35 protein-coding genes, 2 pseudogenes and 1 riboswitch are annotated in these 49953 nt (G+C 57.8%); of the genes and pseudogenes, 22 read left to right on the forward strand and 15 right to left on the reverse strand.

Features of this window, described 5'->3' with window-relative positions; all coding sequences use genetic code 11:
• Positions 1 to 318 precede the first annotated feature (318 nt).
• Both GOB82_RS10685 and GOB82_RS10690 read left to right on the forward strand, forming a co-directional pair.
• Positions 319 to 471, forward strand: coding sequence for a hypothetical protein (locus tag GOB82_RS10685; protein WP_166122905.1), 153 nt, complete (start codon positions 319 to 321; stop codon positions 469 to 471).
• Between the two features lie 265 nt (positions 472 to 736).
• A complete protein-coding gene (locus GOB82_RS10690) occupies positions 737 to 1276 on the forward strand; it encodes a Dps family protein (RefSeq protein ID WP_166122907.1) in 540 nt (179 codons plus the stop codon).
• Positions 1277 to 1345: 69 nt separating this feature from the next.
• On the opposite strand, the gene GOB82_RS10695 is transcribed toward GOB82_RS10690, so the two are convergent.
• Positions 1346 to 1564, reverse strand: coding sequence for a hypothetical protein (locus GOB82_RS10695; RefSeq protein WP_166122909.1), 219 nt, complete (start codon positions 1562 to 1564; stop codon positions 1346 to 1348).
• 885 nt (positions 1565 to 2449) lie between these two features.
• On the opposite strand from GOB82_RS10695, the gene GOB82_RS10700 reads away from it, so the two are divergent.
• The 4 genes and pseudogenes from GOB82_RS10700 (at position 2450) to GOB82_RS10715 (ending at position 13252) form a co-directional block, all read left to right on the forward strand.
• Entirely contained in the window at positions 2450 to 4744 is a 2295-nt protein-coding gene (locus GOB82_RS10700) for a Hint domain-containing protein (RefSeq protein WP_166122911.1), read from the forward strand.
• A gap of 282 nt (positions 4745 to 5026) precedes the next feature.
• The gene (locus tag GOB82_RS10705; RefSeq protein ID WP_242007356.1) at positions 5027 to 7207 is read left to right on the forward strand and encodes a TonB-dependent receptor; all 2181 of its coding nucleotides are present in this window, start codon (positions 5027 to 5029) and stop codon (positions 7205 to 7207) included.
• Positions 7208 to 7613: 406 nt separating this feature from the next.
• A pseudogene (locus tag GOB82_RS10710) lies at positions 7614 to 8437 on the forward strand (Hint domain-containing protein); the annotation flags it as partial.
• 129 nt (positions 8438 to 8566) lie between these two features.
• Positions 8567 to 13252: a Hint domain-containing protein gene (locus tag GOB82_RS10715; protein ID WP_166122913.1), complete on the forward strand. Its 4686-nt coding sequence runs from the start codon at positions 8567 to 8569 to the stop codon at positions 13250 to 13252.
• A 120-nt stretch (positions 13253 to 13372) separates the two neighbouring features.
• Here the strand turns inward: GOB82_RS10715 and GOB82_RS10720 are convergent, their stop codons facing one another.
• Positions 13373 to 14998, reverse strand: coding sequence for a bifunctional aspartate transaminase/aspartate 4-decarboxylase (locus GOB82_RS10720; RefSeq protein ID WP_166122915.1), 1626 nt, complete (start codon positions 14996 to 14998; stop codon positions 13373 to 13375).
• A 212-nt stretch (positions 14999 to 15210) separates the two neighbouring features.
• Positions 15211 to 16433 (reverse strand): annotated as a pseudogene (locus tag GOB82_RS10725) (AI-2E family transporter).
• 298 nt (positions 16434 to 16731) lie between these two features.
• On the opposite strand from GOB82_RS10725, the gene GOB82_RS10730 reads away from it, so the two are divergent.
• Positions 16732 to 17436 carry a TetR/AcrR family transcriptional regulator gene (locus GOB82_RS10730; RefSeq protein ID WP_242007359.1) on the forward strand — a complete coding sequence of 235 codons (705 nt, stop codon included), beginning with the start codon at positions 16732 to 16734 and terminating at the stop codon, positions 17434 to 17436.
• 99 nt (positions 17437 to 17535) lie between these two features.
• Here the strand turns inward: GOB82_RS10730 and GOB82_RS10735 are convergent, their stop codons facing one another.
• Both GOB82_RS10735 and msrB read right to left on the reverse strand, forming a co-directional pair.
• A complete protein-coding gene (locus GOB82_RS10735; protein WP_166122917.1) occupies positions 17536 to 17955 on the reverse strand; it encodes a DUF4112 domain-containing protein in 420 nt (139 codons plus the stop codon).
• A 32-nt stretch (positions 17956 to 17987) separates the two neighbouring features.
• Positions 17988 to 18380 (reverse strand): peptide-methionine (R)-S-oxide reductase MsrB, encoded by a 393-nt coding sequence (gene msrB / locus GOB82_RS10740; protein WP_166122919.1) that lies wholly within the window; start codon positions 18378 to 18380, stop codon positions 17988 to 17990.
• A gap of 419 nt (positions 18381 to 18799) precedes the next feature.
• On the opposite strand from msrB, the gene GOB82_RS10745 reads away from it, so the two are divergent.
• Positions 18800 to 20251, forward strand: a complete 1452-nt coding sequence (locus tag GOB82_RS10745) for a cryptochrome/photolyase family protein (RefSeq protein WP_166122921.1) — start codon at positions 18800 to 18802, stop codon at positions 20249 to 20251.
• 24 nt (positions 20252 to 20275) lie between these two features.
• Here the strand turns inward: GOB82_RS10745 and GOB82_RS10750 are convergent, their stop codons facing one another.
• From GOB82_RS10750 to GOB82_RS10765, 4 genes are all read right to left on the reverse strand, one after another.
• Entirely contained in the window at positions 20276 to 21028 is a 753-nt protein-coding gene (locus tag GOB82_RS10750; protein ID WP_166122923.1) for a helix-turn-helix transcriptional regulator, read from the reverse strand.
• A 75-nt stretch (positions 21029 to 21103) separates the two neighbouring features.
• Positions 21104 to 21688 (reverse strand): acyl-homoserine-lactone synthase, encoded by a 585-nt coding sequence (locus GOB82_RS10755; RefSeq protein ID WP_166122925.1) that lies wholly within the window; start codon positions 21686 to 21688, stop codon positions 21104 to 21106.
• A 589-nt stretch (positions 21689 to 22277) separates the two neighbouring features.
• Complete coding sequence (locus tag GOB82_RS10760) at positions 22278 to 23732, reverse strand: NAD-dependent succinate-semialdehyde dehydrogenase (RefSeq protein ID WP_166122927.1); 1455 nt, start codon at positions 23730 to 23732, stop codon at positions 22278 to 22280.
• Between the two features lie 136 nt (positions 23733 to 23868).
• The gene (locus GOB82_RS10765; protein ID WP_242007360.1) at positions 23869 to 25224 is read right to left on the reverse strand and encodes an autotransporter strand-loop-strand O-heptosyltransferase; all 1356 of its coding nucleotides are present in this window, start codon (positions 25222 to 25224) and stop codon (positions 23869 to 23871) included.
• A gap of 262 nt (positions 25225 to 25486) precedes the next feature.
• Between GOB82_RS10765 and GOB82_RS10770 the strand changes: the two genes are divergently transcribed.
• Together GOB82_RS10770 and GOB82_RS10775 are read left to right on the forward strand one after the other, a co-directional pair.
• A complete protein-coding gene (locus GOB82_RS10770) occupies positions 25487 to 27982 on the forward strand; it encodes a TonB-dependent receptor (RefSeq protein ID WP_166122929.1) in 2496 nt (831 codons plus the stop codon).
• Positions 27983 to 27992: 10 nt separating this feature from the next.
• The gene (locus GOB82_RS10775; RefSeq protein ID WP_166122931.1) at positions 27993 to 29105 is read left to right on the forward strand and encodes a glycerophosphodiester phosphodiesterase; all 1113 of its coding nucleotides are present in this window, start codon (positions 27993 to 27995) and stop codon (positions 29103 to 29105) included.
• On the opposite strand, the gene metF is transcribed toward GOB82_RS10775, so the two are convergent.
• Positions 29096 to 29989: a methylenetetrahydrofolate reductase [NAD(P)H] gene (gene metF, locus GOB82_RS10780; RefSeq protein WP_265794571.1), complete on the reverse strand. Its 894-nt coding sequence runs from the start codon at positions 29987 to 29989 to the stop codon at positions 29096 to 29098. The two genes, GOB82_RS10775 and metF, sit on opposite strands and share 10 nt — an antisense overlap.
• 74 nt (positions 29990 to 30063) lie before the next feature.
• A complete protein-coding gene (locus tag GOB82_RS10785; RefSeq protein ID WP_166122935.1) occupies positions 30064 to 31011 on the reverse strand; it encodes an ArsR/SmtB family transcription factor in 948 nt (315 codons plus the stop codon).
• A gap of 64 nt (positions 31012 to 31075) precedes the next feature.
• A riboswitch (cobalamin riboswitch) is annotated at positions 31076 to 31279 on the forward strand.
• A 112-nt stretch (positions 31280 to 31391) separates the two neighbouring features.
• Between GOB82_RS10785 and metE the strand changes: the two genes are divergently transcribed.
• Complete coding sequence (gene metE / locus GOB82_RS10790) at positions 31392 to 33845, forward strand: 5-methyltetrahydropteroyltriglutamate--homocysteine S-methyltransferase (protein ID WP_166122965.1); 2454 nt, start codon at positions 31392 to 31394, stop codon at positions 33843 to 33845.
• A gap of 54 nt (positions 33846 to 33899) precedes the next feature.
• On the opposite strand, the gene cobU is transcribed toward metE, so the two are convergent.
• Entirely contained in the window at positions 33900 to 34550 is a 651-nt protein-coding gene (cobU, locus tag GOB82_RS10795; protein ID WP_166122937.1) for a bifunctional adenosylcobinamide kinase/adenosylcobinamide-phosphate guanylyltransferase, read from the reverse strand.
• A gap of 60 nt (positions 34551 to 34610) precedes the next feature.
• Between cobU and GOB82_RS10800 the strand changes: the two genes are divergently transcribed.
• The 4 genes from GOB82_RS10800 (at position 34611) to GOB82_RS10815 (ending at position 38081) form a co-directional block, all read left to right on the forward strand.
• Entirely contained in the window at positions 34611 to 35717 is a 1107-nt protein-coding gene (locus tag GOB82_RS10800; RefSeq protein ID WP_166122939.1) for a nicotinate-nucleotide--dimethylbenzimidazole phosphoribosyltransferase, read from the forward strand.
• A 44-nt stretch (positions 35718 to 35761) separates the two neighbouring features.
• On the forward strand, positions 35762 to 36640 hold the full coding sequence (locus GOB82_RS10805; RefSeq protein WP_166122941.1) for an adenosylcobinamide-GDP ribazoletransferase: 879 nt from the start codon (positions 35762 to 35764) through the stop codon (positions 36638 to 36640).
• Between the two features lie 475 nt (positions 36641 to 37115).
• A complete protein-coding gene (locus GOB82_RS10810) occupies positions 37116 to 37340 on the forward strand; it encodes a CbtB domain-containing protein (protein ID WP_194300460.1) in 225 nt (74 codons plus the stop codon).
• Between the two features lie 21 nt (positions 37341 to 37361).
• Complete coding sequence (locus GOB82_RS10815) at positions 37362 to 38081, forward strand: CbtA family protein (RefSeq protein ID WP_166122969.1); 720 nt, start codon at positions 37362 to 37364, stop codon at positions 38079 to 38081.
• Positions 38082 to 38803: 722 nt separating this feature from the next.
• Here GOB82_RS10815 and GOB82_RS10820 read toward each other — a convergent pair.
• The gene (locus tag GOB82_RS10820) at positions 38804 to 39190 is read right to left on the reverse strand and encodes a winged helix-turn-helix transcriptional regulator (RefSeq protein WP_166122943.1); all 387 of its coding nucleotides are present in this window, start codon (positions 39188 to 39190) and stop codon (positions 38804 to 38806) included.
• 107 nt (positions 39191 to 39297) lie between these two features.
• On the opposite strand from GOB82_RS10820, the gene GOB82_RS10825 reads away from it, so the two are divergent.
• Positions 39298 to 40134: an alpha/beta fold hydrolase gene (locus GOB82_RS10825; RefSeq protein WP_166122945.1), complete on the forward strand. Its 837-nt coding sequence runs from the start codon at positions 39298 to 39300 to the stop codon at positions 40132 to 40134.
• Between the two features lie 204 nt (positions 40135 to 40338).
• Here GOB82_RS10825 and GOB82_RS10830 read toward each other — a convergent pair whose 3' ends face one another.
• The gene (locus tag GOB82_RS10830; protein ID WP_166122947.1) at positions 40339 to 41235 is read right to left on the reverse strand and encodes a histidine phosphatase family protein; all 897 of its coding nucleotides are present in this window, start codon (positions 41233 to 41235) and stop codon (positions 40339 to 40341) included.
• Positions 41232 to 42473, reverse strand: coding sequence for a threonine-phosphate decarboxylase (locus tag GOB82_RS10835; RefSeq protein ID WP_194300462.1), 1242 nt, complete (start codon positions 42471 to 42473; stop codon positions 41232 to 41234). The genes GOB82_RS10830 and GOB82_RS10835 overlap by 4 nt, the downstream gene beginning before the upstream one ends.
• Between GOB82_RS10835 and cbiB the strand changes: the two genes are divergently transcribed.
• The 6 genes from cbiB to GOB82_RS10865 all read left to right on the forward strand — a co-directional run.
• Positions 42472 to 43461 carry an adenosylcobinamide-phosphate synthase CbiB gene (gene cbiB, locus GOB82_RS10840; protein ID WP_166122949.1) on the forward strand — a complete coding sequence of 330 codons (990 nt, stop codon included), beginning with the start codon at positions 42472 to 42474 and terminating at the stop codon, positions 43459 to 43461. The genes GOB82_RS10835 and cbiB overlap by 2 nt on opposite strands.
• Positions 43458 to 44096: a 5,6-dimethylbenzimidazole synthase gene (gene bluB / locus GOB82_RS10845; RefSeq protein WP_166122951.1), complete on the forward strand. Its 639-nt coding sequence runs from the start codon at positions 43458 to 43460 to the stop codon at positions 44094 to 44096. Before cbiB ends, bluB begins: the two co-directional genes overlap by 4 nt.
• A gap of 519 nt (positions 44097 to 44615) precedes the next feature.
• On the forward strand, positions 44616 to 46430 hold the full coding sequence (locus GOB82_RS10850; RefSeq protein ID WP_194300464.1) for a hypothetical protein: 1815 nt from the start codon (positions 44616 to 44618) through the stop codon (positions 46428 to 46430).
• 40 nt (positions 46431 to 46470) lie between these two features.
• Entirely contained in the window at positions 46471 to 48162 is a 1692-nt protein-coding gene (locus tag GOB82_RS10855; protein WP_166122953.1) for an alpha-keto acid decarboxylase family protein, read from the forward strand.
• Between the two features lie 70 nt (positions 48163 to 48232).
• Complete coding sequence (locus GOB82_RS10860; RefSeq protein ID WP_166122955.1) at positions 48233 to 49519, forward strand: MFS transporter; 1287 nt, start codon at positions 48233 to 48235, stop codon at positions 49517 to 49519.
• Positions 49520 to 49758: 239 nt separating this feature from the next.
• Positions 49759 to 49953 (forward strand): transposase (locus GOB82_RS10865; RefSeq protein WP_166122957.1); only part of this gene is annotated, 195 nt, incomplete at its 3' end.

Raw genomic sequence — 49953 nt, forward strand, 5'->3', positions numbered from 1 at the left:
TATAATCATGACAGACCCAACATGGGGAACGGTGGGTTCACACCCGCCCAGAAACTAAAAGCAGCTGCCTGAATTCTCAGTCAGAACCCCTCTAAAAATGGGGGGATTACCTCCTGTTTAAATACCGGGAGACGATACCTTTGCGGGGCAAAGGAGGGAATATGAAGCCGACAGGATTACACGGCTTCTGCTCAGAAAAAAACGTGACCTGGCGACCTCCCTGACGACTGGACCAGAAGTCAAACCTCTGGAACAAAAGGATATGGGCCGTTTTCTCTCTTGCACCCTTCAGGGTTCAAGCAAAAACAGGCCTTTGTCATGAACCTCCACGCGGACAGGGTGCACCATGACGAAGCAACGATGCCGCGCCATCTGTTCCGCGCTCTCGCGACCAGCAGTGACCGCAACACGCAGAACTGGGGAGCGGAAGATGCTTGTGTGACACCGCGATGGCTTTCGGTTTCAGTGTGATTGTGATTTGCCACGCACCCCGGCAACGGTAACAGTCCCCTTCCCTCTCGCTCTGAACATCCAGAGAAATCACGCGTTCCGGTAGCCACGCCTGCCTGTGAGAGCGTCAGATCTGTGGGAAGGCAGGAGGATCAATCCTCACCAATCTGTGTGTGAACAGCATGGCTGCCTCCCCCCGCATTGCAGAGGAACTTTTCACATCCCATCTCCTTGTAACAGGTGAACGCTGCACCTGTAGCGCCCACTGCAAGGAAGGATGACGTTCATGACAAAAGCGACCTCTACAGCAAAAGAAGCTTATGTCCGCGAATATCTTGGAACACCGACAGACCTGAAGGCCGACGCCGTGAAGGAAGTTGCGGCAGGTCTGGCAGATACACTGGCGGATGTTTTTGCACTTTACGTGAAAACAAAAAACTTCCACTGGCACATGAGCGGCCGCCATTTCCGTGACTATCATCTGCTGCTGGACGAGCAGAGTGCGCAGCTTTTTGCCATGACAGACCCCATGGCGGAGCGCGCCCGCAAGATTGGCGGCACAACGCTGCATTCCATTGGTGAAATTGCACGCCGCTCCAAGGTGTTGGATAACGATGCGCTGTATGTCACGCCGGAAGATATGCTGGCCGAACTGCGCGATGACAATCTGGCCCTCACAACCCGGATGCGCAAAGTGCATGCGGTTTGTGATGATGCCAACGATATTGCCACGGCCAGCCTTCTGGAAAACTGGATTGACGAGACAGAGCAGCGGACGTGGTTCCTGTTTGAAGCAACGCGCCCGGCATTCGGAAAGAACGGCTGAGATATCTACCCTGCAGCACCTGTGCGCAGGACGAGGAGGGTGCGGGAAGTTTCCTGCACCCTTTCTTTTTCAGGAGGAGCTTGGAAATGTTGCTTTTGCTTCTTTCACATCACTCTGAATTTTCAATCTTCCTGTGAGAATTTGTTTGGGCGATTTTCTTTCTTTTGCATAAGTACACCCACAACTCCGACGAACATACGCCACTTCCAAGAGTTTTCTTTCTTTCACAGGATTGAATCCATTTTCCTTTCTTACGCCCTTTAAAAAATACTTGCTTTTAGAACCCACTTCCTCAAAGAAAACCTTTTCGCTTCTCTGAATGCAGAACCCGACAGGACGTGGGTGCGCAGCCTTCTACAATTTTCTTCTTTCTGCACGCTGTATCATGCAGCAACAGACGAGGCTTTCCAGTCATAATACGGAAGTTTTCCGCTACAACTCCCCCACCCACCCCATGAAGCAGCACTTGAAGGCGTATTTTGCGTCCTCCTATGGATATACGCGATTACAAAAACACCAATAGGAAGAAGGAATATTTCCTTTAAATTGAAATAAACTCACTTACAAGAACAAATAAATATGGAAATATTTTTATAAATCATCAAACAATTTTCAAATGAATCAGAACGTACCTTCACCTGACAATCACTGTATTTCACGAACATGGTGATATCTACCTTTTCAACCTCCTGCCTTTTATAACGCTGGAGACTGATAGCGTTGCCTTCCTTTCTGAAATTTAACAAGAATCGAAATTTCACAATATTCTTTTTTATTTCAGATAGTTATGAGAGAACAAATTTCCACGCTCTGTAGCGTTTATTACAATTTCATATTCCTTTATTGCTTGAGGATGTTACACAAAAGATAGCACTTTTTTGAGAATCAGAATGAGTAGCTGTGAAAAATTTCTTACTGAATTGTAATGCAAAAAGAAAGCCCTGGAATGCTCTATGAAAATTAAGACTTGAATAAATAAGGAAGTTTCTCAAAGCCAATCCACAATACCCAAAAACAAGTACAACGCATCTTGTTCAGAAAGACGGGAATATCAGCTGATATCTTCCACATCACGAGGCTTTTATGACGACTTACTCTATCAGCTCAGGGAATTCCCCGCTTTCTGCAGATATGACTAGTGGAGATACCGCCTATGTAAGCTCTGGGGGAACCATGAGTAGCGGTAGTGTTAACCTCTCTGCCACCTTGTATGTGTACTCCGGCGGCACAACCCATGATGTCCTGATAGTCGATGGAACCCAGTACCTGTATCAGGGCGCCACAGCTGTTTCCGACAGAGTCTCTGGCAGTGGAAGCGTTCCGGGACAGATTATTGTGTCTGGCGGCGCAGTGCTCTCTTCAACGGCGGACGCGGGGGGGAATATCCTCCTCTCCAACGGAGGAACGGCTGATGCCACTACCCTCAATAATCAGGGCTATCTGGCGGCTGACAGCGGGACCAGCGCCACCAGCACCACTGTAAACAGTGGCGGATATTTTCAGATTTCTGGAGGAAAAACCTCCGCCACCACCATCAACAGTGGCGGCTATACGGTCGTCACCAATAGCGGACAGGCGCAGGCAACATCTGTCAGTAACGGTGGCAGACTTCAGGTCCAGAGCGCGGGTGTGGCAACCTCCACCACAGTGACGGGCAGCGGCTCCGTGCTTGTCTACAGCGCCGGACTGGCCTCCGCCACAACCCTGCAGGGTACCTCCGCCGGCATGGGACTGACGTCTGGCGGCACGGCCATTGATACTGTAGTGGGCAGTGGCGCCTTTGTCGCGGCGATTTCCGGCACACTGGCTGGCACCACCACCATTGATCAGGGCGGAACTGTCTACGGATATAGCAGCGGACCTTCACTCCTGACGCTCTCCGGCACCGTGAACGATGCTGGTACCCTTGTCAGCGGCACACTGGCGTCCGGCGCTACACTGACTGTGTCCAGCGGCGGGGAGGCCGCCGATCTTTGGGTGACGTCCGGCGGGACCGCCTCCATTGAGTCCGGCGCAACGCTTGTGAGTGACATTTATGTCAGTTCAGGTGGTGTGCTGGCACTTTCCAGCGGTGTCGTCATGTCCGGCGCAACCGTGCATCTTGCGCAAAACGGACAGGCCACGCTTGCTGCCGATGCGGGCGGCACAGTCATTCTGGACGGCAGCGCCAATACCGGCCTGACCATTTCCGGTCTTTCCTCCGGTGGCGTGCTGACAACGGTTATCAGCGGGTTTGATGGCACAGCGGCCGGAAACTCTGACGGGATCGAAATCAGTGGTCTGACCGCCGCTGACGTGACATCCGTCAGCTACGCCCCGACAGATTCAGACCATGTCACGCTGAGCCTGACAAATGGCAACAGCATCACGCTCACGATCGCTGGTGTGAAAAACCATGGCTTTACTTTGGAGACTGCCCCTGACGGTTCTCTTGTTTACGAAGTCTGCTTCCTCACAGACACCATGATCCGGACCCCGGTCGGGGATGTGGCCGTGCAGGATCTGCATGTGGGGGATGATGTCATCACCTGCACACGGGAGGGCACTCCGGCGGTGCGGAAACTGATCTGGACCGGAAAAGCCCATGCAACCGTACGCGTAGGCCTGCCTGCCGATGAAGCGGGATACCCTGTGCGGGTTCTGAAAGACGCTATTGCCGAAGGTGTGCCTTACAAGGATCTGCTGATTACGTCAGAACATTGCCTGTTTTTTGATGGCATGTTCATTCCTGTGCGGATGCTCGTCAACGGGCGGTCCGTTTTCTATGATACATCCCTCACCTCCTATGAGTACTATCATATCGAGACTGAAGAACAGTCCGTGATTCTTGCGGACGGGATGATGACGGAAAGCTACCTTGATACAGGAAACCGTTATGCGTTCCGGAGATCTGGGAAAATCGCATCCGTACGCCCGCCTGTAAAAAGCTGGGAAGCCGATGCGGCCTATCCGCTCACAGTGGCGCGGGATCGTGTTGAACCTGTCTACCGCACCCTGAGCGAACGTGCTGCCAATGTGGCATCCGATACGCTCCGCACTCCCAAAATCCTTTCAAAAGATCCCAATTTTCATCTCATCACCGAAAAAGACCAGATTATTCGTCAGGCCCGGAGTACGGGGAATACCGTGACCTTCATGCTGCCTGCCAGCGTGGACACCGTGCGGCTTGTTTCGCGCACAAGCCGACCGAGCGACATCATTGGGCCGTTCCTTGATGACCGCCGCGCGCTTGGCGTTCTGGTTGGCAAGGTTTCCCTGTTTGAAGGAGATACAACGCGCAGCATTACGGCACATCTGGAAACCCCTGACTTGCACGGCTGGCACGCACAGGAAAGCACCCTTTCCCGCTGGACAAACGGGCACGCGGTGCTGCCTCTGGGGAAGCGTGCATCGCGTGGCTTTGGTATGTTGTCCTTGGAGATTCTGGCGGCTGGGCCTTACGCTGTTCCAGACAAGAGTTACCAGTAAATCCAGCCCCGGAAGCAGAGCGAAACAGCACTTCCTCATGATCTCATGGGAGTTTCTATAAGCCTGAAAAAGCCTGCTTTCTTGCAGGCATGGCATAGAAATGCCTGCAAAATCATTCCCAAGGGCTGCGTTCTGCGGCCCTTTTTTTGGGCTCATTTTTACTTTGAATATCGATGATTACGTTAACTACACATTAATTGAGTATTAATTTCAATATGCGCATTGACGACGTTGTTATCGCGCGATATGCCGGGATCTCAATATACTGTATGCGAGCGTGCTATGAAGATATCAACGAAGAAAATTGTTTTATTTGGCACGTTCATCTCCTCCTGCGGCATGGTAGCGTCCATCGCACAGGCGCAGGGCGCTACAGCAGACGCAGCCACGTATACCGGAAAGGAAGGCCCGAAGAGGCCTGTCCCCCTTCGGAAAACACCCGTGCAGCCTCATAAGGCACGCCAGCCGGAAGCCGTAGAGGTACACGGCACGGCCACCCCTGTATTTTCTGGCGGAGCACTGGGAAGCAAACGGGAGATTGATACTCCCTTTTCCATCAGAACTGTGACCAGCGCGGAAATTCAGGAACGCCAGGTAAAATCTCTCTCCAGACTGCTGTCTCAGGATGCCTCCGTGGTGTCCAACGGGGATACATACTCCTTCAACGCTTACAGCGTTACCGTCCGGGGCGTGCCGCTGGATGACTATAACGGGTACAAAATCAACGGTGCGCCGCTTTACATGACCACTGTTGAATTGCCTCTGGAAAGTTTTGAAACTGTCCAGCTTTTAAAAGGTGCGTCCGGCTATATGTATGGCTTTAACGCACCAGGCGGGATCATCAATTACCAGACCAAGAAGCCCACGGAAAAGCGGACTTTTGAAGTTGATACAGGCTACAGTTCCGGCGCGGTGGCCAGCGAGCATATCGATACGGGTGGTCGGGTGTTGAACAGGGTTTTTGGTTACCGCCTGAATCTGACGCACGAAAAAGGGGAAACCTATAACGGCTCCCATGTCGAGCGCTATTCCGGTTCTCTGGGGGTTGATGCCCGAATTACCCGAAACCTGCTCTGGACAGCAGACGCAATTTATCAGGACAGGAAAATACGCGGCCTTGTACAGGATTTTTTCATTGATCCGCAGAGTTACCCCTCCACCCAACTCCCCGATGCCATCAGCGGACATAAGGATCTGAACGCCTATCCCGGCTCCATGTTTACATCACACGTTCTGTTTCTCTCCACCGGATTGAAATGGAAGATCAGTGATTCCTGGAAATTCCGTGTGTACTACAGCCACAGTCAGGACTGGCGCTCTTATCAGAGTGAGTGGATGTCTCTCAACAACAGGGCTGGAGAGTATGACTCCTACCTGTCTACAGACCCGCGCAGTTGGTCGGACTATAATCAGGCTCAGGGAATTGTGGAGGGAAGTTTTCACACAGGCTTTGTCAAGCATGACCTTTCACTGGGGGCCACATGGCAGGGTCTGACAAAATATCTGCCAACCCACTCGGAGTATGTGAATATCGGCTCTCAAAACATGTATGCGCCGATTATTCCCAGACCCTGGGCTGTCAATAATGACTCCCCCGTCTATCGGAACTACCGCTCCGATCAGGTCGGGCTTTTCCTGAGTGATACTGTCACGTTCGACAAACACTGGTCTCTTCTGGCCGGGGTGCGGTACACCAACTTCCAGCAGAACAGCTATAACAAGACGGATGTGAAGAGCACCTACAAAGTGAACCCCGTGACACCCACGGTGGCCCTGCTCTATCACCCGGTCCGGAACATGACGGTTTATGCAAGCTACGTTCAGGCACTGGAAAATGGTGGAACGGTGGGAGATACCTACAAGAATGCCCGCCAGACCCTGCCGCCCATCCGCTCTGACCAAGTGGAAGTGGGCGCCAAGGTCACGCGCAGGACGTGGGAACTGACAGGAGCGCTCTACCGCATTACACGGGGTGCCCAGTATGCCAATACAGACAATTACTACGTTTCCAACGGCACGCAGGTCTATCAGGGGTTTGAACTGAACGGGCATGTCACGCTGCCACTGGGGTTTGTGCTGACGGACAGTCTGGGCATCGAAGCCTCAAAATACAAAAAGACCGATCCCTCCATTCAGGGAAACACGGCGGAAGCCATTCCAACCTTCCAGAACATGTTTACCGTGACGAATACTATTCCACATGTGCCGGGTCTCTCGGCTTCAGCAGAGGTGCATTACACCGGCAGAATGTGGGGAGATGCCACAAACCTGTATCATATCCCCGGTTATACGCTGCTCAACCTGCGGGCCAGCTACCGCACCACGCTTGGTAAACACAGGGTAACGTTCAGGGCTGAACTGGATAACGTGGCAAACACGCACTACTGGGGTGTTCTTGCATCCGACTACTTCTTTGTCGGCGCACCCAGAACAGTCTATCTGAACGCACGGTTTGACCTGTAAGACCCGGCGGCCCTGTCAGGACGGGGGCCACGCCCCCCTTCCCTCACGCGGTTAGAGTTCGGTGAGATGCGGAAAACGTCTGATCAGGGTGTGTTTTTACCCGTGGTGCCAGCCGTTTTTTCGCGTTTGTACTGTTCGTAATCGGTTACGAACCCCGCCATACTATAATAGAGATTATAAAATTACTGCCACTCCTGTTTCCAGTTACATTGTTTCCGGCCACGGAGTATCGCGCGCTATTACACTCAGAGGAAACGATGGATGCCTCATCGCACGTTACTCCGTAACGCTTGCACCTGGCGTAAAAATTCCATCGGGATCTTATCATGAAAACAAAACCTTTTTGGAAATAAGAAAATATTTTCTTAAGAGCTTTCCTTATAATAACATAATCCATTCCAGACCATGCTTTCTTTCTGACAGCATGATTCGTACACCCCAAGGAGATATTGCTGGCAAGACATCCGGGTTGGCGATCACATCATAACGCTCGACTGGGAAAGCAATAAAAATATTGTTCTTCCAGTGATCTCGACCGGAAAAAAGCATATCCACGTCCGCCCTGATTTATCTGATGATAAAGCAGGCTGGCCTGTACGTGTGATGAAAAACGCTATTTCTGATGGCGTACCTTATAAAGACATGCTGATTACGCCCGGACACTGTCTTTTCTTTTATAATTGTTTTGTTCCTGTCCGCATGCTGGTCAACGGGGTTTCCATATTTCATGACAAGTCTTTCCACGCATATGATTACTATTATCTGGAGACAAATCCGCATTCAGTTATTACTTCAGATGGAATGCTAACTGAAAGTTTTCTGAAAACAAAAGAAGGTACGGTTATTCGTTCTATTCGGTGTCAGAATCAGACTTACAGCTTCATGCTGCCACCCAATACATCTGCTGTTCGTATTATTTCCCGCGCGAACCGCCCGTGCGACGTGATTGGTCCCTTTATTGATGATCACCATCTTATGGGTGTGGCTGTAGGAGAAATCAGCTTGGTGAGTGCAAAGAAAAATCTTTCAATTTCTTCTCATCTGAACAGCACAAAACTGGATGGCTGGCACAAAGACATTGGCTGGAATGGCGTTGCCTGGACCAACGGCAATGCGCTCCTGCCAATCGATAAACACCTGATTGATGGCGGTATAGCCATTCTGTCTCTGACTATCAGAGCAGTGGGACCTTATTTTCTTACAAATCAGAAATGTAGAAAGGGAATCTAAGGAATCTACTTGACGTATATGGGAAATATTTTACGAACCCATGAGGTAAAAAATATTCAAACACCCCCCCCCCTATACGTAACACTGAACATAAACCACCTTTAATTTTTTCCACATTATGAGGCTTTTATGACAACTTACTCTATCAGTTCCGGTAATTCTCCATTTTCTGCAAATCTCGCCAGTGGAGATATCGCCTATGTAAGCTCGGGCGGAACCGTGAGCGGCGGCAGTATCAGCTCATTTTCCGATATGTATGTTTACTCTGGCGGCACAACCAGTGATGTCTCGATATCCGGGGGAGTCCAATACCTGTATCAGGGAGCCAGTGCTGTTTCTGAAACAGTGGGGCCCGACTCTAATAACTATAATGCTGGCTCCGTGTTTGTGTCCGGTGGCGTCATTGCATCCTCAACGATAGACGGCGGAGGGATCGGCGTCACCGATGGTGGGATCGCCAATGCAACGACCGTCAATGCCGGCAACTTGACTATCGAGAATGGAATTGCCTCGGCCACCACTCTCAATGGCGGCCAAATGAACCTCTATAGCGGACAGATACAGGAAACACTTATCAATTCCGGAGCTCATCTTTTTGTCAGCGGTGGGGAAGCGACTTCCACTACAGTAGACGCACGTGGTGTGTTTACTATCTGGAGTAGTGGCAGCATTGCCTCCGCTACGACCCTGCTGGGTTCGGACGCAGCCATGGCGGTCGTATATAGCGCCACAGCTCTTGATACTGAGGTTGGCAGCGGGGCGGTCATGGCGATCGGATATGGCGCCACAGCTCTTGACACCGGGGTTAGCAGCGGAGGCTCTGTTTCAGCTCTTTCCGGCATACTGGCTGGCACAACAACCATTGCTCAGGGTGGGACTGTCAGCGGACTTAACAGCACAGCTTCAAACCTGATACTCTCCGGCACCGTAAATAATGCTGGTACCGTTATTGATGGCACACTGGTGTCCGGTGCCACCCTGTCTGTGACCAGCGGCGGGGTGACCAGCAATGTTGTGGTCTCTGGCGGGTTGGAAATCCTGTATCAGGGCGGCAGTGCGGTGTCCGGCACGGTGTTCGGAGCTGGCACCGCTCTGGGAACCCTCTTGGTTTCCGGAGGAAGTGCCTCCGCCACCACGCTTGGCAACGGTGGCTCTATGGACCTCCTGGATGGTGGGCAGGCGCAGGCAACAGTTGTCAATAGCAGTGGTACGCTTCTGGTCGATGGTACAGGTCTGGCGACCTCCACCACAGTGACAAGCGGTGGCCAAATGGCTATCTATGACACCGGGATTGCCTCCAGCACGACCCTGCAGGGCACCTCCGCTGGCATGGGGGTGTCGTATGGCGGTACAGCCATTGATACCGTGGTTGGCAGCGGGGCCTTTGTCGTGGCGGTGTCTGGCGGCACGGCCATCAATACCCAGGTTGACAGCGGGGCCTCTGTTACAGCTCTTTCCGGAACACTGGCGGGCACGACGACCATTGCTCAGGGTGCAACTGTCAGCGGGTTTAACAGCGTAGCTTCAAACCTGACACTCTCCGGCACCGTGAACAATGCGGGCACAATTTCTAATGGTACACTGGTGTCCGGTGCCACCCTGTCTGTGACCAGCGGCGGGGTAACCAGCAATGTTGTGATCTCCGGCGGGCAGGAAACCCTGTATCAGGGCGGCACTGCGGTGTCCGGCACGGTGAACAGTGGCGGCAATTTTCAGGTTTCGGGCGGGAGTGCCTCTGCCACCACAGTCGGCAATGGCGGCAAGATGGTCGTCAACACTGGTGGACAGGCGCAGGCAACGCTCATCAGTGCCGGAAGCTTGCTCCGGGTCCAGAGTGCAGGTGTGGCAACTTCCACCACAGTACTCTCCAACGGTAATCTCTATATCTATGACACCGGCATTGCCTCCGCTACCACCCTGCAAGGCTCGGGTGCTGGCATAGGCCTTTTTGATGGCGGCACGGCCATTGATACGGAAATTGGCAATGGTGCCTCCGTCGTGGTTCTTTCCGGAACACTGGCGGGCACCACAACTGTTGATCAGGGCGGGTTTGTCAGCGGGTATGAGGACCTGACACTCTCCGGCACCGTGAACAATGCTGGCACCATTGCCAGTGGCACACTGGCCTCTGGCGCCACACTGGCTGTGTCCAGCGGCGGGGTGACCAGCAATATTCTGATCACCAACAATGCGATAGAAGTCCTGTATCAGGGTGGCAGCGCGGTGTCCGCCACCGTGTCCGGAAGTGGCACCGCTCTGGGGTCCCTCATAGTTTCCGGGGGAGGTGCCTCCGCCATCACGCTTGACAGCGCCAGCTATATGACCGTCCAGAATAGTGGACAGGCGCAGGCAACATCTGTCAGCAGCGGTGGTACGCTTCTGGTCCAGAGTGCAAGTGTGGCGACCTCCACCACAGTGACAAGCGGTGGCCAACTGGCTGTCTATTACACCGGCATTGCCTCCGCCACGACCCTGCAGGGCACCTCTGCTACCATGCTGGTAGTATCGGGCGGCACAGGCATTGATACCGGAGTGGGCAGCGGGGCCTCTGTTATAGCTCTTTCCGGAACACTGGCGGGCACGACGACCATTGCTCAGGGTGCAACTGTCAGCGGGTATGGCAGCGCGGCTTCGAACCTGACGCTCTCCGGCACTGTGAACAATGCGGGCACCATTTCCAATGGTACGCTGACCTCTGGTGCCATACTGGTTGTGTCCAGCGGCGGAGGAACCAGCAATGTTGTGGTCACCGGTGGGCTGGAAATCCTGTATCAGGGCGGCAGCGCGGTGTCCGGCACTGTGTTCGGAAGTGGCAGCGCTATGGGGGGGATCGCAATTTCCGGGGGAAGTGCCTCCGCCACCACGCTTGCCAGCGGTGGCTATCTGACCGTCGAGGATGGCGGACAGACGCAGGCCACATCTGTCAGCAGCAGTGGTACGCTTCTGGTCCAGAGTACAGGTGTAGCGACCTCCACCACCGTGACAAGCGGTGGCACACTGGTTGCCATGTACACCGGCATTGCCTCCGGCACGACCCTGCAGGGCAGCTCCGCTCGCCTGGGAGTGCAGTATGGCGGCACAGCCATTGATACCGTGGTTGGCAGCGGAGCCTCTGTTATAGCTGTTTCCGGCACACTGGCTGGCACCACAACGGTTGATCAGGGTGCGACTGTCAGCGGGTATGGCAGTTCGGCTTCGATCCTGACGCTCTCCGGCACCGTGAACGATGCCGGCACCCTGACCAACGGCACACTGGCATCTGGTGCCACGCTGGCTGTTTCCAGCGGCGGGACTGTCAACGCCCTTTGGGTGACTTCTGGCGGGACAGCGCATATTGACTCCGGCGCAACGCTTGTGAGTGACATTTATGTCAGTTCAGGTGGTGTGCTGGCACTTTCCAGCGGTGTCGTCATGTCCGGCGCAACCGTGCATCTTGCGCAAAACGGGCAGGCCACGCTTTCCGCCGATGCGGGCGGCACGGTCATTCTGGACGGCAGCGCCAATACCGGCCTGACCATTTCCGGTCTTTCCTCCGGTGGCGTGCTGACAACTGTCATCAGCGGGTTTGATGGCACAGCGGCCGGAAACTCTGACGGGATCGAAATCAGTGGTCTGACCGCCGCTGACGTGACATCCGTCAGCTACGCCCCGACAGATTCAGACCATGTCACGCTGAGCCTGACAAATGGCAACAGCATCACGCTCACGATCGCTGGTGTGAAAAACCATGGCTTTACTTTGGAGACTGCCCCTGATGGTTCTCTTGTTTACGAAGTCTGCTTCCTCACAGACACCATGATCCGGACCCCGGTCGGGGATGTTGCCGTGCAGGATCTGCGCGTGGGGGATGATGTCATCACTTGCACACAGGATGGCGCTTCGGCGGCGCGGAAACTGATCTGGACCGGAAAAGCCCATGCAACCGTACGCGTAGGCCTGCCTGCCGATGAAGCAGGATACCCTGTGCGAGTTCTGAAAGACGCCATTGCCAAGGGTGTACCCTACAAGGATCTGCTGATTACGTCAGAACATTGCCTGTTTTTTGATGGTATGTTCATTCCTGTGCGGATGCTGGTTAACGGGCGGTCTGTTTTCTATGATACATCCCTCACCTCCTATGATTACTATCATATCGAGACTGAAGAACAGTCCGTGATTATTGCGGACGGGATGATGACAGAAAGCTACCTTGATACAGGAAACCGTTATGCGTTCCGGCAGGAAGGGAAATTCGCATCCATCGCCCATCCGGCAAAAAGCTGGGAAGCCGATGCGGCCTACCCGCTCACAGTGGCGCGGGATCGTGTTGAGCCTGTCTATCGTGCTCTGGAGGAACGGGCTTCTCTTGTAGCTCCTGATGTACTTCGTGCTACCAAGGTCTTTTCGGAAAATCTGGACTTCCATCTTGTCACGGAAAAAGGTCAGATTATTCGGCCGGCCCGGAGTGCGGGGAACACCATGTCCTTCATGCTGCCTGCCAGCGTGAACACTGTGCGGCTTGTTTCACGCACAAGCCGACCGAGCGACATTATCGGGCCGTTCCTTGACGACCGCCGCACACTCGGCGTTCTGGTCGGCAAAATTTCTCTTCTTGACGGAAACACGACACGCAACATCACGACACATCTGGAAAATGCAGATCTGCTCGGATGGCACACGCAGGAGAGCAACCCCGCCCGCTGGACAAACGGGCATGCCCTTCTGCCTTTGGGGGAGCGTGAACCGCGTGGCTTTGGGATGCTGTCCATAGATATCCTGGCAGGCGGGCCTTACGCTGTTTCAGACAACAGCGCTCTGGAAGTCCAGACCGCCTGAGCCAGACAAAAAAGGCACACCCGCGCCATCTCATGGGTGTGCCGACAATGTGAAAGCCTGCGGGACATACGATCCGTCCCGCAGGTTCGCAAGTATCAATGAATTACAGAAAACGTCTGATCAGGGTGTGTTTTTACCCGTGGTGTCAGATGTTTTTTCGCGTTTGTACTGTTCGTAATACTCATCCGCCATGCGGCGGAGCGCCGCGCCAATTGCGGCGTACTGATATTCATTCAGATTGGCGAGGGAGGCGCGGGCGGAGGGGCGACGCACCGCAAAGCCCACACCAGGCAGGAGCACCACGCCGGTTTCTTCCGCGATGCGGAACAGGATGGTCTGGTAATCCACGCGTGTCATCAGCCAGCGGGCAAAACGGGTGCCGTAGAGCTGGGTCGCGACGTTGGCCAGATCAATCAGGGTGTAATAATGCGTGCTACCCGGATCATTGGGCGCAGGCACGCCGAGGTCCCGGTAAAGGGCAATTTCACGCCGGTGCAGCAGGTTTTTCAAGGCTGTTTTGTAGGCCTGCCGCCCATCCATCAGCGCGAAGAGGGCGAACAGCACCATCTGCACCTGCTGCGGGGTGGAAAGCCCTGCGGTGTGATTAAGGGCGACCGTGCGGCTGTCCGCCACCAGACGGTCAATGAATTTCAGGCCGCGTACATCTGGCGTGAGCGAGGCATAGCGTTTGTCCAGCGCCAGTTTTTCCGCTTCCGGCAGATCCGCCAGAGCGCGGTCCAGCACGTTTTGCGCATGCATGGCTACCACACCCAGACGCCAGCCGGTTGAGCCGAAATATTTTGAAAAGGAATAGACCAGAACGGTGTTTTGCGGGCAGACGCTGTAAATGGAGCGGAAATCATCCGCAAAGGTACCGTACACATCATCTGTGACAATCATGAGATCCGGACGTTTGGTTTTGACAATTTCAGCAATGCGGGCCAGTCCGGCTTCATTCATCTTCACGGAAGGCGGATTGCTGGGATTGACCACCAGAAACACCTTGACGGCCGGGTCCAGCAATTTGTCCAGCTCGCTGTCCGGATACTGCCAGCCCGCTTCCGGCTCCGCATACACCGGCACTTCCTGCAACTGGTAGTCCCGCAGTTCCGGGATTTCCACATACGGGGTGAACACGGGCATGCCGATAGCGGCTTTGTCACCGGGGCGGATCAGCCCATTTTCCCGCAGGGATGCAAAAATATAGCTGATAGCCGCCGTGCCGCCTTCCAGCGCGAACAGGTCTGTCGTGGCATCCGGCATGGTGCCGCCCGCCATTTCCCGCAGCAGGTAATGACGCACCACCTGCTCGGAATATTTCAGCATCCGTGGCGGTGTAGGGTAATCACACCCCAGAATGCCTGCTGTCATTTCCTGCAGGAACGCATCGGCTGGCAGGCCAAGCTGGTCCCGCACATAGGACAACGCCCGGCGCAGAAAGGCCACGCCGGGTTCGGACTTGTGGTCTGCCACGAAGGCATTGAAACGGGCCTCTATGCCATCCTTCCGGGGGAAGCCGCCAATACCCTCCGCCATATAGGAAAAGGATAATTCTGATTCCGCCGTTGCGAACAGGCCGAGCTGGAAAAATCCCTGCCGGGGCAGTGTGGCCAGAAAATTGGGGTTGCCGCGCCCGGCATCCAGCATGGCGCGCTGGGCACGACCGGAAGCCAGTTTGATAAGCTGATCCTTCAGCTCGAACGGACTGAGGGTATTGAATTTTTCATACTCGGAGGTGTTGGTCATTACGGGTTCCCGAAGTAGAAGTGCACAAGTAATAAGCCGAACATGCACAAAAAACGCGCGCAGTGCGACCTCTGTACACGTGTTTTCCAGTAAAAACCCATGCTTGTCCCGTCGATGTGATCAGCGTTTTCTGTTGAGCATGCTCTCTGAGGCACACTGCCCCCAAAGCTGCAGGACAACGCTCTTGGGCTGACAGGCCCTCAAGAAGGCAGTTACAGCCTGTCCTTCTTTCCGAGTGGAGTGGAAAGCCGGGTGGCTACAGCCAGAAGGACGGCGGTAATGGGGGTGGCAAAAATAAAGCCCCACATGCCCAGAAACGCTCCGAAAATGGTCTGGGAGAGAATGGTCAGGGCTGGAGGCATGCTCACCGCGCGCTTCTGAATAAAGGGCGACATGACATAACCTTCAAAGGCCTGAATGACGGTATACAGACCCAGCACCATCAGGGCTTCCTGCGTGCTAACGGACAGGCCGATCAGCAAGGCCGGAATGGCCCCCACGAACGCTCCAAGATACGGGATGAAATTGGCAGTGCCCGCCACCAGCCCCAGCGGAAGTGCCAGAGGCATGCCGATGGCCCACAGCCCGAGCCATGTGAGCACGCCCACCACTGTCATATCCAGCATCTGCCCGGCCACCCAGGCAGAGAGAGAGTATGACCGATTGTGAGCAGCAGGGTGCGGGCCAGCGGACGATGCGCCTGAGGCACCAGCCGCAGAATTCCGTTGGCATACAGGCGTGGGGAAAGCGCGAAATACACTCCGGCAATCACGATCACAATCAGCGTGCCAACAGACCCGAAGGTAGAGGTGAGCACGTTTGTCATGGACCCGGTGAAATCCGGTCCTGCGGCGTGCTCTCTCGTGCCGGGCTGGTTGCCACCCAGAGAGGGGGGCACATGGTCCAGAATCATACGCCCGAACACGTTATCATCCAGCCGGTCATGCACTGCGATGGTCTGGGAAACCAGAGCGGTGCGCAGATGTGCGGCCTGCACCACAATCTGTGGCCCGAACACATGAACCAGCCCGCTGATGGCTGCCGCCAGCGCCAGAACCAGCACCAGCACCGAAAGCCATTCCGGCAGGCACAGCAGATGCGTGATCCACCGTGCGGCACCATGCAGCACCACGGCCACGAGAGCGGAGGCACAGACCACCATCAGAACAGCACCACCGGTACTGACAAGAAGTGTGAGCACGCCCAGCACCACCACAATCACCGCCAGCCGGTAAAATCGCGCCAGCGTGCGCTCCAGCGCCTGCACGGTGGCCAATGAGGCTTGAGAAGAAAGAGGCAGGAAAGGCACCGGGGAGGCTTCTGAGGGGGGAACCTCGGGGGTGTTCCCCTCGAAAATATCTGTCTCGAAGGCGGCAGCCTCAGAGGTGGTCTCAGGGATTACCTTACTGGTATCTGTAAGAGGGGACCGCTCCATGCTCCCTGCGCCTCCTGCTGCCTGTTCCAGAGCCGTGGGGTGAGATCATGCAGCGTTGCGTTACCCCGCAATGCTTTTATATGCGGGCTTCGAGTGGCGTGAGTGTCACACATGCGAGATGAAATGAGGTCTGGCTTTCACTGCATGGCAGATACAGGCATAACGGGCTTAGTGAGCCAAAAAGACTGCTATACAGGGACTGTCCTGTTATACTCAGGGGAGGAAGACGGGAGCGGCCTGCACCCTGCCTGCTATCTTTTCTCTGGAACTCTCCCCCGCTCTTTGAGGTCTGTGGCTTATGACGAAACCCGATGCTGCCAACCCGATGGATATGGCGCACCCCTGCCTGCTCGGGAAAAAGCGTCGGTGCGGGCGGCCCACCCCTTCAGGTGCCGAACAGCTTGACCAGCATCTGCTTGAAGTGGCGGCAAGCCTGTTTGTCGAGCACGGCTATGCGGGAACCTCCATTGACCAGATCGCGCGTAAGGCCTCAGCCAGCAAGCAGACGCTCTATCGGCGCTATCCCTCCAAGGAAGCCCTGTTCGCGGCTGTGATCACCAACCTCTCAGCCTCCCTGCTGCGCACCATGGCAGAAACACCGCTGAAAGACCCCCTGAAAGAGATGGAGCATGTCAGCCGCCTGATGCTGGACTTTATCGTGCGGCCCGATGCGCTGGGAACCTACCGGATCCTGATTGCCGATGGTTATCGCTACCCCGGTCTGATGACGCATGCGATTGAGAATATCAACACGCCGTTTCACGCCAATTTCCTGCGCCTTCTGGAAGCCGCAGAAAAGGCCGGGCAAATTGAACCCGGGCACGCCAACCCTACCACAGTCTGCCTCTGGACGGGCCTGCTGACAGGCTGGCCCATGAAGCAGAGCCTGTTTGGTCTCACCCCCCTGAAAGACAAAACTGAACGGGAAGCGTTTTTTGAACGCGCCTGGACCTTGTTCCTGCGCGGTGTGGGCGCGGACACAGGGGCTTCCCAGAAACGGTGACGCGGAACGGTATAGGGAGCAGGCAAGCAGGCCGCCACAATACCCCTGCACGGGATAAACGGACTGCGTGACCAGAGAAAACCCGGCGCCAGAGACAGGCTAACTTGAGGTTACATACCCGAAGTGCTGTTCCAGCAGTGCGACGTTCCGCAAATTGGCCTTGAAGGCGGCATCAAACAGATCTCCCGCCACCGGGACAGTATCCACCAGCGTTTCCAGCAGCACATTACCCATCATACGGGCCAGCAGGGATGCGGGCGCTTTCAGACGCCAAGCCTCCCATACGATATAAAGGGAGACAAGGCCCATCACGACAGGTCCCCCTACCGGCAGCAAGCCCACGAGGGCATCCACCCCTACCCGAAAACGTGTGCCAGGCAGGCGGAAGGCGGCATCCAGAACCCATGCCAGCCGTCTGATGCGGCGGAGGCGCTGCGCGACATCCTCCGCAGGGCGGGAAGAACCATTTGCGGGGTGGAACTGAAGCCCGGGCCGGGCAAAGGTGCGGGACACTGTCATACCCTTCGAGATGGGAGAGTGCGAAGGTGGTTTCAAGATGGCCTGAAATCCAGCGCCAGCCCGTTCATGCAATAACGCAGGCCGGTTGGCCGGGGACCATCCGGGAACACATGGCCCAGATGCCCCTTGCAGGCGGCGCAATGCACTTCCGTGCGCACCATGCCGTGCCGGCTGTCCTGTGTGGTTTCCACCGCTCCGGGTAGGGCATCATAAAAAGATGGCCAACCACTGCCGCTTTCATATTTGGTCCCGGACTCAAACAAGGGGTGTCCACAGCCTGCGCAATGGTACAGGCCGGAGCGCTTTTCATGGTTGAGAGGGCTGGATCCGGGATATTCCGTACCGTGTTCCCGCAGGATATGCTCCTGCTCGGGCGTGAGGGGAGCACGCGGGCCGCACCCGGTGGGGGAGCAGGACTGGGTCATGAGAAGGTTCCTTCATACACAGGGCACATCGGATTTTTGCCATGTTACACATAAACAGGCGCGCCCAGTAGAGCGTATCATTGCAGCATAGCCCCCAGCATACGGCGAAACCTGCCGGACAGGGCACCTGAAGGGATAGCCTGGAGAACATGTATCAGAACAAGACTTATTTGAATAAGGCGTCTTTGAAGGCTCGTGGCAGGAAACGATGTGCCAGAAAATTGTGCCAGAAAATAATGACGGGGAAAGACCATTGGACAGACGTTGTCGGACCATACCATCATGACAAGAGCCATTCCGCAAAAATCCAGTGCACCACGCCATCCTGACAGACGTAGAACGCAACGGTGACATGCGCCCTCCATGTCCTCTGGATGCAGTACCTTGCATCTCTCCCGCACGCAAGGCACTGTTCCGCCATGACAACGCCTGCCTCCTCACCCCCTGTCCTTGTCCTGTTTCGGGATGATTTCCGCCTGACCGACAATCCCGCCTTGCACGCAGCCTGCGCAACCGGCCAACCCGTGCTGTGTGTAGCGGTGCAGGACGAGGTTTTCAAACCTGAAGGCGTTATCGGCTGGTGGATGGGGCAGGCATGCACGGCACTTGCAACAGCGCTTGCCCGGCGGGGAGGCAGTCTTCTCGTCCCACAGGGAGAGACACTGCCGGTAGTGTGCGATCTGGTGAAAACCACCGGGGCCTCACAGGTTTTCTGGAACCGACGCTATGACCCTGCGGGCCGGGAAACGGATACCACACTGAAATCCGTCCTGACGGAACAGGGCGTGACTGTGCATTCCCTCGCGGCCCGACTTCTGCACGAACCCTGGACTGTCCGCACCGGTGCGGGACAGCCCTACCGTATCTTCACCGCATGGTGGCGCGCTGCACGGGAACTGGGAGAGCCGGCCCTCCCCCTGCCCGCTCCGGCAGAAATCCGGTTCGCACCTGTGCCAGAGCCATACTCTACAGCGACCACACCAAGTGCGCTCCACGCGCCAGATCTGCCTGCTGATGCCACTCTTGCTGCGCAATACTGGCCCTGTAGCGAGAACGCCGCACAGACTGCTCTGGATGAGTTTCTGGAAACCGCGCTGGTACACTATGAAACAGACCGCGACCGGCCGGACAGGGAAGGCACCTCTGGTCTCTCCCCCTATCTGCGTGCCGGACTGATTTCCGCACGGCAAGTCTGGCACGCGGCCAGAAAGGCGGAAGCCCGCAGCGGCGACCATCTCAACACCGAAAAATTCCTCTCGGAATTGGGTTGGCGGGATTTTGCGTGGATGCAGCTTTTTTATGAGCCGGATATGCCTACCCGCAACCTGCGCCCGGAGTTTGACCAGATGGCCTGGCAGAACGATGCCGAGGCCTTCCAGATATGGAAAGACGGATGCACCGGGTATCCGCTGGTGGATGCGGGCATGCGCGAACTCAGGGCAACAGGCACCATGCATAACCGCGTGCGGATGGTGGTGGCCTCTTTCCTGACCAAACATCTCCTGACAGACTGGCGTAAAGGTGAACGCTGGTTTTATGAACGGCTGGTGGATGCAGACCCGGCGATGAATGCCATGAACTGGCAGTGGTGCGCAGGCACCGGTATTGATGCCTCTCCATGGTTCCGCATTTTCAACCCGGTCGGGCAATCAGAAAAATTTGACCCTTCTGGCGCATATATCCGCACCTGGGTGCCGGAACTGGCAGCCCTGCCCGACAAGCTGATCCACACCCCGTGGAAGCTGGATGCCACCTTGGCGCGCCATCTGAAGTTTGTGCCAGGCAGCACCTACCCGCACCCGGTTGTTGACCTCAAACAGGCACGCGCTATTGCGCTGGAGCGGTATAAGACCCTGAAGCCCGCGGGATAAAGATCCTCTATCCACCAGCCTGTTTCAGATCATGCCCAGGCTGAGCGCATTGCGGATGGCCATCTCCGTGGTGGCCGCACCCAGCTTGTGCCGCACGACCCGCAGGCACAGCCGCACGACGGAATCCGGCATCTTGAGCCTGCGGGCAATCTCCTGCCCCAGAAGCCCCTCCGCCGCCAGCTTCAGGCAGGCCCTCTCCTCACCTGAAAGCTCCACCACACCGGAAACCTGAAAGGCAGCAATGCGGACATAGGCCTCATGAATATAATTGGCCAGAATCTGATATTCCCGCGCGTAACCAATGCGATTGATACCATCAAATTTGTGCTCATTTTCGCTGGTAATGGCAAACAGGCCGTATGATCCGCCAACACTCCGAAGGGGAATGCTCAGCCCCGCATTCCCCACGTTGAAATCCAGACCTTCCATCATCATCTTGTAGGAAGGCGTGCTTTTTTCAACCGAGAGTTCCCGCCATTCAAACGGAAGGCTGGTTTGCGTGGCACGCCGGACAACGGGATCAACAAAAAGATAATCTTTTTCGTAGTAACGATTTTTCCATTCTTCCGGGTAATTTGTGCATGTAAAATTGTCTGGGCGGAGAACGCCATTTTCCCCCATGAAATAATAGATGAAATTCAGCATGCCGCATTTTTCGGGCAGTGTTTCCAGAATGGCACTCAGCTCTTCCAGTGTCTGCGCGTGCGTGAGGGCGGCAACAAGCCCCTGCAAAACGCCGGGACGTATGACGCTTAACGGTGCTTTCCTCGGTATCATGACGCCACCTTGCCTCTTTTTTACCGGGTGGACGGGCCAGTATATACCCGAACCACTTACCTGAACGTTAATTCTTTAAAAGGCGCGCAGTTGCAGCTCTATCAGGCGCCGCAGGGCGAGAGGAGTCACATCCCACACACCAAGACACAGCTCCTGCTCCTCCCGCTCTCCTGAGCTGACGGAAGCAGGCATCCAGTCAAGCCGCCGGTACAGACGCAATTTGAATTTGGGATACACAGCAACAAGCTGGCTTACACCATTGCTGAACGCACGCGCGTAAACAGTTTTCAGCACATCCAGAGCAAGGCTCCGCCCGACAAGGCTCCCTGTATCTGCCGTAACGCTCAGACGGGAAAGCTCCCATACATCGGGGCTGATAATATCGGGACTGCCGTCAAAATACCGGGCAAACTCCTGCCGCAGCATAGTCTTGCCGGTTGTGGGGAGGACACGCACAGAGGCTATGCCGCCCCCGGCCTCATCTTCGGCCACGATATACATGGGATTGCAGAGCCGGTCATACTCATCTTCTGCTGGATTATTCGGAAACAATGCATCCCACTCAGGATGTTTTTCAGAAAACCATTCTCTGGACCGAAGTATTTTTTCATAGATATCGGCGTACTGGTCACGCTCAGCATAAGAAAATTCATAAACCATATAATTTGCCTGTGTCAGCCTTAAATCCACTCTGCCCTGCTACGCGCCCTTCTTCCGACATGGCTGGCTGAGCCCTCCCCCTCCTGCAACGCGCGTGGAGGCATGGGGCTCCCCTGCTCATGAACTGCTTTCCGGCCTCTCAACACCGGACAGCATACGGAGAGAGCCAAAAAGAGCCAATACTCTTCGTGATAAAGACTTTCTCTGAAGTACGTCACGAAAGAATCAATTATTCCGAAAAATGAGCCACTCTGGTATGGTGATTATGCAACAGGGCATGTGACTAATCTGGAAATGCGGCGGAACTATGCTTGGAATTCCGGCTTTATAAAAAACATCCGGTGATATCCTCTCCCTTATAAAGAGTGGATATCACCGCACCACTCTCCAGATACGCTTTTATTCTTCCTTGAAAATGACGTATTCTCTGAAAAAACAAGGCGCAGGACTTTATGGCATCCCGCACGCATTGTGTCTGTTTCAAGAGTTCCTGACTGCTGGAAGCGGGATAAGTTTTATTTTAAGACTTTTCTCATAAATGATTACATTCCTGTATATGCTCATTTATGAGAGCCACACCCTTTCGAAACTAGAATTCCGGTGCATCGTGTTCGACGGACACAAGCTTGATAAGTGTATGCGCCCGCACGGCTTCCGGACCACCCTCCGTGCCGTAACCAGAGTCCTTCATTCCTCCGAAAGGTACTTCCGGCACCCCCAGACCATGATGGTTGATGGCAATCATGCCTGCGTCGACCTGCTCACCCAATAGACGCTCCGTACGTTCGTTCCGGGTGTAAGCGTATGCCGCCAGACCATAGGGCAGGCGATTTGCTTCCTGCACTGCCTCCGCCATGGTGGAAAATTCCGACACAAGGGCAATCGGGCCAAACGGCTCTTCCTGCATCACTCGCATGGACAATGTGGGGTTGAGCACAAGGGTGGGCGCAAAGAAGCAGCCTTCATTCGGCAGGGGGACGTCAGCCTGCCAGATGATGGCGCCCTTCTCCCGAGCATCGGCCACCAGCTCATTCAGAGCATTCAGGCGGCGTTCACTCACCACCGGCCCCATGGTCACGCCCTCTTCAAGCCCCTGACCAATCTTGAGCCTGTTCATCTGCATCTTGAACTTTTCCACAAAGCTCGCGGCAATGCTTTTGTGCAACAGGAAGCGGGTGGGAGCGATACACACCTGCCCGGCATTGCGGAACTTGGCCGCGCAGAGGCGTTGGGCGGCACTATCCAGATCTGCATCCTCACACACAATAGCCGGAGCGTGGCCGCCCAGTTCCATTGTGACGGGCTTCATCTGCGCGCCAGCCAGTGCCGCCAGATGTTTGCCAACCGGTGTGGAGCCGGTGAAGGAGATTTTCCGCACCACCGGGTGTGCGATCAGATATTCGGAAATTTCCGCAGGGTTACCATACACCAGCGAGACCGCGCCTGCCGGAACACCGGCATCACAAAACGCCCGCAGCAGTTCGGCCGGAGAGGCCGGGGTGTCTTCCGGAGCCTTGACAATCACGGCGCACCCGGCCGCAAGGGCCGCGCCCAGCTTGCGGGCAATCTGGTTGATGGGGAAGTTCCATGGTGTAAAGGCGGCCACCACACCTATGGGGCGATGCAGCACACGCTGCTCCACATTGGGCGCGCGTGCGGGAATGAGCGCATCATTCAACCGGCGGCCTTCTTCCCCAAAATACTCGATCACACCTGCGGCTGCGTTGATTTCAAGAAGAGCCTGCTCCAGTGGCTTGCCTTGCTCGCGGCTCATGATGCGGCTGATCGGCTCCGCGCGCTCACGCAGCAGGTTGGCCGCACGCCGCATGATAAGGAAGCGGTCCCATGCGGTGAGAGCACGCCAGACGGCAAAACCCTGCGCGGCCCCTTCGGCCACACGGGCAAGATCCTTTTCGGAGGCATGGGCTACCTGACCGATCTGCGCTCCGGTAGCGGGATTGAACACCGGCAGGGTGCGGCCATCCGCCGCGTCCTGCCAATGCCCGGCTACCAGAAGCTGAGTGCTGATAAAATCCTGCGACATGACAGGTCTCCCCGGAGTGCCACGACCAGCGCGCCACCACGGCGCAGCCTTCCCGTGATTCAGGCCCGTTCCCTTACGAAAAAGCACCTTCAGCACGCAGGATGCAAGGGGCAACTCACGCTGCCCCCCATGAGGGTCAGGCGAACAGTTTTTTCAGCATAGTGATAACATGTTGACTTGTAATGAGACGCGTACACTCAAACTGGCGCGGCGTGTTCTCATGCCTCGGGCACCACAGGAAATTGTGATGATCGAACCGCTCCTTCGGGTCATTCCAGCAGGAATTGCAGGTATGCCAGTTGATCACGCGGTAGGGTGTCTCAAACTCGTTTGTGGGGTGGGTGAAGCCGGAGATCATCACCACCTCTGTGCCCGCCGCCCAGGCCAGCCAGGCCAGACCGGAGCTGAGGCCGATAAACGCATCTGCATGCTTCAGCCAGCGTGCACGCTCGGCAAGCGGACGGTTTCCGGTTTCATCTTCCGCCCCATGAGGAATATGGTTCCAGACAAGGCCCGTGCCATGCACGGTTTTCTGATCAATACAGATTACCCGGTAGCCCTTTTCCTTCAGGAACGCGATGACATCCTGCCAGCCTGTAGGGTTATTCCAGTATTTGCACTGGGTGCTGGCCTGCACGGCAATACAGACATACGGTTCCTTGATGGGGCGGCTGTCATCCGGCAGGGAAAGGCGCGGAGGCTCTTCATGCGGAGAGACGCCCAGAATATAACCCGCCGTACGATGCAGGCCCACAAAGCGGAAATCAGTGGGCTGCTGGATGCAATCCTTGTCATCAAAAAACAGGCCGATGCAGTATGTAGCGTAGGATGTGGTGTGCACGCCCGCCTTTTCCGCATCCTCTGATGTCATGAGGGTGATGGTTGGGTATGCATCCTTCAGCAGCGGCAGGATGAGGCCGGAAATCAGGCAGGTGACTTTTGCGCTGCGCACTTCGGCAAAACGGGCGACATAGGGGAACCATGCCAGCGTATCCCCCAGCGTGCCGACCGGAAGCTGGATGATAACCTCCTGCTCCCGCGCATCATAACTGTGCTCAAAAACCGGCCGTTCAACACCATCTGCCCCGATTTCCACCACCTCGATGCCAAACCGCACATAATAGCGTTTGCTGGAGGAAATGGTGGCGCCGGTGGTTTCATGCAGGAAGAGAACATTGCCCGTGTCCAGATCCTGCAGGGTGACACGCCATTTGCCTTCCGTACGCTGGGGTAGATGCACACGAGCGCCGAGATTGAAATCATACCGGATGCCATGCGGGCCAGCCATGACCGGCATGGCTGGCGCTTCCAGATACGCGGGTCTGCCAGCAGGTTGGGCCGGAGCGGATTGAGCCTGAGCGGGTTGTGCAGGCAGGGCGGCAGGGGCTTCTGGCTGAACAGGCCCCTGACCGGCAGATGGAGCCGGCTCCTGCGGAACGGGAGGGACCGACAGGGCGGATACGGGAGACTCGGGCATAACAGTGTCAGACAAAGAACATCACCTGAAAAAAATACATCAAATTTCGTGACAAAAAATTTACTAATTTACGCCCGACAAGGACAATTAACATTTGTTTACCTACGTTGCCGCAAGATTATTCCGCGGGAGAACGACAAAAAATTCCAGTTCGCATAAATCTTTGTTTGATAAATATTTTTTAAAGAACATCGACACAAAACTGTAACATTCATTTTTGAACATTTCCCCTAAACACCGTTCCGGTTTCAACAGATTTCAGGACAGTGTTATCCTCATGTCTTTCCTGCCCTTTTCTCGTCGGGCTGCCTTGTGGCTCTTCTGCTCTCCTCTGGCATTCTCCACAGGATATGCCGCAACAGCTCCCGCGAAGCCGGGTAAAGTAAAACATGCCCATCACCACGCTCCGGTGCGGACTGCCTCCACACGCACAAGCGCAGTGACAGGCGCTGCCGCTGCCACCGGCGTTGGCGCAGGTACCGACACAGCCCCCCGGCATACCGCCAGAAAAGCCTCCGGCCAGGCCCATGCGGCGGATGCCGAACAGATTATTGCCACAGGCCGCCACAGCCGTTCTGAACAGACGGTGGGGCATCGGGAAATGCAGCGGATCCTGCCCGGGATCAACCCGATCAAATCTCTGGAAATTCTGCCGGGTGTCGTGTTCAACAACGCTGACCCGTGGGGCAACAACGAGCAGAATTCCTCTCTTTTTATCCACGGTTTTGCAAAAAACCAACTTGGCTACACGCTGGATGGCGTGCCGCTGGGCGACCAGGATTATGGCAACTATAACGGCCTGACCCCGCAGCGCGCTGCGATCAGTGAAAATATCGGCTCCGCCTCCGTGGCGACAGGTGCCGGTGCGCTGGGAACGGCCTCCACCAGTAACCTTGGTGGCACGCTGGAATTCACCACGCAGGACCCGCTGCACCATGCCGGTGGCCAGTTGAACCAGACGTTCGGGAGCTGGTCCACCTTTCGCACGTTTGCCCGTATCGATACAGGGAATTTCGGAAACGGAAATTCCGCGTATGTCTCATGGGGCCGCCAGGATGCGCGCGCGTGGGATTTCGCGGGGCATCAGGGTGGCAATCAGGTCAACGCAAAATTTGTGCATGAAGACGAAAAAAACAAAATCAGCGTGTTTTTCGACTGGGCACAGAAGGTTGAGCCGAACGAAGATGGCATTGTCATGCCCAATGGCGGCTCCCTCTATGTCCGCCCCTTCATGTATCCCAATCTTTCAGAAGCCATCAATTACTACAAAGGCTCTGCAGATTATAAAAATGCCGGGCTGAACTACAAGAACTATTACTCCGCCGCCCAGCGTGAAGACTATCTGATGTACACCAAATGGTCCCATAATTTCAGCAAGGATCTGAAATGGGATACACAGATCTATTATCATCATGATCTGGGCGAAGGTGTTGTGGCTGGCCCGATTTCAGCGGCTGGTCTGCCCACCCTGTTCTCCGCCTACTTCCCCAACCAGAGCTCATCCCAGCTTTCCAACGTGTTTGGCGGGTCCGGCATGGCAACCCGCACCACGGAATACTGGGATAATCGCGGCGGGATCATGAGCAGCCTGCACTACCATCTGGGCCATCATAACATTGAACTGGGCGGCTGGTACGAACGCAACAACAACACGCAGGCCCGCCGGTGGTATCCGTTCAGCGCAAGCAACCCCACCAACCCGTATGATCGCCAGCAGAATGCGCTGATTGACCAGTACACCAACAATTTCTACACCAACACCTGGACCACGCATCTGCAGGACACCTGGCAGGTGACCAAGACATTCGCGCTGAATGCCGGGTTCAAGTCCGAACTGGTCTACACCAATGGCACCCTGCCGGTGGCGGGCCTGCCGGGCTCACTCTCCCCCAAAACGGCCATTACGGTTCCCGGTGGCACCATTGCCTCCGTCAAGCCGTTCCTGCCCGCTTTTGGTGCGCTGTGGAACTTCACACCGCATGAGCAGTGGTTTGCCAACATTCAGGAAAACATGCGCTCCTTTGAAGCCGCAGGCTATGGCAACGCCACCCCGTGGGGTGTGACAAGCCAGCAGGCGTTTGATGAATTCCGCAAGCACGGCAAGCCGGAAACATCATGGACGTATGAAACCGGCTTCCGGACGAACCGCCATGTGAACGCCGGACCGCTGACCAACATCAGTGGCCAGCTTGAATATTACCATGTCCGCTTCTCCAACCGTCTGCTTGCGGTTGCCACAACCCAGACGCTCTCCTCCATTGTGGGCAGCGCCACCACGCTGACCAACGTGGGGTCTGTCACCACAGACGGGATGGATTTCTCCTTCACCGCGCAGTTCGGGCCGCATTTCTCTTTCTATAATGCGCTTTCCTATAACAAATCGACCTACAACGATAACTACCTGAACGGCACCTCCGTGGTGCATACCGCTGGCCGCAATGTGGCTGGTGTGCCCAACTGGGCGGAAAAATTCGTGGCCTCCACACGCTGGGGGAATTTTGACGCGCAGTTTATTGGTGATGTGGTGGGCAAACGCTACACAACCTTCACCAACGATCTGCATGCCAGCGCCTATGCCCTGTTCAGCCTGAACGCCGGGTATGATTTCACGGGTATTCCGCACATCCGCTCCCTGCATGTGCAGGGGAACATTACCAACCTGACAAATGAAAAAGGCTGGTCTACCCTCAACACCACAAATGCATCCGGCCAGTATACGGCGTTCCCCATCGCGCCGCGGATGTACTTCCTGACACTGAGCACAACGTTCTGAGGCGGTTTTCATGCTGACATTTTCTCGTCGCTCCGTTCTGGTTGCGTCCTGCGCCGCGGCTCTTTGCGGGGGAACCCGGCGGGCAATGGCAGCTCCCTCTCTCGCGCCGCGTCCCCTGGTGTTTGCACACCGGGGGGCCTCCGCCCTGCGGCCGGAACACACCCTCGCCTCTTACGCCAGAGCCATTGCCGATGGTGCGGACTTTGTGGAGCCAGACCTTGTCCTGACCAAGGATGGCGTGATGGTCTGCCGCCATGAAACCAATATTACCGAAACAACGGATGTGGCACAGCACCCGGAATTTGCCGGACGCAAGCGCACCACAACCATCGATGGCAGAAACACGACCGGCTGGTTTACAACAGACTTCACGCTGGCCGAGCTGAAAACACTGCGGGCAAAGGAACGTCTGGCCCCTCTGCGCGCGCATAATACCCGCTATAACGGGCATTTTGACATTCCGACCTTTGAGGAAATGATTGATTTCGTGGCTGCGGAATCCGCCGCACGCGGGCGGGTGATCGGGCTGATCCCCGAGATCAAGCATTCCACCCATTTCCACACACTGGGGTTTGACCCCGAAGCGCTGTTCCTGCGCACCATTGCCGCGCATTTCTACACACGGTCGGCTCCGCTGGAAGTTCAGTCTTTCGAGACTGGAAACCTTCAGCGCATTGGTACGGACGTCAAGGCCATCAACCCGCAGGCACGCCTGATGCTGCTGATGGGCGAACGCACGAACGTGCCGCCGGATCTGGCCGCCAAAGGTGAGAAAACCACCTTTGGGGACCTGATGCGCCCGGAAGGGCTGAAGGAGGTGCGGCGCTATGCGGATGTGATCGGACCATCCCTGACCGATCTTATCCCGCGTGATGCGCAGGGCGCCTGGCTTGAACCGTCTACATTGGTCGAGGATGCCCACGCGGCAGGCCTGCTGGTGCATGCCTATACCTGCCGCCCGGAAAACTACTTCCTGCCGCGCCAACTCCGCAATGCGGAGGGGGATGCCGCCCGCAATGTTGCCGGGTCTGTTGCCGAAATCCGCCGCTATCTGGACATGGGTCTGGACGGCTTCTTTACGGATGACCCGGCCATTGGCCGCATGGCGGTGGATCAGGCCTGAAGAGCAGGCATCACCCCGAGCAGGCGGCACAGGGCATAGCTCGGCTCCGCCCTGTTCAGGGTATAGATATGCAGGTGCTCGACACCCTCTGCCAGCAGGGTGCGGCACAGCTCCGCCGCAAGAGCGGTGGTGACCATGGCGCGGGCTTCCGGGTGGGCATCCAGCCCATCCAGTGTAGCCCGCAGCGTTTCCGGAATACCGGCCCCGCATAACTCCGCAAATTTATACGCCTGCGCGACATTGGCGATAGGCAGGATACCCGGCACGATGGGCGCTGTGATGCCTGCGGCCACGGCTCTGTCCCGAAAGCGCAGGAAGGCTTCCGGCACGAAAAAGAACTGTGTGATGGCGCGGGTGGCCCCGGCATCCAGCTTGGCTTTCAGATACTCTATATCTTTCTGCGGGCTGACCGCTTCAGGGTGTGTTTCCGGATATGCCGCAACAGAAATTTCAAAATCCGCAACGGTCTTCAGGCCTTTCACAAGGTCTGCCGCATGGGCGTATCCCCCCGGATGCGGCTCAAACCGGCTACCCGGAGTGCCGGGGTCCCCCCGCAGCGCCACAATATGGCGCACACCCGCGGCCCAGTATTCCTGCGCTACGGCGTTCACATCCTCCCGCGTTGCGCCGACACAGGTCAGATGCCCGGCAACAGGGCCAACACCCTGCCGAACCATCTCTGCCGTGGTGGCAAGTGTGCGGTCCCGCGTGGTGCCCCCGGCCCCGTATGTGACAGACAGGAACTCCGGCGCGAAGCCAGCCAACGTTGCCACCGTTTGCTGGAGGCTCCGGGCTGCGCCCTCGGTTTTAGGCGGAAAGAATTCAAAGGAAATAACCGGTGTTTTCACGGAAGACCGCGCCGGGGCAACAGGAAAGCCAGACACAGGGGGCCGGGTGCCTGAAGGAAAATACTGCATAAAAAAAACCTTTGGAGACAACGGAGAACAAGAGAAACACTCTAGACGCGGCACCCTAGCCACAGCCTGACGGTCAGCCTGCCTTTAAGCTGCATGACCTCAACGCAGGACAAGCCTGCGGCCTGAAACCATTTCTTGATCTGCTGATCAGAAAAGCCGAGCCATACATGGGCGTCCCGCTCGCGCAGGTCATCCCGGTCATGGGGTGCGAAATCCACCACCAACAGGCGTCCGCCTTTTGCAAGAATACGCCCGGCCTCCGCAATGGCAGCGGCTGGCTGTTGCGCATAATGCAAAACCTGATTCATTACCGCCAGATCAGCACTTTCCGCAGGTAATGGGAGGGAGTACATATCCCCCTGCCGCAGGTCCACACCAGGCAGGCCAGCTTCTGCCAACCGGATACGCGCCACGCGCAACATGGCGGGGCTGCGGTCATACCCGATCACGGTTCCGGCCTGCGCGCCCAGCACCCTGATCATATGCCCGGTGCCCGTGCCGATATCGACCAGCGTGCCACACGGCTCCGACCCCAGAATCTGACGAATGGCCTTTTCCACGGCATCATCCGCCACATGCAGGGCGCGGATGGCATCCCACTCCGCTGCATGGGTTTCAAAATACACATCCGCCGCCGCGGCTCGCACGGCTTTCACGGCCTCAAGGCGGGCAATATCAGCCAGAGCCTCTGCATCCGGCTGCCCCTGCCCCGCGCCATCCGGCCCGGCATCCCACTGCTGCATGGCGGCAAAAACAGGGGACACCAGATAGTCCTCCCCTAGTGTGAGAAAAACCCAGTTTCCTTCCTTGCGTCGGTGCACAAGGCCACTCTGCACAAGGATTTTCACATGACGGGAGACGCGCGGCTGGCTTTGCCCCAACACTTGGGCAAGCTCTCCCACCGAGAGTTCCATCACACGCAGAAGAGCAAGAATTCTCAGCCGGGTGGGGTCCGCCAGCGCCTGAAAAAGGAGAAGGGTGAGTGACATGAGAATAGGTATATAACGAATTCCTTATATTCACAAGCACCTTGACTCCCCGCCTCGACGGGTGTCTGGTTCGCGCTGTCATGGTTCGTCACGCTCGCACTCTGCGGGGTGACGCCAAGAGGGAAGCTGGTGAAAACCCGGCACTGCCCCCGCAACTGTAAGCGGTGAGCACCTGTCCATTCATGCCACTGGGGCATTCGCCCCGGGAAGGCCGGACCGTGTGTAGAGACCCGCAAGTCAGGAGACCTGCCACGACACACAGAATCCTCCGGCGGGGTGTCCGGGCGGGTCAGGACCAGTGCTGCGCGGAAGGCAACGCCCGCGCAAACCCTGCCCTGCGCCTGTCTTGTCACTCTGCCTGACAAGAAAAGAAGGTTATGATGACTGTTACTGTTGCCACATTGGGCTTTCCACGCATCGGGGCAAGGCGTGAGCTGAAAACGGCTCTGGAGCACTACTGGAACGGACAGGGTTCCGCCGCCGATCTGCTTTCCGCCGCTGCCAGCCTGCGCAAGGCGGCATGGGAGCGCCAGCGTGCTCTGGGCGTGGATGCCATCCCCTCCAACGATTTTTCATTCTACGACCATGTTCTGGACACCTCCGCGATGGTGGGAGCCATACCACCCCGCTTTGAGTTTTCCGGAAACAGGGTTGATCTGGACACCTATTTTGCCATGGCGCGGGGTCGCTCCGCTGAGACCGGGGGTAATGACGCCGGCGCAGCCTGCTCGCATGGGGGCGAGATCGAAACCGAAGCTGGCACTGGCGTCAACACCGGAACTGTAGCCGAGGAAATGACGAAGTGGTTTGACACCAACTATCATTATCTCGTGCCTGAACTTGAGGAAGAACAGGTTTTCAGGCTCACTTCCACCAAATGTGTGGAGGAGTTTCTGGAAGCCAAGGCGCTCGGAATTATCACCCGGCCGGTTCTGCTCGGACCGGTAACATTCCTGCTGCTGAGCAAGGCACAGGGAAAACCCTTTGACACGCTGACACTACTCCCGCGCCTGCTGCCTATCTATGTGGACGTTCTGCGCAGGCTGGCCGCAGCCGGGGCGGACTGGGTGCAGATGGATGAGCCCGCTCTGGTGCTGGACCTGAGCGAGACGGCACGGGCGGCGTTTGCTCCGGCCTATGCGGCGCTGACGCAGGCCGCCCCAACCTTGCGCCTGATGCTGGCAACCTATTTTGGCGCGCTGGAAGAAAACCTGCCCATCGCCCTCAGCCTGCCAGTGCACGGGCTGCATGTGGACCTTGTGCGCGCCCCGGCACAGCTTGCCGATGTGCTGGCAGGCGCACGGGCGGACCTGACCCTTTCTCTGGGCGTGCTGGACGGGCGCAATATCTGGCGGGCTGACCTGAACGCGCTTCTGGCCCAGCTCGCGCCACTTGCGGCCTCCGGGCGGGCGCTTGTGCTGGCTCCTTCGTGCTCCCTCCTGCATGTGCCCCTTGATCTGGAACGGGAGACGGATCTGGATGCAGAGATAAAATCCTGGCTGGCATTTGCGGTACAGAAAATCTCGGAACTGCGCGTTCTGGCTGATGCTCTGAACATCGGGCCAACGAACGTAGCTGCGGGTGCAACAAAGAACAACGCCACGGGTTTATCAGAGTGGGGGCCAGAGGGCGTAACGGATGGATGGCGGGAACATATGCGGGCGGCATTCGAGGCCTCAGCCCGTGCGGTGGCAACACGCCGCACCTCCCCCAGAATTCACGCGCAGGCGGTGCAGCAGCGCGCAGCCTCTGTAACCGGAAAAATGGTTCAGCGCTCCTCACCTTTCCCGGAGCGCCGCGTACAGCAGAAGGCCGCTCTGGGCCTGCCGCTGTTCCCCACCACCACCATTGGTTCCTTCCCGCAGACAGCGGACGTGCGCAAGGCCCGCGCGGCACATGCAAAAGGAACGCTGAGCACCGAGGCTTATCAGCGGTTCCTGCGGAACGAGATTGCTTCCGCCGTGGCGTGGCAGCATGAGGTGGAGCTGGATGTGCTGGTGCATGGTGAGTTTGAACGTAATGACATGGTGCAGTATTTTGGCGAACAGCTCTCCGGTTTTGCGTTTACAAAGCATGCGTGGGTGCAGTCCTACGGGTCCCGCTCTGTCCGGCCACCCATTATCTTCGGCGATGTGGCACGCCCTGCCCCGATGACGGTAGCATGGTGGGCCTATGCGCAGAGCCTGACGAAGCGCCCCATGAAAGGCATGCTGACCGGGCCGGTCACTCTTCTGAACTGGTCCTTCGTGCGGGATGACCAGCCCCGCAGCGCAACCTGCCTGCATCTGGCGCTGGCTGTGCGGGATGAAGTGCTGGACCTTGAAAAAGCCGGTGCAGAAATCATCCAGATTGATGAGGCTGCCCTGCGTGAGGGCCTGCCCCTGCGCCGTGCTGAACGGCAGCGTTATCTGGACTGGGCGGTGTCCTGCTTCCAGATTGCGGCCTCAGGTGTTGCGGACAGAACCCAGATCCATACACACATGTGTTATTCCGAATTCAATGACATTCTTGAGGCCATTGCTGCCATGGACGCCGATGTGATTTCCATTGAGACCGCACGCTCCAGAATGGAACTTCTGGACGCATTTGCAAAGTTTGACTACCCGGCTGAGATTGGACCGGGCGTGTATGATATTCACTCACCCCGCGTGCCGGAAACCGCCAGTATGACACGACTGCTGAAAGAGGCACAGCTCTACCTGAAAGCTGAGCATATCTGGGTAAATCCTGATTGCGGGTTAAAGACGCGCACATGGGCGGACGTGAAACCCTCCATCCGGAATATGGTTGCAGCGGCGCGGGAGATGCGGGAGGCGATGAGGAAGGCGAACTGAAACTCCCCTCCCCTGCCAGCCTTCCCCGACCTGATCTGGTCCACCCGGCTCAGTTCAGCCGGGGGAGGTCTCTTTGAGAACAAGCGGTAGCCCTGCTGCAATAAACAGGACTTTTCCAACATGTTCCGCAAGGGTCTGATGCAGGAAACCGGCTTCATCCCGAAACTGTCTGGCAAGCTTGTTTTCGGGCACGATGCCCAGCCCGACCTCGTTCCCCACCAGCACGGTAGGGGCACGGCGCTCAGAAAGTGCCGCGATAAGGGCCTGTCGGGCGGCGGGGATGGCGTGACCTTCAAGCAGAAGATTGGTCAACCACAGGGTCAGGCAGTCCAGCAGCAGAGGGCGCTCCGCGTGAGCGCGCAGCACAGCAGGTACATCGATGGGGTCCTCCACCGTTATCCAGCCTTCCGCCCGACCGGCGCGATGATGGGTGATACGCTCCTGCATTTCCGCATCAAACGCGCGGCCTGTGGCCAGATAGACCCATGGGGCGGGCAGAGCCGTTATCAACGTTTCAGCGTGGCGGCTTTTGCCAGATCGCGCTCCACCAAGAACCAGTGTTGCACCGGGCAGGCCCGCGCCCGGCGGGGTAGCCTCTTCCTGTGGTGCACTCGCCCGATCAGGTGCCTGCGCGGGCGCGGGCTGCTCGTTCGGCGTGGCATCCGCCGGGTGAGCGGGGGCTGTCTTGAGCCTGAAGGTGTTCATGCGCTATCCGCTTTCTGCTGCCGTTTGCATGGGCGCGTATAACAGCACACAATCAGGGCCATGCCACCAATCTCTTCCTCTTCCCCTCCCCCTTCCGTTCCTTTTTCCAGCCTTGCCGCGTTGCGGGCAGCCTGCACGGCATTGCCGGGGGTGGATACCTCCGTGCAGCAGGGCATTGCCGTGCGGGAAGCCACCCTGACCAAACCGGCAGGCAGCCTCGGGCGGCTGGAAGAGCTGACACTCTGGCTGGGCGGCTGGCAAAAGCGCATCCACCCCCGACTTGAAGCCGTGCAGGTACTGATTTTTGCGGGCAACCACGGCGTGGTGCAGCAGGGGGTGTCCCCCTGGCCGCAGGATGTAACAGCCCAGATGGTGCAGAATTTTGAACAGGGTGGCGCCGCCATCAACCAGCTTGCCCGCACAGCACAGGCCACCCTGCGCGTGGTGCCGGTGCAGAACCTGACGCCGACAGCTGATTTCACAACCGCCCCGGCCATGACGGAAGCAGCGTTTCTGGAGGCTGTCCGCACAGGGTATGAAGCCGTGCCACAGGAGTGCGACCTTCTGTGCCTGGGGGAAATGGGCATTGGCAACACCACGGCGGCCGCAGCTATGGCAGCAGGGCTGTTTGGCGGCCACGGGGCCGACTGGGCCGGGCGTGGCACAGGGCTGGATGCCCCCGGCGTGGCCCACAAGGCGCTGGTGATCGAGACTGCTCTGGCACACCATGCAGCGCAAATGCTTCCGTCTGAAAAAACCACGGGTATGCCTGCTTCCGGTGCAGGCGGCCCCACCGGGTTTGACCCGCTGGAGGTTGCCCGCAGGCTGGGCGGGTATGAACTGGCGGCTTTGCTGGGAGCAACGCTTGCAGCACGACACGTCGGCATTCCGGTGCTGCTGGATGGCTTTGTGTGCACGGCAGCGGTAGCCCCTCTGGCGCAACTGGCGGCCGGAGGGCTGGACCATACGCGCCTCTCCCACTGTTCTGCAGAGGCCGGGCATGCGCGGCTGGCGGAAAAGCTGGCACTTGCTCCCTTGCTGGACCTCGGCCTGCGGCTGGGGGAAGCCTCTGGCGCAGCGCTGGCGGTTCCGCTGCTCCGTGCGGCGGTGGCCTGCCATACCGGCATGGCGACCTTCGCACAGGCCGCTGTTTCAGGCCGGACATGACGCACCCGTCAACGCCCCCATCAGCGCCTTGCCCTGACTCCTTTATGGCACGCAGGCGGCTTGATCTGGCTTGCGGACTGGGTTTGCTGAGCCGCCTGCCGGTGAACTGGCTGCTCTCTCCCGCCCAACGGGCCAGCACAGCGCTCTGGCCGCTGAGCCGCTCCATCTGGTGCTGGCCGGTTCTGGGGGCCGCACTGGGCGGGCTGGTAGGGGCAGTATTCTGCCTGCTGCGGCTCTGTCATGTGGCCGCCCTGCCCGCCGCAGGGCTGGCGCTGGCTTTCCAGTGCGTGCTGACAGGCGGCCTTCATGAAGACGGTCTGGCAGATATGGCCGATGGCTGCGGCGGCACCACGCGGGAGCGGCGGCTGGAGATCATGCGTGATAGCCGGATTGGCAGTTATGGCGTGCTGGCACTGTGCCTGAGCCTACTGGTGCGGGCCTCTGCCGTGGCGGCTCTGCCCGCCTGTGCGGCGATGCTGGCGCTGGCTATTTCAGGATGTCTGGCACGGGCGGCACTACTGGTGCTACCCGCCTCCCTGCCTCCGGCCCGCCCGGATGGTCTGGCGCACTCCCTTACTCCGCTCCCACGCGGCCCGTTGTGGGTTGGGCTGGGGCTGGCGGCAGGAAGTGTCGTGGGACTGGCGGGGGGGATGGGCCTGAGTGGTACATGGGCTGATGCATCGATTGGCACGCAGGCTGGTGCTTGGACTTTTGTATGGACCGGGGCCGGAACAGGTCATCCCTCTGCCCTGTTCACCACCCTGCTGATCTGCCTTGTGGCAGCGGGAGCCACACTGGCCGCTGCGACATTTGTCGGGTTTGCTGCCCGCCGCCTGCTGGGTGGCTATACGGGGGATGTACTGGGGGCGGCGGCGGTGTTAACAGAATGCTGTATACTGGCGGGGCTCACCGCGCTTTTATAAAAAACACCCCGACAGCAGATAGGCTTTTTATACCCTCCGGCCACCATCATCGGACACCCGATAAACCGGCCTCATCAGGAATACGCACAAAGATGCGGCTACCGGATTGGCTTTGCAGAGGCACCGGAACACGCAGGACATACCCGGATGTCAAACCACAAAGCTCTGCCGTGTAGATAAAACGGCTGATCTGACAACGGCTCTGGTGGAAACTCAGGCAGAGGTTCTGGCATGACGTGTGGCCAGACACAGTCCGGTGCGGGCAAAACAGCAAAGCCAGCGGGAGACAGACCGGCGACGGTATGAATTGACACACCCGGAGGCACCGTCCAGACTAGAAAAAGCATCTGGGGAAGCCGGTGAGAGTCCGGCACGGTCGCGCCACTGTATTCCGCCTGTTCGGGCGGAAAGTCAGACCTCCGGCATGTTCATTTTCTTCACCGCGGAACGCGCTTTTACCAGCGGAGCTTTTTTGATGATGCACCCTTCCTCCCCCCGCGCCCGGGCCATTGCGGTTCCGGCTCCTGCTGCCATCCCACTTGGCGCGCTGCTGCCCTGGGCTGTGTTCGGCCTGCTGCTATCTGTGCTGATGCTGTATTTTGTGGGTGCGGAGCAGGGGGCTGTCTCCCTGATTTCCGGCCATGGCGTGCATGAATTTGTGCATGATGGCCGCCATCTTCTGGGCTTTCCCTGTCACTGAACCGCAGGGTTTTTCCTTATGATTGCTGGACGTTTACTGGCACGCGGCATGATTGCCGGGTGCCTTGCGGCAGCGCTTGCCTTTGTGTTTGCCCGCCTGTTTGGTGAACCGCAGGTTGCGCTGGCCATTGCCTTTGAAGCCGCCCGCAGTGCTGCAGAAGGTGCCGCCCCCGAACCAGAGATGATCAGCCGCTCCGTACAGGCCAGCTATGGTCTGGCCACGGCCACATTGCTGTATGGCGCGGGGTTTGGCGGACTGTTTGCTCTGGTGTTTTCCTTTGCTTACGGGCGCCTGAGCCTGTGCTCCCCCCGTGTGCTGGCCCTGCTGCTGGCCGCAGCCGGATTTGTAGCGGTAGTGCTGGTGCCGGACCTGAAATATCCGCCCAATCCCCCCGCTGTGGGCAACCCCGCCACGCTGGGGCTGCGGACGGAAACCTATTTCGTGATGATTGCGCTTTCCATCAGCTTCGCCGCCATTGGCTGCCTGATGGGCCAGAAAGTTGCGCAGATGCGGGATGCGTGGAGCGGCTGGCTGTGCGGGATTGCCGTTTTCATCCTGCTGGCGGCCCTGGTGCCGTATGGCCTGCCGAATGTGAATGAGGTGCCTGATGGCTTCCCCGCAGTTGTGCTCTGGCGCTTTCGGGAAGCAGCCATCGGGATGCAGGCCGTACTGTGGGGCAGTATGGGGCTGATTTTCGGGGCACTGGCCACCCCGGTTCTGGCCGCACGCGCCAGAGGGTAACGCTTTAAGGCAGGGAGTAGTCATACGCACAAGGCTCCCCCTACCGCTCCTGAAAACCCTTGCACTGCAAGGACAGCCTGTGCAAGGGTTTTGTTACCATTTATGATCGACTCGTTTGATAAGTAGCGGGGGGGGGCAGGCACATGTTTGGAAAATGCAAGGCAAAGAGCATCAAACCCAACTCTCCGATGGATACCATTCCGGTTTTCGTGCCTCTTTTCATTTTACTTATTCAGGCTGTCTCCCAACTTCCTGTTACAGATTCTTACAAAAAACTGCTTGAGGGGGCCCTTGTTGGAACACAATTCCTGCTTGTGATGGTTTTTTGCAGATACAAGACACGCGCAAAAAGTAAGAAATTCTGAGGCTTCTTTCACACACTGGCCTGCTGTGATCCGGCGGGCCAGTGTGTGAAGTGGCCCTGAGCCCTGCAGCCATGACCTTATTGGCTGTGGCGAACAAACCCTTCAGGCCGGGCGGCTTCTCGTCGAATAAGGATTAACCCCAGTCTTCCATTACGGAAAAGCCGGGACTCACAATCACCTTATGACTGGTGTGTGGATATACCGACACCTGCATAGATGTGCCCTTATATCGAAACCTTGTTAAAAAACAAAAAAGAGTCACGACGACCATAATTCGGGGTGAACGGTATCCTCAGCCTGGTCGGGGCGCTCATGCCGTGTGATGTCCACACTCCGTGGTGCGGCGGTGTTCGTATTCTATTTCAAAGACTGTGCTTCTGATCTGGAGTGATCGTAACAGGACTGGGCAGCCAGAATACTGTCGATATTTGCGATGGACCACGTGCGCATGGTTTCCATCATGACGGCCAGAGAATGGCCCAGCGGCGTAATGGCATACGTCACGCTCACCGGCACCGTCGGTGCGACGCTGCGGGAGATGAGACCGTTTCGTTCCAGCCGGCGTAGCGTCTGGGTCAACACTTTTTGGCTGATGCCCTCAATCTCGCGCTTCAGTGCATTGAAGCGACGAGGAGCACTGTCAATGGCAATCAGCGCCAGCATCGACCATTTATCGGCAATCTGATCAAGCAGATGCCGGGTCGGGCAGGTCGCGGCAAATGGACCACGGGAATCTCGGGTCATCTGGTTTCCTTGAGGTTTCCTTGAGGTTACCAAAGCACATGCTGGTATCTTCTTGATACCTATTGCTTCGTAGCGCACATGTCTACTCTCAGAGGAGAGCACCAGACATGATCGAACGGCAGCACATCGCCACCAACGGCATTCATCTCAACGTCGCAACGCTGGGAGAAGGGCCAGCCATCCTGCTTCTGCACGGCTGGCCGCATACCGGAGCACTCTGGAACGGGGTGATGCCGCTTCTGGCTGAGGCCGGATTCCGCGTGGTTGCACCGGATCTGCGCGGACTGGGTGACAGTACCCGCGCCGACGAGGGCTATGACCTTGCAACGCAGGCCGACGATATGGCCGGTCTCCTCTCCGCATTGCAGATCGAACAGGCGATGGTTGTCGGGATTGATCTTGGCGTTGGCATCGCCTGGATGCTCGCCATGCGGTACCCCACCCTGATCCGGCAGTTGGCGCTTTGCGAAGGCATGCTTGGTGATCTTCCGGGGGCTGAACGCTTTCTGGCACGTGGCGCACCGTGGTGGTTCGGCTTCCATAGTGTGCCGGGACTGGCGGAGGCCGTTCTTGAAGGGCATGAAGGCACGTACCTCGACTGGTTTTATAAGGATGTTCCGTCAATGGCTCCTGATATTCACAAGTCTTTCGTGGAGGCCTACACTGGACGTGAGGCACTGCGCTGCGGGTTCGAGCATTATCGGGCATTTCCTGAAAATGGCCGACAGATCAGGGCGATGCTGGCCAGTCATGAGAGCGTCAAACAGCCAACATTGGCGATAATTGGCGGCGTGGTGGGGGATGCCATTCATGCCCAGCTTGCGCCGATCGCACCCGACCTTCATCGTGTCGATATCCCCAACTGCAAGCATATTGTGCCGCTCGAACAACCCCGCGCGTTTGCTGATACGCTGATTGCGTTTGGTCGTCAGCTTAAGGGATGAAGAGAACAACAGGCGATCAGGCATAGAGAAAATACATTGTGTAACGGGTATTTTCAAAATTATTGTCGCGTTTTCTCACTCCCCCATGCGACAACTATCTGACCTCTTTCGTGAGGTCACCTGAAATGTGGCCTATACCTCAGAGCATTTTATGCGTTTTGGATTATGAGGGCGACCGCCTTTCTGGGCATGACACCCCTGCGCTCATGATCCAGAGCGCTTGGCATCCTGCTGGCCACCTGATGGCAAGTCGTGCTCCGGGCTTCCCAGCATCCGGACGCGCCAGCGATCTGCCTGGCGGGTAAAGATGCTGAAGGTTTCTGGGGCGATATCCAGCCGGGCGTCCATATCCGGACCGCCGCCCAGAATGTGCGCGGCAAGGGCACGCACCACAGCCGGACGTACGACCATCAGCACAGTGCCGAAAAGAGAAATGGCGTGTTGCGGCGCGGGTTGGTCTGGCGTTTGCGGCGGTGTCTGCTCGGCTGTTTGCGGGGGGGGGTGCCGGGCTGTTTGCGGGACTGTTTTCTGGGCCGTTTGTGGGGGCGTTTGCGCGCCTGTCTGCCCGGATGTTGGGGAGCGTGCCGCGCCGTGTGACGACGGATCATGGGGGACATCGGCCTTCAGCCAGGCGCCGACCCGCGTGTGAAACTGGCGTGCGCTCTCGCCATCCGGCGGGGTGAAATCCGGGTCATGCAGCAGGTTGCCAAGCGCCTCGGCGGGAAGATCGCGCAGCGCCTGCCCGTGCCATGTGCCGTAATCACGATCCCTGAGGGCGGCTATGCGGAGCAGATCGGGATATCTGGCGGGCTGGTGTTCCGCGTCCGGTCCGTGCCTGTTCTCATGCATGGACAGGAGGGTGCCCGAGATGTTTTCGGAACATGAAGAATTTTGGAAAATACCAGTGCAGAGAACATCCCCTGCCACAAAAACCTGCGAGGCATGCACGCGCGCAAGATGCTGCGCGAGTTCTGACACCCGAGGCGCAGAGAGTGTGCCCATGGCAGTCCGTTCCGGAATACGACCCTGCCGCACCGCATCTGGCAGGCCTGTGCTCAGGCAGACAAGCCTTACGGGTGTGGCATCTGCTCGGGCCGTCATGCCGTAGGGCCCGAAGTCCGCGCGGCCCATGCCTGCAAGGCAGTACCCAGCCGGGACCATGCCTCTTCCGATGCTGGCAGACCAAGACGGAGGCGGCCTGGTTGATCGGCAAAAATGCGGGTCACGAGGCCATAAGTGCAGAAATGATACCAGAGAGCCGGAGCCTCCGGATGCAGGACCAGTGTGAACAGACTGACCTGACCCGTATGACAAAGCCCTGCGGCATCCAGCAGGTGACTCAGGCGCGTATGAGCCGTGCAAGCCTGCCTTCTGGCTGTGCACAGCCATGCCGTGTCACGCAGGGCCTGCCGCCCCGCCGCCAGACCAAGACTGCCCACCGGCCATGCTCCCAGCAGTGCGCGGGCCTGCGCTGCGCGCTCCGGGTTGGCCAGCAAGAAGCCCAGCCGCACCCCCGGCAGCCCGTAGGTTTTGCCAAAAGAGCGCAACACCACAAGAGCCGAATGCGGCAGGAGGGGAGCGACACTTTCCTTCTCAAAATCCATGAACGCTTCATCGACTATCAGAACACTTCCCTGCTCTGCGCACTGATCAGCCAGACCACGCAGCCAGACTGCGGGCAGAAGGCGGCCATCGGGGTTGTTGGGGTTACAGACGACGCATACCGTTCCCGCCTGTCTGGCGGCGTGCTCCAGAGCCGCGGGGTCTGTCACCTGCTCTACCGGCACGCCCTGCAAGCGCCACGCCTGCGCATGGCCCGAATAGGTTGGCCCCAGCAGACACACGCGCCGCGCAGGCAGCAGGCGCGGCAGCAGGGAAATCAGGCTCTGGCTCCCGGCCCCGGCGACGACCATATCAGAGCTGGAAAGCCCGTACGCAGTGGCCGCGGCGGCCTGAAGATCGGCCTCCTCATACTCTTCGGGCAGGCGGGTAAACACGGCCGGGTCTGGCAGACTGAGCGGGTAGGCAAACGGGCTGATGCCGGTGGAGAGATCATGATGCGGCGTGGGCGCATCGGGGAAGTGCGCCATAATGGCACGGACCTGCCCGCCGTGGATAGGATGGGGGACGCCTTCTGGTGTGGAAAATTCTGGTGGAGGAGACACCACAGCCGGGGGCACGTCCAGTGGCAGAGCACCGGGCCGGATAACGGGGGCAGAGACTGATGGCTGCGCAGGGATAGCGGCGGATGCTGGCGGCGTGATAGCCTGAGCTTCTCCCCGCAGATGCCCGGGCGCGTGTGCCCCGACCTGCCTGATCTGTGAGTCTGCTGCCCGCATGGTGTTGTTCCCCCTGTCCGTCACTCTTCCCGTAGCGGCCCTTGCGGCGGTGCTTGAAGCCGCGTGGGGTTATCCGCCTGCCCTGCTGGCCGCCATCGGACATCCGGTGATGTGGATTGGCTCCTTGATAGACAGGCTGGACACCACACTCAACCGGCCGGAGTTTTCCGAACGCAAGCGGCGCTGGCTGGGTGTGCTGGCGGTGGTCCTGATTGCGGGTATTCCTGTCTGGATAACAGGTGCGGTGCTGGATATGGGGTATCACTTTCTGCCTGCCCCCGCCATGCTCGGCGTGCAAGCGATGGCGGCCTGCACGCTGGTCGCGCAGAAATCCCTCTGGGTGCATGTGTGCGCCGTGGGCACGGGCCTGCGGCAGGACGGGCTGGCCGGGGGGCGGCAGGCCGTGGCACAGATTGTCGGGCGGGATACCGCCGCGCTGGATGAGGCCGGAGTTGTGCGGGCCGCTCTTGAAAGTCTGGCCGAGAATTTTTCGGATGGTGTGGTGGCCCCCCTGTTCTGGGCGGCAGTATTCGGCCTGCCGGGCGTGGTGTTCTACAAGGCGGTGAACACGGCAGACAGCATGATCGGGCACCTCACACCGCGCCATGCCGCCTTTGGCATGGCGGCTGCAAAGCTGGATGACGCTATTAATCTGCCTGCCTCCCGCCTTGCAGCCCTGTGCCTGATTCTGGCCGCCCCGGCCGAGCGCCGGACCGCCGCGCAGGAGGCTGTACGGCGGGATGCCCCCCGCCACCGTTCCCCCAATGCCGGGTGGCCGGAAGCCGCCATGGCCGGAGCGCTGGACCTTCGGCTGGCCGGGCCACGCCTCTATAAAGGGGTACGGGTAGAGGATGCCTGGATGGGGGCCGGAACACCGGACGCCACCGTGGCGGATCTGGACAGGGGGCTTGTGCTGTATCGCCGCGCCTGCCTTATTCTGACCGGGCTCTTGCTGGCTGGAGCAGTTCTCTCCATGATCCCGGCATGACAGCCCCCCTCTTCTCCCCTGCCTTTCGTACCTCTCTGGACCAGCTTTTCACCTGGCGGCGGGATGTGCGGCACTTCCGCACGGACCCGGTACCTGAAGCCGTGTTGACCCATTTGCTGGAGACAGCCTGTCTGGCGCCATCCGTGGGGCTGAGCGAGCCCTGGCGCTTTGTGCGGGTGGATGCTCCGGCGCGCCGGGCTGCCATCCGGGAAAATTTTGCCCGCTGCAACACGGAAGCCCTGACCGGCCACAGCGGGGAAGACGCCCTGCGCTACGCCACACTCAAGCTGGCCGGGCTGGATGACGCCCCCCACCATATTGCAGTGTTCTGTGACACAAACCCCGCACAGGGGCGCGGGCTGGGGCGTGGCACCATGCCGGAAACCACCGTGTGGTCTGCCGTCATGGCCATCCATACCTTCTGGCTTGCCGCCACGGCAGCCGGGGTGGGAGTGGGATGGGTGTCCATCCTGAACCCTGAAGAGGCCAGCCGCACGCTCTGCATCACGCCGGAATGGCAGTTTCTGGCGTATCTGTGCGTAGGATATCCGAAAGACCATGCGGACACGCCGGAACTGGAGCGGCGCGGGTGGGAGCAACGCAACCCGGCCCGTCGCCGCTGGATTGCGCGCTGACACACCTCTCTCTTGGGCAGGCACATCACAATGCGCCCAAGGGCTGTTTTAAAAACGGGATCCATACTGCCAGACTGACAGTGTCCGGTCTGGCCTGACTTTTTCAAGGCAACCGTCTTTTTTATTGCCCTGACTTAAAACTGTCTTCCAAAGGGACTTTATAATCATTCCATATAAATTCAATGCATGTAATTGCAGGCATAATTTGACAAATCCTGACTTTATCCCTCCTGATATGTCCGCTTTTGCGGGTTTTTGACCCACCAAAGAACCTTAAAGTTTTTTTTAATATTTCCGGTATATTCTCTATTTTTATAAATCCCCCCTGAAATCGCAGCATTATTCTTTCATGATATAATTAACAGTTTGTAATATTGATATGAATCAATGATCCCGCATCGGGTTCCCATTCAAAACGAGTTGTCTTTCATGATGTTTTACAAACTTTAAGGATAATTCGTGGAAGTCTCTGTGCTCCGTGGTTCCGCCAATATCAGAAAATGGGATGTCAGATTTCTCATGGGCGCAGTTCTTGTGTGCACCCTGAACAAGCCCTTTCAGGCACGGGCTGATGACGCACAGGAACTCGCAGCCATCAAGGCGGAAATGCGTAAACTGGCCGCACAGGTACAGGCCATTGAACACCGGCAGGCCCTCAGGCACCCGCAGGCCGGGCATCAGCTTGCTTCAAACCACCTTGCCGCCCGCAGCATGACGACAGGTGGCCGCACGAATGGTACACCACCGGACAGCACCCTCCCCTCTCTACGGGATGACGGAAAAGCTGATCCGGGCATCCGCTTTTCCGGAGAAGCGCAGCCTGTGGTGGCGGAAGGCGCTGCACCACGCACCGGAAGTGGGTTCAGCCCGTTCACGTGGCTGCCCCGGCAGCAGGGCGGCAGTGCGCAGAAATCCTCTATTGATCTCACATCCTCCAGCCCCTCCTCCATTACCCAGACGGATGTGGACAACCTCCCTCCCATTTTCACCATTGGCGGCATTTCCGTAAAGCTCGGTGGGTTTGTCGAGTTTTCCAATATCTGGCGCAGTTCCAACATGACCAGCGGCCCCGCCACGGCCTGGAACAACTTCCCGTATGCCAACAGCCCGAACCATGGGCTGAGTGAGGAGCGCATGTCCTCACAGCTCAGCCGCATGTCCGTGCTGATGGAAGCCAACCCTTCCAAGGCTGTCCGCCTGCAGGCCTATGTGGAGAGTGATTTCGGCGGCTCCGGCGGCACGACAAACAGTGTGCAGATCAGCGGTTATACGCCGCGCCTGCGGCAGGGGTACTTTACCTTCACGCAGAAAGACTGGGGGCTGCATATCCTGATGGGGCAGGCCTGGAGCCTTGCCACCAACTACGCCAAGGGCATCCTGCCCCGGCAGGAGCAGCTTCCCGCGGTCACAGACAACAACCAGATTCCAGGCATTACCTTTACCCGCGTGCCGCAGATCCGCATTGGCAAGGACTGGAACCAGAAATACTGGCTCGGCCTTTCTCTGGAAGACCCGCAGGCAACAGTGGCCTTTTCCTCCGCACTCTCTTCCGGCGGCACCTTGCCCGCGGCATATGGAGAAAAGGTTGGCGCACGCGTGTATTATGCCAACGGCGGCGGTGTGCTGCTGAACCCGAACGCGCAATATACATATAACCCGGCCCCGGACATTATCCTCAAAGCGGCGGTGGACACCTCTTTCGGGCATTATGAAGTGTTCGGCCTGGCGCGCTGGTTCCGCTCCCTTGCCGTGGATCCTGGCGCCACCACCACACGGAAGCACACCTCCTTCGGTGGCGGCGTGGGTGCTGGCATGACAACGCCGCTCGGCACACCCAAACTCCAGATGGCAGGCAATATTCTGGCTGGTGAAGGCATTGGCCGCTATGGGCCGAGCCTGATACCGGATACCACGCCCAACGCCCGGGGTGCGCTTTCCCCCGTGCCGGAGCTTATGGGCTCCCTTGGTCTTATCGGGCATCCCACCAGGTCCGTGCTGCTCTACACCTATGGAGGTGTCGAAGCCGCGGGGCGCAAGCGCTATACGGGGGCGGATGGCGCCCAGTATGGCTATGGTGTGACTGACCTCAATCTGGGCGGGTGCGATGTGGAATTCGGCACCTGCAACGCCCAGACCCGCACACTGGCCTCCCTGACCGCGGGCGGCTGGTGGCACTTTGTTGAAGGCCGCTACGGCAGTCTCATGGGCGGCCTACAATACACCTATATCCGGAAGTTTGCCTTCAAAGGCAATGACGGCAACGGCCACAGTGTGGACCCGACAACATCGGGCAACACTGTTTATGTCACCTTCCGATATCTGCCGTTCCAGTAAGATGGAATTGCACCCTATTCGCCAAAGGAAAGAGAACGACATGTCTTACACAGTTGGCACGTATCTTGCTGAACGTCTGGCCCAGATCGGCCTGAAGCATCATTTTGCGGTGGCGGGGGATTATAACCTTGTCCTGCTTGACCAGCTTCTGATGAACAAGGACTGTGAACAGGTTTACTGCTGCAACGAGCTGAACTGCGGTTTCGCGGCCGAAGGCTATGCCCGTGCAAACGGCGCTGCTGCCGCCGTTGTCACCTTCAGCGTGGGGGCGCTGTCTGCCCTGAACGCCATTGGCGGTGCCTATGCGGAAAACCTGCCGGTTATCCTGATTTCCGGCGCACCGAACTCCAATGACCATGGCAGCGGGCACATCCTGCACCACACCATTGGCACCACGGACTATTCCTATCAGCTCCAGATTGCTGAAAAGCTGACCTGTGCTGCTGTTTCCATCACATCTGCCGAAGATGCGCCGGAAAAAATTGACCACGCCATCCGCACGGCCCTGCGCGAAAAGAAGCCGGCCTATATCGAAATTGCCTGCAACCTTTCCGCACAGCCCTGCGCGGCCCCCGGCCCCATCAGCGCGGTTCTGGATGCCCCGGCTTCCAACAAAGACACGCTGGATGCTGCCGTGAAAGCTGTTGCCGCTTTCATTGAAAAACACGAAAAACCCGCCATTCTGGTTGGCAGCCGCCTGCGCGCCGCAGGTGCTGAAGAAGCTGCTGTGAAGCTGGCCGATGCGCTGGGCTGCGTTGTGGCCACCATGGCTGCCGCCAAGAGCTTCTTCCCTGAAGGTCACCCCTCTTACGTGGGCACCTACTGGGGGAGTGCCAGCACCCCGGGTGTGAATGAAATCTTCAACTGGACAGACAGCATTCTGGCTCTGGCCCCCATTTTTAATGACTACTCCACCGAGGGCTGGTCCGTCTGGCCCAAGGGGCCGAACGTGGCTGTTCTGGACAAGAACATTACAAAACTGGACGGATATAACTTTGACAATATCCATCTGAAGGAACTGCTGCTGGGTCTGGCGGACTACTTCAACGGCAAGCCGAAGAAGGATTCCACAGTGGCGCAGTACAAGCGTGTTCACACCGAGAAAACGGTTGAAACTACCGGCACGGGTGATGACAAGCTGACACGTGCGGATATCCAGCAGACACTCCAGAGCCTTGTAACACCGGACACCACCATTCTGGGTGAGACAGGGGATAGCTGGTTCAATGTCATGCGCACCAGGCTGCCGCACGGTGCCCGCGTGGAACTGGAAATGCAGTGGGGGCATATTGGCTGGTCCGTTCCGGCTGCCTTCGGGTACGCCGTGGGCGCACCGGAACGCCGCACCATTCTGATGGTGGGTGATGGCTCCTTCCAGCTGACCGCGCAGGAAGTGTGCCAGATGATCCGCCGCAAGCTGCCGGTGATTATTTTCCTGATCAACAACCGTGGGTACACCATTGAAGTTGAAATTCATGATGGCCCGTACAACAACATCAAGAACTGGGATTACGCCGGCATTATCAGCGCCTTCAATGCTGAAGATGGCAAGGGCATTGGTCTGCGCGCCAACACGGCGGGTGAACTGGCCGACGCCGTGAAGGTCGCGCTGGAGAACAAGGATGGCCCGACGCTGATTGAATGCACGATCGAGCGTGATGACTGCACACCCGAGCTGATTTCCTGGGGCCGCCATGTGGCTCAGGCAAACAGCCGTCCGCCTGCAAAATAATGTAACCCGTTCAGGCTGTGTCTTTGCACCGCAGGGTGCACAGCCTGAACTTTTTTGAAAAGCGACCTGAATGTCGGCTTCCAACACACCCAGCGCCGCCGCGCAGCCGCAAAGCGCGCCGGCAGGCCAGCCGCAAAAAATACAACCTCTTTATCTTCTGGCGTGGTTTCTGTGCGCGCTGTTCTACTTCTATCAATATGCCATCCGCTCCGCCCCTGGCATTATGCAGGACGAACTGACGCATGCCTGGGGTAACAGCCACCTCGGGCTAATGATTGCCTCCTACTATATTGTTTACGCGCTGGCCGCTCTGGCCGTGGGTGTGCTGCTTGACCGCTATGGCGCACATGCCACCATGCCCACAGGCATTGCCATAACCAGTGTCGGGTGCCTTATTTTTGCACAAGGCAGTGTGGCTGCCGGTCTCGGCGGATATGTCATTCAGGCTCTGGGGGCGATCTGCGCGTTTGTCGGCTCCTCCTACGTGGCGGCGCGGTATCTGCCCGCCAGCACGCTGGCCCTGTTTGTGGGGCTGACACAGTGCCTTGGCATGGCCGGGGCCGCGTTTGGCTCCAAGCCCACCCGTATCCTGATTGACCCTGCCGGGTCCTTTCATCTGCCCTGGCAGACGGTGTGGCTCGGCTTCGGGGTGGTGGGCATCTGTCTGGCCATTGCGACATGGCTTGTCATGCCGCGTGACGGAGGAGACAGCGCCGCGCACCACAGCCACCTCTCCGTGGCGAACCTGCTCAAGCCGTTCAAGACCATTTTTGGAAACCCCCAGAGCTGGTATGCCGGGATTATTGGCGGCCTGCTGTTTGTTCCTACCACCATTGGCGCTTTGGGCTGGGGGGCCTCCATGCTCAACAAGGGTGAGCATGTCTCCATGGCTTTTGCTGCATCCGATGTGTCCATGGTGCCGATCGGCTGGGTGATTGGCTGCCCGCTTCTGGGCTGGATTTCTGACAAGATCGGCCTGCGTAAGCCGGTTTTGATTGGTGGTGCGGTTGTGATGCTGGCGGCGGCACTCTGTGCGCTGTATGTGCCGGTGGGCGTAATGCCGCGTTACTCCGTGGCACTGGTGATGGGCATTGCCTCTGGCGCGGCCATGATCCCGTTCTCTTCCATGAAGGAAGTGAACCCGCCTGAAGTAAAGGGCACCGCCGCAGGGGCCATGAACTTCCTTGTGTTCGGCACGACGGGTGTTCTCTCCCCGATTGTTTCCGCCCTGATGGGCACGGGGGGTGCCACCATGGCTGTTTTCCATCGGGCCTTCCTGCCGCTGATAGCCGGTATTGTTATCGCCATCCTGCTGGCCTTCCGCCTGCGCGAGACGGGCTGGAAAGCGCAGAAATAAACTCTTCCTGCGGGATGAGAGGGCTTTGAAAAAGGCGGAACCTTGTGGGGTTCCGCCTTTTTTGTAGGTGGCTGCTTTGGGGGGGGGAAGCGGAATGTCTGGCATGGAGCTTCCATATGAGGCTTTCTTCCGCTGTTTCCACCACCTTAGGGCGCGTCGTCAGTTAGCATCTTGCGCTATGAGGCTTGTACTCCTGTTTGATCTGTGATGTTTTCTCTTTGTTTTCGGGGAAAGAATGAATGCGACGATATGGCCTGAATGACAGTCAGTGGGAACGGATAAAGGATATTCTCCCAGGTCGTGAAGGTCATGTTGGCGGAACAGCTGCCGATAACCGTCTGTTTGTGGAAGCAGTGCTGTATCGTTACCGCGCCGGTATTCCGTGGCGTGACCTGCCAGTGCGGTTCGGGGATTGGAAGAATGTTCACAGACGA

This window comes from Acetobacter farinalis, from assembly GCF_011516935.1.
GTDB lineage: Bacteria > Pseudomonadota > Alphaproteobacteria > Acetobacterales > Acetobacteraceae > Acetobacter > Acetobacter farinalis.

Excerpts from the sequence above, each read along its gene's own strand:
- GOB82_RS10685 (WP_166122905.1), top strand. The coding sequence starts at position 319 with ATGAACCTCCACGCGGACAGGGTGCACCATGACGAAGCAACGATGCCG.
- GOB82_RS10690 (WP_166122907.1), top strand. The coding sequence starts at position 737 with ATGACAAAAGCGACCTCTACAGCAAAAGAAGCTTATGTCCGCGAATAT.
- GOB82_RS10700 (WP_166122911.1), top strand. The coding sequence starts at position 2,450 with ATGAGTAGCGGTAGTGTTAACCTCTCTGCCACCTTGTATGTGTACTCC.
- GOB82_RS10705 (WP_242007356.1), top strand. The coding sequence starts at position 5,027 with ATGAAGATATCAACGAAGAAAATTGTTTTATTTGGCACGTTCATCTCC.
- GOB82_RS10715 (WP_166122913.1), top strand. The coding sequence starts at position 8,567 with ATGACAACTTACTCTATCAGTTCCGGTAATTCTCCATTTTCTGCAAAT.
- GOB82_RS10720 (WP_166122915.1), bottom strand. The coding sequence starts at position 14,998 with ATGACCAACACCTCCGAGTATGAAAAATTCAATACCCTCAGTCCGTTC.
- GOB82_RS10730 (WP_242007359.1), top strand. The coding sequence starts at position 16,732 with ATGACGAAACCCGATGCTGCCAACCCGATGGATATGGCGCACCCCTGC.
- GOB82_RS10735 (WP_166122917.1), bottom strand. The coding sequence starts at position 17,955 with ATGACAGTGTCCCGCACCTTTGCCCGGCCCGGGCTTCAGTTCCACCCC.
- msrB (WP_166122919.1), bottom strand. The coding sequence starts at position 18,380 with ATGACCCAGTCCTGCTCCCCCACCGGGTGCGGCCCGCGTGCTCCCCTC.
- GOB82_RS10745 (WP_166122921.1), top strand. The coding sequence starts at position 18,800 with ATGACAACGCCTGCCTCCTCACCCCCTGTCCTTGTCCTGTTTCGGGAT.
- GOB82_RS10750 (WP_166122923.1), bottom strand. The coding sequence starts at position 21,028 with ATGATACCGAGGAAAGCACCGTTAAGCGTCATACGTCCCGGCGTTTTG.
- GOB82_RS10755 (WP_166122925.1), bottom strand. The coding sequence starts at position 21,688 with ATGGTTTATGAATTTTCTTATGCTGAGCGTGACCAGTACGCCGATATC.
- GOB82_RS10760 (WP_166122927.1), bottom strand. The coding sequence starts at position 23,732 with ATGTCGCAGGATTTTATCAGCACTCAGCTTCTGGTAGCCGGGCATTGG.
- GOB82_RS10770 (WP_166122929.1), top strand. The coding sequence starts at position 25,487 with ATGTCTTTCCTGCCCTTTTCTCGTCGGGCTGCCTTGTGGCTCTTCTGC.
- GOB82_RS10775 (WP_166122931.1), top strand. The coding sequence starts at position 27,993 with ATGCTGACATTTTCTCGTCGCTCCGTTCTGGTTGCGTCCTGCGCCGCG.
- GOB82_RS10785 (WP_166122935.1), bottom strand. The coding sequence starts at position 31,011 with ATGTCACTCACCCTTCTCCTTTTTCAGGCGCTGGCGGACCCCACCCGG.
- metE (WP_166122965.1), top strand. The coding sequence starts at position 31,392 with ATGACTGTTACTGTTGCCACATTGGGCTTTCCACGCATCGGGGCAAGG.
- cobU (WP_166122937.1), bottom strand. The coding sequence starts at position 34,550 with ATGAACACCTTCAGGCTCAAGACAGCCCCCGCTCACCCGGCGGATGCC.
- GOB82_RS10800 (WP_166122939.1), top strand. The coding sequence starts at position 34,611 with ATGCCACCAATCTCTTCCTCTTCCCCTCCCCCTTCCGTTCCTTTTTCC.
- GOB82_RS10805 (WP_166122941.1), top strand. The coding sequence starts at position 35,762 with ATGGCACGCAGGCGGCTTGATCTGGCTTGCGGACTGGGTTTGCTGAGC.
- GOB82_RS10810 (WP_194300460.1), top strand. The coding sequence starts at position 37,116 with ATGATGCACCCTTCCTCCCCCCGCGCCCGGGCCATTGCGGTTCCGGCT.
- GOB82_RS10820 (WP_166122943.1), bottom strand. The coding sequence starts at position 39,190 with ATGACCCGAGATTCCCGTGGTCCATTTGCCGCGACCTGCCCGACCCGG.
- GOB82_RS10825 (WP_166122945.1), top strand. The coding sequence starts at position 39,298 with ATGATCGAACGGCAGCACATCGCCACCAACGGCATTCATCTCAACGTC.
- GOB82_RS10830 (WP_166122947.1), bottom strand. The coding sequence starts at position 41,235 with ATGACGGCCCGAGCAGATGCCACACCCGTAAGGCTTGTCTGCCTGAGC.
- cbiB (WP_166122949.1), top strand. The coding sequence starts at position 42,472 with ATGGTGTTGTTCCCCCTGTCCGTCACTCTTCCCGTAGCGGCCCTTGCG.
- GOB82_RS10835 (WP_194300462.1), bottom strand. The coding sequence starts at position 42,473 with ATGCGGGCAGCAGACTCACAGATCAGGCAGGTCGGGGCACACGCGCCC.
- bluB (WP_166122951.1), top strand. The coding sequence starts at position 43,458 with ATGACAGCCCCCCTCTTCTCCCCTGCCTTTCGTACCTCTCTGGACCAG.
- GOB82_RS10850 (WP_194300464.1), top strand. The coding sequence starts at position 44,616 with ATGGGCGCAGTTCTTGTGTGCACCCTGAACAAGCCCTTTCAGGCACGG.
- GOB82_RS10855 (WP_166122953.1), top strand. The coding sequence starts at position 46,471 with ATGTCTTACACAGTTGGCACGTATCTTGCTGAACGTCTGGCCCAGATC.
- GOB82_RS10860 (WP_166122955.1), top strand. The coding sequence starts at position 48,233 with ATGTCGGCTTCCAACACACCCAGCGCCGCCGCGCAGCCGCAAAGCGCG.